Raw genomic sequence first — 57,671 nt, forward strand, 5'->3', positions numbered from 1 at the left:
CCCAAACCTCCCTTCTTTTTTTGGGGGTTGCGTCATTTGGGGGGGGGGGGGGGGGGCCGCCCCCCCGGCCGCCCCGGCTCTCGTACACCCGCCGGGTCCCCGCCGGTGTCGTCGGCGTCATCGCGCCGTTCAACGCCCCGCTGATCCGAAGCGCTGGCCGAGGGGGACCCGTACCGTGAGCGGGTCCATCTCGGCCCGGTCATCGACGCCGCCCAACTGGCCAAGACCGGTGGAGGCGAGCGCGGCGCGCGGGGCCCGGGTCGCCGCGGGCGGCACCCACCGCGGTCTCTTCTACCGCCCCACCGTCCTCGCCGACGTCGACGACCACACCCCCGCCTACACGGACTCTCCCTGGGCATCGTCACCCGGGACACGGCGCTCGGCCTGGAGTTGGCGGACCGTATCCCGACCGGGATCGTCCACATCAACGACCAGACCGTCAACGACGAGGCGGTCGCGCCCTTCGGCGGCATCGCCGCGTCGGGAACGGGCGCGCGCTTCGGCGGCGAGGCCAATCTGGAGGCGTTCACGGAACTGCGCTGGACGACCGTACGGCGCGAACCGGCGCGGCACGCTTTCCAGGCCAGGGCGTCCTCAGGCGTCATCCGCCTCGGGCGATGCCCCGGCCTCCCTGTTTCGTTCCGTCCGTGATCTCCTTCACCCGGTAGTAGGTGGCGACGCAGGAGGCGGGCCACTTCCGTGTGCCGAAAGGTTCCGACATCTTGCTGATGACGAGCCGTTTGTACGGGACCGTGGTGGCCCCCGCCGCGGCCCGGTCCCGGAGCTGGTGGTCCTGGATGTCCCAGGCACGGGCCCGGACCCGCATGTCCGACTCCAGGGCGCGCAGCGACACCGCGCATACGGCTGTGACACACACGCACAGGATCACCGCACCCGCGGCTGCCGGTCCGGCGGCACGGCGGTACCGCCGTGCCGCCAGGTTTCCGAGGAGACCGCCCGCGCCGACGAGCAGGAGGAGCAGCGGGAAAAGGTAGTCGTTCCACAGCCGGTTGGCGGTCGCGACCGAGGAACCGAACGCCGGATAGGCGATCACCGAACATACGTATCCGGAGAACAGCAGAGCCGCCGCCCCGGACGTGAGGACCAGGGGAGCCCTGCGGTCGGTCCGGGGAATGCCTCCGTCCGTGCGGCGAATGAGCACACCGATCAGCACACCCGCGGCGATCGCGCCGAGGTACTGCCAGTTCGTCAGGACGGTATGGACGATGCGGGCGTAGGCCCCCAGTGAAGCCAGGAGCGATTCCGGCGCGAACATGGAGTCCGCGTGGTAGCGCGTGCGCCGGTTGCGTGAGCCGGGTGAGGTGAGGAGCACGGCGGTGCCGATGAGGATGCCCGCTCCGGCGGCGGCGCACCAGGCCCGTACGAAGGGGAGCCGTCCTGCCGGGAAGAGCCGGCGGCCCAGCAGCAGGGCGAGGGCGAGGAGGGGCAGGGCGACCACGGAGGTCTCCTCCGACAGCGTGCCCAGGATGGCCCCGACGACGAGCGCGGACGCGATGGCGACGGCCTTTCCGCGCCACGAGGTCGCCAGCAGGGCCGGAATCGTGGCGGCGGCCGCGAGCACGGGCGGGAAGGTGTGCGAGACCGACGAGGCCGGCCAGAAGAAGGTCTTGTACGTGTTCGTGGAGGCGAAGCAGAAGACGGCCAGGACCATGGCAGCCGAGAACAGCGGTACACCCCGGGGTACCCGCCACCTCGCGCACCGCAGCAGCGCCGCGGCCCACGCCCACAGGAGGGCCAGCATCAGGACCGCGCTGATTCCCGCGTACCACTGCTGGCCCGCGACACCGAACGTGGCGTAGGAGGCGACGAGCACGCCGTTGGCGATCCGACCGTTGTCGGTGGAGTAGAACCGGTCCACCAGCGCCATGAAGCCCTCGTCGCGTACGAGAGGCAGGAAGCACCACTCGTCACCACTCGGACGTACCCAGCGCGCGAACCACGAGGCCCCACCGAAAAGCCCCAGTGGCAGGAGGGGCAACAGGGCCGTACCCGCCGTAAGGAGAGGCGAGGGGGCGATGGCCGGGTTCTTCGCGTTCGTGTGCCCCCTCCTGCCCGTATCGGTCCTCTCGACGGGCCGCGCGGGCGCCGGCCGCTCCCCGCTCTCCATGAGGACGACGTCAACCGAGGGCGCCGTCGTTCTGCTTCGCTTCGTCGGGGACGTTCGACACCATGCCCACGGTGTCCACCGGCCGCCGACCGGAATCGATGGCCCAGCGGGCGAGGAGGAAGGAGAGAGGGGTGACGAGGACCCCGGCGGCAAGCGCGGCGACATTCTTGTCCATTTCGAGTCGACTGATGGCCACATAGAGAAGCGCGCCGGAGGCCACGAGATTGAATCCGCTGGACAGCGGATATCGAAGAAACGCACGCCAGGTCGGACGGGTCCGGCACGTGAGGTAGGAATTGAGCAGGAACGAGCCGACGACACTGACCGCGTATCCGAGAACATGCGCCGCGAGATAGGGAATCCATGGGTTCAGGACTGCGTAGACGGACAGATACACGGCGGTATTGATGATTCCGATCGCAGCGAAGGTCGCGAACTGCCGTGTCGTGGTGGGACGGCCCGTCGGAAGAGCGGCCGATCCGCGCCGCGGAGGGCGGGGTCGCGGGGCGGGGCGCTCGTCCGTTTCGCGGACCACGAAGGGCGGGCGGCGTTTGACCTCGTGGTAGATGCGTCCGACGTATTCACCGATGATCCCCAAGGTGATCAGCTGGATACCTCCCAGCCCCACCACCGCCATCAGGAGTGTGGCGTAGCCGGGGACCGCGGTCCCGTGGAGCGCCACGTCGAAGGCGGCCCACGCCGCATAGCCCACGGCTGCCAGAAGGAACCAGAATCCCGCGTAGATGGCCAGTCGCAGAGGCCGGTTGTTGAAGGAGAGCAGCCCGTCGATTCCGTAGTTCAACAGACGGCGACTTCCCCACTTCGAACTGCCCGCGAGCCGCTGGGCGTTCTGGTAGGTGAAGGTGGCCGTCGTGAATCCGATCCAGGAGAAGATGCCCTTCGAGAACCTGTTGGTCTCCGGCAGTGACAGCACCGTGTCCACCGCCTGGCGTGACAGCAGCCTGAAATCCCCGGCACCGTCGAGCACCTCCACATCCATGAGGTGGCGCACCAGAGCGTAGTAGCCGCGACTCAGCACGGTGCGCGCCGCGCCCTCGCCCTCACGGTTCCGGCGGGGAATGACCTGGTCGTACCCCCGCCTGTGGAGTTCGACCATCCGCGGAATGAGCTCCGGGGGGTGCTGGAGGTCCGCGTCCATGATGACCACGGCCTGCCCTCGGGACATGCGCAGGCCGGCGAGTATCGCGGCCTCCTTGCCGAAGTTCCTGCTGAGTACCGTGTACCTGACGCGCCGGTCGCCTGCGGCGAGGCCGCCGATGATGTCCCGTGTGCGGTCCGTGCTGCCGTCGTCCACATAGCAGATCTCGTAGTCGAGGCCGGACGGCCCGAGTACATCCCCGACAGCGGCGTGGAACCTCTTGAGGACGGCTGCCTCGTTGAGGCACGGCACGATCACGGAAAGCCGAGGTGTCGTCAAACCATCCTCCTGACCGAACGAGCTCAGGTGCAGCCGTCCGCCGCCAGAGGTGGGCGAGGGTCCCTGTCGCTGCCGACAGCCCCATCCCAGGCGGCATTCGCCCCAATATTCGCCGGTCGGGGAGCGACTCGCAGATCTACCCGCCTGCGGATGCCGCCGTATGGCCCCGCCGGTGACCTGGTGGCCTCGATGGCGCGGACCTTCTCGCGCAGGCGGATCCGGCGGTGCCGAACCTGTTCAGGACGTGTGATGACGCGTGCCACCCGCCGGTGACCGCCCCGCTGCTCGGCGGCGGGCCCGGCCTCGATCCGATCCCGGCCGGCCCGCGCACTGCCGCCGGCCACGTGCGGGCGGAAGCCGGACCGGGAGAACGTGCGGGAGGACAGCTCCTCGTACGGGTCACGCCCCGGACCAGGGGTGTCCCTGGTCCGGGGCGTGTCCCTGGTCCGGCTCCCGGGCTCAGCCCTCGGCCGCGTTCTTCGCCTCGGCCTCCGCGACCGACTTGCGCACCTCGTCCATGTCCAGCGCGCGCGCCTGGCCGATCACGTCCTCCAGCGCGGTCTCGGGCAGGGCGCCCGGCTGGGCGAACACCGCGACATTGTCCCGGACGATCATCAGCGTCGGGATGGAACGGATCTCGAAGGCCGCGGCCAGTTCCTGCTGAGCCTCCGTGTCGACCTTGGCGAAGACCAGATCGCCGTGACGCTCCGACGCCTTCTCGTAGACCGGGGCGAACTGGCGGCACGGACCGCACCAGGAAGCCCAGAAATCGATCAGGATGAAGTCGTTCTCCGACACCGTCCGGTCGAAGTTCTCCTTGGTGAGTTCCACTGTGGCCATGGCCTGATACCTCTTCCTGCTCTCCGGTGAAGCCGCCTGCGACAACCGTCCGTGCCGCCGCCGTATTCCTGACACCCCGGGCCCCTGCCCGATGATCGTCTGGCCATGCGGTCCACACCCCTCCAGACTGTCCCCATGACAGAAGCTGTGGAGTACGACGTGGTGGTTCTGGGCGCGGGCCCGGTCGGGGAGAACGTCGCCGACCGGGCCCGGGCGGCCGGGCTGAGTGTGGCCGTGGTGGAGAGCGAGCTGGTCGGCGGTGAGTGCTCGTACTGGGCCTGCATCCCCAGCAAGGCGCTGCTGCGCCCGGCCCTCGCCCGCGCCGAGGCGCGCCGGGTGCCGGGGCTGAGCGAGTCGGCCCGGGGCCCGCTGGACGCCGCCGCCGTGCTCGCGCACCGCGACTACTTCACGTCGCACTGGAAGGACGACGGCCAGGTCGGCTGGCTGGAGGGGACCGGCGCGGTCCTGCACCGCGGCCACGGCCGGCTGGACGGCCCCCGGCGGGTGACGGTGACCGCCCCCGACGGCGCCGAGCGGACACTGACGGCGCGGCACGCCGTCGCCGTGTGCACCGGCAGCCGGGCCGTCCTGCCCGAGCTGCCCGGGCTCGACGGGGCCGGCGCGTGGACCAGCCGGGAGGCCACCAGTTCCCCGACCGTCCCGGCGCGCCTCGTGGTGGTCGGCGGCGGTGTGGTCGGGATGGAGATGGCGACCGCGTGGCGGGCGCTCGGCTCCGAGGTCACCGTGCTGATCCGGGGCGTCGGCCCGCTCCCCAGGATGGAGCCGTTCGTGGGCGAGCTGGTCACCGAGGCGCTCACCGAGGCGGGGGCCACCGTACGTACGGGCGTGTCGGTCGCCGCGGTCGAACGCGACGGCGCGAGCGGACCCGTCACCGCCGTGCTGGCGGACGGCGAGCGGATCGAGGCCGACGAGATCCTCTTCGCCACCGGCCGCGCCCCGCGCACCGACGACCTCGGACTGAAGACGGTCGGACTGGAGCCGGGCTCGTGGCTGACGGTCGACGACACCTGTCTGGTGGAGGGGAGCGACTGGCTGTACGCGGTCGGTGACGTCAACCACCGGGCCCTCCTCACCCACCAGGGCAAGTACCAGGCCCGGACGGCGGGCGCCGCCATCGCCGCGCGGGCCGAGGGCGCCACCGTGTCCGCCGCCGACGCGTGGAGCGCCCACACCGCCACCGCCGACCACGCCGCCGTCCCCCAGGTCGTCTTCACGGACCCGGAGGTGGCCGCGGTCGGTCTCAGCCTCGCGGAGGCCGAGGCGGCGGGCCACCGGGTCCACGCGGTCGACTACGACCTCTCCGGTGTCTCGGGCGCGGCCCTGTACGGCGACGGCTACCGCGGCCGCGCCCGTATGGTCGTCGACCTGGACCGGGAGATCCTGCGCGGTGTGACCTTCGCAGGACCGGGGGTGGGCGAGATGCTGCACTCCGCGACGGTCGCGGTGGTCGGTGAGGTCCCTGTCGACCGGTTGTGGCACGCCGTCCCCTCGTTCCCCACGATCAGCGAGATCTGGCTGCGGCTGCTGGAGACGTATCGCGACCGGTGAGCTGACGCCGGGCGGGTCAAGGGCGGCGGTTCCGGGCCCGGTGGACCGAAAGTAGGCCATCGGGCCTTGTGTGGTGGGTGGTTCCGCCGGAAGCTGGTGGTTCTTGTCGCCTTCCGTTCGGAGCCGCCGCATGAGTGCACACCGACCGAACGACCTCCACCAGAACTCCCCGTATGGCGCCGGACCACGTCGCCGTAGCCTTCTCACCGCCGGAGCCGCCGCGCTTGCGGGCTGGTCCGTGTTCACCGCGCAGAAGCGCGCGTTCGCCGCGGAGACCACCACGGCCGCCGCGAGCGCCGCGCGCGCCGACGGTACGGAGTGGGAAGCGAACCCGCGGGTCTTCCAGGTGAACCGGGAGGACCACCGGGCCCGGCTCGTCCCGTACGCGGGTGTCGCCGACGCGCTGCGCGGAGAGCTGACCCGCTCCCCGTACTACCGTTCCCTGAACGGCACCTGGCGCTTTCGCTGGTCGAAGAACCCGGAGACCCGCCCCACCGGATTCCACGCCCCCGGCTTCGACGACAGCGGCTGGGACCGTATCCCCGTCCCGTCCAACTGGGAGATGAGAGGCTACCCGGAGCCGATCTATCTCAACATCAAGTATCCGTGGGTCGGGTACGAGACGCCCGAACCCCCCGAAATCCCACACGAGTTCAACCCCGTCGGCTCCTACCGCCGGGACTTCACCGTGCCACGCGCCTGGGACGGACGGCGCACGCTCCTCTCCTTCCAGGGCGTGAAGTCGGCCTTCTTCGTCTGGGTGAACGGCGAGCGCGTCGGCTACAGCGAGGACAGCTACACCCCCGCCGAGTTCGACATCACCGAGCGGCTGCGCCCCGGCCGCAACACCCTGGCCGTCGAGGTCTTCCGCTGGTCCGACGGCAGTTGGCTGGAGGACCAGGACATGATCGACCTGTCCGGGATCTTCCGGGACGTCTATCTGTACGCCACTCCGACCGTGCGGGTACAGGACCTCTTCGCACACACCGCGCTGGACGCGGCCTACCGCGACGCCGTGCTCACCCTCGATGTCACCGTACGGAACCTGGGCCCCGGCCGCCCGGGCGGACACCGGCTCACCGCCACGCTGTACGACGCGAAGGGGCGCCGCGTCCGGTGTGGCCCGCTCGAAGGCGACGTCGGGTTCGACGCCGGGGACGCGAAAGGGAGCCCGGGCGCGAAGGGCGGCGGGGACGCGGCCGTCACCCTCGAAGCCGCCGTCCCGGCCCCCGCGCTCTGGTCGGCGGAGGCGCCGCACCTCTACACACTCGTCGTGACCCTCGCGGACGCGGCGGGCCGGGCCGTCGACATCCAGCGCACCCGCATCGGATTCCGTCAAGTGGAGTACGGGCCCGGCCGGTTCACCGTCAACGGCGCGCCCGTCATGCTCCGCGGCACCAACCGCCACGAGAGCGACCCGGACCACGGCCAGGCGGTGCCCGAGGAGCGGATGGTCCAGGACATCGTCCTGATGAAGCGGCACAACATCAACGCGGTACGCACCTCGCACTACCCCAACCATCCGCGCTGGCTGGAGCTGTGCGACGAGTACGGCCTGTACGTGATCGACGAGGCGAACCTGGAGACCCACGGAGTGCGCGACCGGGTGCCCGGCTCGCTGCCCGAGTGGACCGACGCCTGTCTGGACCGGATGCACGCGGTCGTCGAGCGCGACAAGAACCACGCGAGCGTCATCGCCTGGTCGCTCGGCAACGAGGCCGGCCAGGGCTCCAACTTCCGTGCCATGGCGGAGTGGACGCACGGCCGCGACCCGTCGCGGCCGGTGCACTACGAGGGCATGAACGCCGTCGCCGACCTGCACAGCGAGATGTACACGAGCCCGGCGGGCGTCGAGGCGTACGGCAGGTCCGGCAACCCCACCCCGTATCTGCTGTGCGAGTACAACCACTCGATGGGCAACAGCGGCGGCAATGTGCGGGAGTACTGGGACGTCTTCGAACGGTACCCGAATCTGCACGGAGGCTTCGTCTGGGACTGGGTCGACCAGGCGATACGGCTGCCGGTGCCGGGGGATCCGAAACGTTCCTACCTGTCGTTCGGGGGCGACTGGAAGCCCGGATACCCGACGGACGGCAACTTCTGCTGCAACGGTCTGGTCGCCGCGGACCGCTCCGTCCACCCGGGGCTGCTGGAGATCAAACAGATGTACCAGCCGGTCGGGATCAGCGCGGGTGAGCTGTCCGCGGACACATCCGGCGGCACGGTGCGCGTCCACAACAAGCAGCTCTTCACCGGCCTGGAGGCGTACGAACTGCGGTGGACGCTCACCCGGGACGGCGAGCGGATCCAGCAGGGCACCCTGCCCGCGCCCGATGTGGCGCCGGGCGCCACCGGGACCGTACGTATCCCGTTCCGCGCTCCTGAGCCGTCCGCGCCCGGCACGGAACACTGGCTGAACCTGGCGTTCGTGCTGCGCGAGGCGGCCGACTGGGCCCGGGCCGGACACACCGTCGCCGCCGGACAGTTGGCCCTGGAGCGGCGGACGGCAACGGTTCCGGACCCAGGGGCCGCGCCGTCCGGGCGGGCGCTGCCCGCGCTCCAACTCAGCGAGTCGGAGGGCGAGATCAGGGTAACGGGCCGGGACGTGGAGGTCGTCCTCGACAAGGCGGCCGGCACCCTCTCCGCGTACCGCTTCCGGGGAAAGCTTCTGCTCGCGGCCGGACCCGTGCCGAACTTCTGGCGCGCGCCCACCGACAACGACATCGGGCGTGGCGCCCAGAACACCCTGCGGACCTGGCGGGACGCGGGCGCGCGGCGCACCGTGACCTCCGTGACCGCCCGGCACTCCGCGCCGGGCGAGGTCACCATCGAGATCGGCGCCACCCTGCCCACCGCGCCGGCGGTCGCCGACTGGCACACGGTGCTCACCGTGCGCGGCGACGCGGAGGTGCGGATCAGACACACCCTGCGGGCGCCGTCCGGGCTGCCCGATCTGCCCCTGGTGGGAACCCTGTTGACGGTGCCCGCCGGATTCGAGCGGATCGACTGGTACGGGCGCGGTCCGCACGAGAACTACTGGGACCGCAACACCTCCGCCTTCGTGGGCCGTTACCGCTCCACGGTCGACGACCAGCCGGCTCCGTACGTCCGCCCGCAGCAGATGGGCAACATGACGGACGTACGCCATCTCTCGCTGACCGACCGCACCGGTGACGGCCTGCTGGTGGTTGCCGACCCGGCGCCCGGCGAACCGCTGCTGGAGACCAGCGCCCTGCACCACGCGCCGGCCGACCTCGACGGACCCCGGCACCCGCACGAGCTGACCCGGCGCCCCCAGACGGTGCTCGGCGTCAACCACCGGCAGACCGGGGTGGGGGGCATCAACTCCTGGGGCGCCGCCCCGCTGGAGCGGTATCGGCTGTACGCGGGACGCGACTACACGTACGCCTACCGGCTGCGGCCCGCGGCCCTGCCCCACGTCCGGGAGGAGTGAGAGCGCCCACCCGGCCCCCGTGCCGGATCCGTCCGCGGCGCCCTCCCGGGTGCCACGGGCGGTGGTCCGGCACGGGGATCAGCGGGCTCCCGCCGGGGGAGCCCGCAACCGTCACCAGTCGTGGACGCTGCCGTCGCGCAGCCGGTTCACGGGCAGGTACTTGCGGTCGTACGGGAAGCGGGCGGCGGCCTCCTCGTCGAAGTCGACGCCGATCCCGGGCCGGTCACCGGGGTGCATCAGACCGTCCTCGAACCGCCACGACGTTTGGAACACCTCCTCGTACGGGCTGAGATGGCTCATGTACTCCTGCATGCCGAAGTTGGCGACGGAGAGGTCGACGTGGAGCGCGGCGGCGAAGGAGACGGGCGAGAGGTCGCCCGCGCCGTGCGAGCCGGTACGCACCCCGTACAGCTCCGCCAGGGAGAAGATCTTACGGAGGTGGCTGATGCCGCCCGCGTGCGACACCGATGTACGGATGTAGTCGATCAGCCGGTTGGTGATCAGGTGCTGGCAGTCCCAGATGCTGTTGAAGATCTCGCCGACCGCCAGCGGGGTGGTGGTGTGCTGCCGGATCACCCGGAAGGCGTCCTGGTCCTCGGCGGGGGTGGGGTCCTCGATCCAGAACATCCGGTACGGCTCCAGGGATTTGCCCAGACGGGCCGCCTCGATCGGGGAGAGCCGGTGGTGCACGTCGTGCAGAAGCTGGAAGCCGTAGCCGAACCGTTCCCGGACCGCGGCCATGTAGGTGGGCACGAAGTCGAGATAGGCGCCGGTGTCCCAGTTCTCCTCGGTCGGCAGGCTCCCGTCCGCCGGCTCGTAGGTGACCCCGTCGCCCTTGCGCATGCCGTACACGCGCTCCAGCCCGGGCACCGCGGCCTGCGCCCGGACGGCACGGAAGCCGCGGCCGAGGAAGCGGTCCACGTCGTCGAGGAGCTGGGGGATGTCGTTGCCGCTGGCGTGGCCGTAGACGGTGACGCCCTCCCGGGCCGCGCCGCCGAGCAACTGGTAGACGGGGAGTCCGGCGACCTTGCCCTTGATGTCCCACAGCGCCACGTCGACGGCGGCGATCGCGGTCATGGTGACCGGTCCGCGGCGCCAGTAGGCGCCCTTGTAGAGGTACTGCCAGATCTGCTCGATACGGTCCGCGTCCTGCCCGATCAGGAGGGGACAGACATGGTCGCCGAGATAGGAGGCCACCGACAGCTCACGGCCGTTGAGAGTGGCGTCGCCGATGCCCGTCACACCGTCGGACGTGGTCAGTCTCAGAGTGACGTAGTTGCGTCCCGGGCTGGTGACGAACACCTGGGCGTCGACGATGGTGGCCATGCGGGCGGCCCGCCTTTCTGTGGGTGGTGGGGGAGTTGGGTGTGAGTCGGAACGAAGTGGCTGTTACGCGGGGTGAGTCGAGGCGGCGCGCGCCGCGGCGTCCAGGGTGGCGCGGGCGCCGTGCCGGGCCAGGTCCCGCGCGTGGGCGGCGACCCGGTCGCTGAACTCCGGGCGTCCGGCCACGGGTTCGGGCAGCAGGCCGCCCGCCTCCACCACCAGCCGCGCCGCCGCGCCGGGTTCACCGGCACGCTCGGCCAGCGCCCGCAGCCGGGCGGTCGCGTCGTCCCGTACGGCGCCGAGCGCCTGTTCGTCGTACGCGTCCCGGCCCCGGGTGACGACCTGGATGTACGCGGCCACACCGAGGGCCAGCACATCGGGCACCGTGCCGGAGGCGAGGTGGTGGGCGAGCGGTCCCGCCCAGCGCACCGGGATCTTCAGCGAGCCGTCGGTGGCGACCTGTGCGGTGCGGTGGCCGAGCGCCGGGTTGGCGAAGCGTTCGAGCAGTTCCTCGATATAGGCGGCGCCGTCGACACCGTCCGGCACCTCGACGCTGGGCAGGATCTCCCGGGTCATGGCGTGCCGCACCGCCGCGCCGAGGCCCGGGTCGGTGACGGCGCGGTCGATGGAGGGGTGACCGAGCAGCAGCCCCAGATAGGCGAGCAGCGAGTGGGCGCCGTTGAGCAGCCGCAGCTTCATCGTCTCGTAGCCGGCCACCTCGGGAGTGAAGACCGCGCCGGCCTTCTCCCAGGCGGGCCGCCCGGCCCGGAAGTCGTCCTGGAGGACCCACAGCCGGTACGGCTCGGCCGGCACCGGCACCGCGTCGCGCACCCCGAAGTGGCGGGTGACCAGGGCGCGGTGCTCGTCGGTGGTGGCGGGCGCGATGCGGTCGACCATGGTGCTGGGGGTCGACACCGAGGAGGCGAGGTAGGCGGTCAGTTCCTCACGCTCGCCGGACGGCAGGGCCGCCGCGAACTCCTCCAGCAGGCGCCGGACCCTACTGCCGTTGTCCATCAGGTTGTCGCAGGTCAGCACGGTCAGCGGAGCGGCGTGGGTGCGCACCCGGCGCTGTAGACCGCGCAGCAGCAGACCGAGCGGGGAGCGCGGGGCGGCCGCTCCGGCGAGGTCGGCGGCGATGCGCGGGTCGTCCAGGTCCAAGCCGCCGGACGGGGTGAACGTGTACCCCTTCTCCGTCACCGTCAGGGTGACGATCCGGGTGCCGGCCGCGCCGATGGCGTCGACCACCGCCTCGGCCTGGTCCCCGCCGAGCAGCCCGGCGTGGTGCACACCGGGGACGTCCGCCCGTACGGAGCCGTCGCGGCCGAGGGTGAGGACGGTGTACAGCTCGTCCTGTGCGGTCATGCCCTCCACGACGGTCCTGGAGCGCTGCGTCGGTCCGGTGACCACGCCGGTGATGCCCCAGGGGCCTTCCGCGTGCCGGAGCGCCTCGGCGGTGTAGACGGCCTGGTGGGCGCGGTGGAAGTTGCCGAGCCCGAGATGGACGATGCCCCGTTCGGGAGCGGTACGGGGGCGGCGGAGGCCGGGCACGGGAAGCCGGGAGCGGGAGAGCGCCGGTGCGCTCGGGTCGGGGCTCCGGCTCTGGCTCGGGTCGGTGTTCACGCGGGCTCCTCGGTGGGTCTGCGCCGATGGGGGTGGACGCCGGTCCTTCGCGGCGTCCTCGATCTCCGGCGGGACTACCATACAAGCCTAGTATGGTAGGGGCAACGGTGGTGGCGGGAGGACATGGGCCGGGGCGCCGGGGGCCGCGCCGCACGGGCGCGGGCGCCGGCCCGCGCGGCGCGGGGTGCGCGGACGCGTCCGGGGCGCTCCGGACGCGTACGTACGGTGCGGCCTGGCCCTCGGCCCCGGACACGTACGTACGCGGGTGCGACCGGTCTCCGGCCGCTCCGGCCGCTCCGGCCGCTCCGGCCGCTCCGGCCGCTCGGGCCGCTCGGGCCGCTCGGGCTCCGGCCGTGCGGCCGGACCCACCGCCTCAGTCGTTGGCGAAGCGCCGCGCCAGGGCGATCTCCCGCGCCGACTCGACCCCGGCCGCGACCCCGCCGTACAGAATGCCCCGGTCCCCGAGGAGCGACACCTCCAGCGCGGGCGGTTCGAACGGCAGGATCAGGGACAACTGCTCCTGGACGACCGGGACATAGTCGCCGAGCCTGCGCCCCACGCCGCCGCCGAGGATGACCAGGGCCGGGTCCACGACCGTGATGACCGCGGCCACGGTCAGGGCCAGCAGCCTGGCCTCCTCCGTCAGGACCTCGCGGGCCCGCGGGTCGCCCGCCGCCGCGGCCGTCATCACGTCCTCGGCGGTCGCGGCGTCGGTCAGCCCGTTCCTGCGCGCCGCGCCGACGATCGCGTCGGCCGCCGTCGCCGCCTCCAGCATGCCGCGCTCACGCACCTCCGCGGGCAGCCCGCGGAGCGGCACCGGCAGCACTGGCATGAAGGCGATCTCGCCGGCCATGCCGCGGGTGCCGCGCAGCGGTCTGCCGTTCACCACGATTCCGGCGCCGACCCCCGAACCGACGTGCAGATAGACGAAGTTGTCGACATCCTGGCCCAGCCCCCGGGTCCGCTCACCGAGCGCGCCCAGGTCCACGTCGTTCTCGAAGCGGACGGCGCCCGCCTCGGCGAAGAACTCCCTGAGTCTTCTGACATGCAGGGAGTACCCCCACCCCGGCAGGTTCGACGCCAGCCGGAAGGACTGCTCCCCGGGGTCGTAGACCCCGGGGCTGCCCACGACGATCTGGAGGAGGTCCGCCATCGTCAGCGACCGCTCGGCGAGAACGGACGACACCAACTCCTCGATGACGCGGACCAGTTCCTCCGCGTCCTGGGCGGACGGCACCCGTACGTGCCGCACGATGTCTCCGGTGAGATCGGTCAGCGCCAGCCTCACCCAGCGCCGTCCGATGTCCAGTACGGCCACCCAGCCCGCCGTGGGTTCGGGGCCGAAGAGCTGTGGCGACCGGCCCGCCTGCCCCGTCCGTACCCCCAGCTTCCGCAGCAGCCCGTTGTCGATCAGCGCGGCGACCGCCGCGCTCACCGTGGGCTTCGACAGCCCCGACGCCGTGACGAGCTGGGGGATGGAGACGGACCCGGCCGCGTAGACGTGGTGGAAGACGGATCGCTCGTTGAGATGGCGCATGTACGTCGTGCTGGTCGCGATCGGGGACGACTTCGGCAACGGACCCTCATTTCCGGTCGGACTTCTGGTCGGTCTTTCTGGTCGGTCTTCTGGTCAGTCTGCTCGTCGGGACATCTCGCCGGACGCGGCCGGCGCTCTGCCCCGACTTCTCCCCGACTTCTACTCGGACTCCCTCTCGGACTTCCTCCCGGCGGTCCGCGAAGGGAACATCCGTTGAACCCCTTGTTTATTTAGGAGGCTCCCTTACAATCATCCCTCATGAAAGCGCTTGCCATCTCGGGGCCCCTCGTGGCCGTCGACATCGGCGGAACCAAGACCGCGCTCCTCGTCACCGACGCGGAGGACGGCTCCGCGCGCCGTACCGCACGCATACCCACGCTCCCCGAGGAGGGCCCGCACCCCCTCTTCGCGCGGATCGCGGACGCGGTGGACGCCCTGCTCGGCCCCGGGGCGGACCGCGCGGACGTGACCGCGCTCGGGCTGGTCTGCCCGGGGATCGTCACCGAGACCGGTGTGCTCTTCGCACCCCACACCCCGGGCTGGGAGGACCTGCGGGTGCGCCGGGTGACCGCCGCGCTCTTCCCCGGCGCCAGGATCGCCGTCATGAACGACGTCAAGGCGGCGGCGCTCGCCGAAGCCAGGGAAGGCCGGCTGGCCGGGGTCGCACACGGCATCTACCTCAATGTCGGTACCGGCCTCTCCTGCGCGCTGGTCGTCGGCGGAACGGTGCTGACCGGCGAGAACGGTGCCGCCGGCGAGATCGGCTACCAGGTGTTCGATCCGGCGGCTCCCGGCGTACGGGAGGGCAGGGCGCCCCTGGAGGAAGCCTTCTCCGGCGCCGCGCTGACCGCGCTCGCCAGGGCCGAAGCGGGGCCCGGCGCCACCGCGGGCACCGCGTTCCAACTGGCGGGCTCCGAGGCCGCCTTCGGCGCGGAGATCGGTGGGCGGATCGAGCGGTTCGCCGCCGCCGTCGCCAATCTCGCGATCGCCTTCGACCCGGCGCGGATCGTCGTCGGCGGCGGAATGGCCCGGTACGACGAGGTGTTCACGGCGCTCGCCGCCGCGCTGGAACGGCTCGTCCCCTTCCCGCCCGCACTGCTGCGCTCCTACGGGTACGACGACGCGGCCCTCACCGGCGCCCTCATCGCGGCGCGGGAAACGCTGAGCCCGGAGCCGTGAGGAGAGGGCGGAGCGCACCGCCGCCCGGAGCCGTACCCCCGCGACACCTCGATACCCCACCCCCGCGACACCCCACCCCCCTCGTCCCTCACACCCCTGTCCGTACCGACGCCCGAGCCGAGGCAGAACCCGCGCTCCGTCGAGCGCGAAGAAAGTTGGACGCATGAGAAAGAAGCTCATCCCGATGGCGACCGTTCTCTCGCTCGCCCTCACCGGCTGCGCGTTCGGCGGCGAGAGCGGCGCGGGCGGGGACTCCGACACCCTGAGGTTCTGGCTCTCCGGCGACGGGAACCAGGGCGGTGGCTTCGCCACGATGGCGAAGGAGTACACCAAGGAGACCGGCGTCAAGATCGACGTCGTCGACATCCCCTACGACGACCTGCGCACCAAGCTGCGCAACGCCGCCCAGGCGGGCGACCTTCCCGCGCTCGCCCGGGTGCCCTCGGTGGACCCCCTGTGGGCGGGTTCCCTGCTGGACCTCACCGCCACCGCCGAGAAGAACAAGGTCAAGGCGAACCTCCTGGCGAAGTCGTCGAAGGGTGAGATCAACGCGGTCCCCACCGATCTGACGGCCGTCGGCCTGTTCATCAACAAGAGCCTCTTCGACAAGGCGAAGGTCCCGTACCCGAAGTCGGCCGCCGACCAGTGGACCTGGGACGAGTTCACCGCCTCGCTGAAGAAGGTCCAGCAGTCGGCGGGCGCCAAGTACGGCATGGTGATGGACGGTTCGAGCCACCGGCTGCGCTCCTTCCTCTACCAGCACGGCAGCAACGGCTTCGGCCCGGATGCGAGCGGGAAGTACGCCGCGAATCCGCAGACCACCACCGCCCTGGAACGCTTCAAGGCGATGAACGACGACAAACTGATGCCCCGCTCCGTCTGGCTCTCCGGGGACGACGCCAACGCCCTGTTCAAGAGCGGCCAGGTCGCCGCGTACTACTCGGGCGTCTGGCAGATCACCGACTTCTCCCAGAACATCAAGGACTTCGAGTGGAAGTCCGTCCTGATGCCGAAGCAGCCCGTGCGCGCCACGAACCTCGGCACCAACTACCTTGTCGGATTCGACGGCCCCGCCGCGGAGAAGACATCGAAGTTCCTCGACTGGCTGTACACCCCGGAGAACTACCGCAAGCTCTGCGAGATCTCCGGCTTCCTCCCGGTCGAGGACGGCGTCGAGGTCACATACGCCGCCGACAAGGAGGCCTTCGGCCTCTACAACGACGAGATCGCCGCGTCCGCCCCGATCGACGCCCTCCAGATGCGCAGCGAACTGACCGCGGCCTACGAGGGCAAGGGCTCCACCGACGACCCGATCAGGGACGAGACCGTCAAGTACCTGAACGGCGACCAGGACGTGAGGACGACCGTCTCCGCCATCGAGAAGAAGTTCACCGAGCAGGCCGGCGGCTGAGGATGAAGCCGACGTCGGCGGCGGCCGTCGCGGAACGCCGCCACAGCAGCCCACCACCGCTTCCCGCGGTGCCCCGCCGGCGACGGCGGGGCCGCTACACCACGGCGCCGATCGCGCTCGCCGCGGTCAACATCGTGATGTTCCTCCTGTTCTTCGTCTGGCCGGGCGCGCTCGGGCTGCTCTACTCGTTCACCGACTACCGCGGTTTCGGACAGCCCGACTTCGTCGGGTTCGACAACTACCGCACCCTGTTCGGGGACACGGACTTCTACGCCGCCCTGGGACGTACGGCGGTGTACGTCGTCCTGTCCGTCCCGCTCACCTACGTCCTCTCGCTGCTCGTCGCCGTCCTGCTCGTCAGCCGGTTCGCCCGCGGTACGACCGTCGCCAAGGTCATCTTCTTCTTCCCGTGGCTGATCTCCCCGATCGTCACGGGTGTGATCTGGCGCTGGCTCTTCGGCGAGAACTTCGGCTTCGTCAACTTCGTCCTCGGCACGATCGGCGTCTCGGACGTCCAGTGGTCCTCGGACGGGGACCTCGCCCTCGCCGTGGTGGTCCTCGCCACGGCCTGGGGAGGGACGGCGTTCAACATGCTGCTGTTCATCGCCGCCCTGAAGAACGTACCGACGTCGTACTACGAGGCCGCCGAGCTGGACGGCGCGAACGGCTGGGAGCGGTTCCGCCACATCACCCTGCCGGCGATCGCCCCGACCTCCTTCATGGTGATCCTGCTGTCGACGATCAACGCCACCAAGGAATTCGCGATGGTCCAGGCCCTCAACGGCGGCGGTCCCGGCACCGACAACCGCCTGATCGTGCAGTACATCTACGAGACCGGGTTCAAGAAGGCCGAGGTCGGCTACGCCAGCGCCGTCTCCATGGTGCTGATGGCGATCCTGCTGGTGGTCGCGCTCGTCCAGATGCGTATCGGCCGAGGGCGGGGAGCCTCATGAAGGACAACGGAACGACGCTCACCAAGGGGCCGGTCAACGGCTCCGGCGCACCGGGCGACTCCGGCGCACCGGGCGGCCCCGACGCGCCGCGCGCGCCCGCGACCCGCCCCGACCGGGGCAACGGGAGAGGCACCCGTACGGTCGCCGTCACCCTCGTCCTGTGGGCGCTGGCCGCCTGCTTCGCCTTCCCGGTGGTGTGGTTCGTCCTCAGCGCCTTCAAACCGGGCAGCGAACTCTTCAGCTATCCGCTCTCCGTCCTGCCCCGCGACTGGACGGTCCAGGGCTTCGCCGACGCCTGGCAGCGGATCCACTTCGCGCGCTACTTCGGCAACACCCTGCTCGTCGCGTCCGTCACGACCGTGCTCACCGTCCTCGCCAGCGCCGGCACCGGGTACGCCCTCGCGAAGTACTCCGCCCGCTGGATCAGGATCTTCTTCGTCTGCGTTCTGGCGACGACGATGCTGCCCACCGAGGTCATCCTCACCCCGTCCTTCGCCGTCGTACGCGAACTCGGGCTGTACGACTCCCTCGCCGGGATCATCGTCCCCTCGATCATCACCGCGACCGGCATCTTCATGTTCCGCCAGTTCTTCATGACCGTCCCCGACGAGATCCTGGAGGCCGCCCGTATCGACGGCGCGAGCGAGATCGGCATCTTCGTGAGGATCATGCTGCCGATCGCCCGGCCGATCGTGGTGACACTGGCGATCTTCTCCTTCCAGTGGCGCTGGAACGACTACATCTGGCCGCTGATCGTGCTCGGCGACCAGAAGCGGTTCACCCTCCAGGTCGCGCTGCGCAACCTCATCGGCGCGCAGAACATCGACTGGCCGGTGCTGATCGCCGCGTCCGTCATCTCCCTGCTGCCCCTGCTGGTGATGTTCCTGGTGTTCCAGCGCTACGTCATGAACGCCGACATCAACGCGGGCCTGAAAGACTGAGGGAACGAGCCGAGGACTGTGAACGACCCGATGAACCGACAGCACCCCCGAACGCCGCCGCCCGAAACCGATCTGCCCTTCGTGGACCTCCTGGTGGCCGCGCTCGACCGGTACGTGCCCGAACTGCGGGCCGCGCTCGCGGACGGCGCGTACGACACCGCCCAGCACCGGGCCCTCGCCGCCGGTGTCAAGACGCTCGTCACCGCGTATCTGACCCCGCGCTCCCGCTGGCACACCGACCCCGGACTCCTGCCCCCCGCCCGGCGCTTGCTCGACCAGCTCGGCACGCTCCAGGGCGCTGACGGACTCTTCGGCGGCGACAACCTCGCCTCGCCGCCCGACTCGTCGTTCACCGTCAACGACATCTGCCTCACCACCCGGCTGATCGACACGCACCCCGGCCCCGCCGATTCCCCCGGCGGTACGGAACTGACCCGGCTGCGCTCCGGACTCACCGCGATCCGCCGCGCCGTGACGCCTGCGCTGCTCACCGGCGGGGTGCACACCCCGAACCACCGGTGGGAGCTGTGCGCGGCCCTCGCCCGGCTGCACCGCATCGAACCCGACCCACGGCTGCCCGCCCGGGTCGGCCAGTGGCTCGCGGAGGAGATCGACCTCCAGGCGGACGGCATGTACTCCGAGCGCAGCCCGCTGTACGCCGCACACGTGACCAACCCGTCCCTCCTCGCTGTCGCGGACGCCCTCGACCGCCCCGAGCTGCTCGATCCCGTACGGCGCAACCTCGACGCCTTCGCGGGCCTCTTCGACGAGGACGGCACGGTGGAGTCCGTGCACTCCCGCCGTCAGGACCAGCGCACCCCCTTCGACGGGGCCGGATTCCTCCTCCCGTACCGCCGGTTCGCCGTACGGGAGCGACGGGCCGACTACGCGGCGATCGTCACCGGCATCCTCGCGCGCCCCATCGGCGCCGAACTCGCCGCCGACGCCCTCGCGGAGATCCTGCTCGACCCCACCCTCGCCCGGCCCCTGCCCATCGCCCCGGCGGCCGGGCCCGCCACCGCGCGGACGGTCCTCGCCGACTCCGGTCTGGCCCGGTGGCGTACGGGACGCCGCACCGTCACCGTCTTCGGCGGCGGGGACAACGCCCGCTTCCCCGACATCGCCTCGGGCCTCGCCACCAACCCCACCTTCCTGAGGTTCCGGCAGGGCGCCGCCCTCCTCGACGCCGTCCGGCTGTCGGTGAACTTCTTCGGCCTCGGCCCCTTCCGCAGCGAGTCCCTGCGGGTGGCCGACGACGGGCGCTGCTCGCTCACCCGGACCAGCACCGCCCACTTCTACCAGCCGCTGCCCGCCGGCCGGCGCCGCCCCGGCGGCGGATACGAACTCGGCGGCGAGGGACGCTTCTTCGCCGCCATGGACTTCGCGCACCGCCCCGCCGACGCGCACCGGCTGCGCGTCGACGCCGAGGTCGTGCCGACCGGGTCCGGTGTGGACGTACGGTTCGACCTGACCGGTGTCCCGACCTCCTTCGTCCTCGAACTCACCTTCCGGGCCGGGGGAGTTCTGACCGGGGCCCGCCGCCTGCCGGGGAGCGACGCCTTCGAGCTGGTCGACGGCGAGGGCGGCTACACCGTGGGCGGGGACACCATCCGTTTCGGACCCGGCAACGGTACGGGGCCCGCGCAGCCGGCGCTCTTCGACCACGGCGAGCGCTTCACCTACCTGGGCGCGGAGGACTCCGCGCCGGGCACCCGGGTCCGTATCACCGGGCGCGTCCCCGGTGTCTACACACTGACCCTCACGGGAGAGGACGCCTCCGAGGAGATCTCCTGACCCGCCCGGCCGCCGCTCGCGCCTCACACCGGCTCCTAGAAGCCCGTTCCGAACCCTTCCACGACATACGCGCACTCCGTGTAGATGTAGCCGGGCTGGAGCTTCGCCGTGTCCGCGCCGGAGGAAGTGGCCGTGCTGCTCTTGGACTTGTGCAGGAAGTACGTGGTCCCGACCGGCAGGCTGATCGTCTTCTGCGGGTAGTTCCTGCCGCCTTTGCAGGCGGTGAGCGAGGCGGTGGCGGCGGTCGAGTACCGCGAGCAGCTTCCGCAGCCCTTGAGGGTGACGCTGCCGGTGACCGGGCCCGTGTAGAGGACCTCGACCTCGTCGGGGCTGTCGTTCTTGATCGTGACCGAGATGGAGCCGCCCGATGCCGTCGTGGGCAGCCGCTTGCCCGCGGCGGGCTCGTCCTGGGCGATCTCCGCGGCGATCGCGATCTTCTGTGCGCGCGCCCGGTTCTTGTCCTTCTTGTTCGCGGTCAGGAAGTCGTTCATGGTGGTCAGCGCTGTGTCGAAGTCGCCGTCGCGGTAGTGCTGGACACCGCACGCGTACGTACCGGACCGGATGTGCGCGTCCGCCCTGCCGGTGTCCTCGGTGAGCGCGCCGGCCACGCCCGCCCGCTGCCCGGGCAGCGCCGCCGCCTGCGCCCTGAGCGTCCGCAGCTTGTCGGTGACCGCGCAGGGGCCGGTGCCCTTGAGGCCCTTGGCGGTCGTCTCGATCGTGGTGCGGATCGCGGGCTCGACCCTGGCGGCCTGCCCGGACTCCGGGAAGACGGTGAGCAGTTCGGCGAGGTTGCCGCCGTCCTGCGCGACCGCGGCGTCCTTGCCGAGGCCGCCCACACCGCATTCGTACAGCGAGGTGGCGAGCCGCTCGTCGGGCCAGGTGACCAGCGGGCCGAGCCGCTTCCTGTCCACCGTGTCGGGGACCGTGCGCAGATACTTCAGCGGCTCTATCGCCCCGCAGTAGTCCTTCTCACCGTACGGGGCGCCGACCGTCTCGTAGTACGCCGCGAGCCGGCTCGGAACGCGCTTCGCCGCCCGGGAGTCCGGGTGGTCCGTCTGGAGGTCGCGGTAGGTGGCGAGCGCTTCGGTGAGGGCGGGCTCGGCCGTGGCGAACGGCTCGATCCGCGCGCTCTCGACCAGTTGGTCGGCCTTGGCGAGCCGGTCCAGCAGCAGCTTCTGCGCGGCCTCCTCGCGCGCCCGGTCGTAGAGCGCCACACCGCCGAGGGGCGCGGCGAGCAGCGCCAGCGCGAGCACCAGGGCGACGGGCGCCCGCGACGGCCAGGCGAGCGGGGTACGCAGCCCGCGGGCCGCGCCGTGCACCGCCGCGAGCGCCAGGAAGAGCAGATACGCGGTGAGCACACCGCCGGAGACACCGTCCGGGTCCGCGGGCAGGGCGACGAACAGCAGGGCTCCGGTCGCCGCCCAGCAGACGGCCGTCGCGAACCAGCGGCGCACCAGCGCGTAACCGAGCCCGAGACCGCTCAGGTTGAGCAGGGCCACCGCCACGGCGCGCAGCGGATCGGCCGGACCCTGCGGTACTGCGGGCGGCATGGACGGCGGCGGAGGCACCGGGAAGCCATCGGCCTCGCCGTATCCACCGGCCCCGCCGAACCCTCCGGTCCCGCCGTATCCTCCGGCTCCGTCGAACCCTCCGGTCCCGCCGTGTCCACCCACACCGCCGGGCTCCTCGGGCTTGCCGAACTCGACGGGCCCCGTGGCCCCGCCGCGTCCGCCGCTGCCGCCGGCTCTGCCGGATTCTCCGCTTCCGCGCTGCTCGTCCCAAGACATCGCGACTCCCCCCGGTCGTCGAACTCACCCCGTGCAGACCCGCATTGTAGTGCCCTTCCCGGCCATGTCTGCCCCGTCGCGAGCCCCCGCACGCGCGGCCATGACCTGGGGCGAAACCTCGTACGGCGCCCGGAACAACGGCAGTTGCCCGCTTGCCCCTCCGTCCCGGAACCCTTGACAGGCCACAGACGCCTCCCTACTTTCACGGGGCAGGTGAAACGATTCATTGCCGAGTCGTATCGGAGCCGCATGGTGATCAGCAGAAGACGACTGCTCGGAACCACCGCAACCGTTCTGGGCACCACCCTGGCCGCGGGGCCCCTCCCCGCCGCCCGCGCCGCCACCCCCGCCCCGGCCGGGGCGAGCGCGGCGAAGGCGGCGCTGCGCGTCACCGCGCCGACCGTCGAGTACGTACGTCAGCCGCTGGGCCTCGACACCCCACACCCCAGGCTGAGCTGGCCCTTTGTCTCCGCCCGCCCCGGCGGGCGGCAGACCGCCTACCAGATACGGGTCGCCACCTCCCCGCACCGCCTGACCCGGCCCGATGTCTGGGACAGCGGCAAGGTGGTCTCGGAGCGGTCCGCCCTGGTGCCGTACGCGGGCCCGGCGCTCGCCTCACGTACCCGCTACCACTGGACCGTGCGCGTCTGGGACGCCGACGGCACCCCCTCCGCGTGGACCACCCCCTCCTGGTGGGAAACCGGACTGACCGCCCCCTCCGACTGGTCGGCCCGCTGGATCGGCGCCCCCGCCGCGCTGGTCTCCGCGCCCCCGCTGAACGGCGCCTCCTGGATCTGGTTCCCCGAAGGCGCCCCTGGCGCCAACGTCCCGGCGGCCACCCGCTGGTTCCGTACCCGGATCGACATCCCGCAGGGCGTCACCCGCGCCCGCCTCGTCCTGACCGCCGACGACGGCTTCACCGCGCTGGTGGACGGCGTCCAGGTCGCGCACACCGACGCCGACGGGCCCGCGGAGAACTGGCGCCGCCCCCTCGTCGCCGAAGTGACGGACGCGCTGCGCCCCGGCGCCCATGTGATCGCCGTGTCCGCCGTCAACGCGACGGAGAGCCCCGCCGGACTGCTCGGCCTGCTGGAGCTGACCACCGCCGACGGGGTCCGCGTCCTGCCCACCGACGCCACCTGGCGCACCACCGACCGGCAGCCCGCCGACGACTGGACCTCCACCGGCTACGACGACGCCTCCTGGCCCGCCGCCCAGGTCCTCGCCCCGTGGGGAGCGGACCCCTGGGGACGGATCAGCGTCTCGTACGCCCCGGCCGCCCAACTGCGCCACGAGTTCCGCCTCCCGCGCAAGACGGTCGCGCGCGCCCGGCTCTACGCCACGGCCCTCGGCCTGTACGAGGCCCACCTCAACGGCGAACGCGTCGGCGAGGACCGGCTCGCGCCCGGCTGGACCGACTACGGCAAGCGGGTCCAGTACCAGACGTACGACGTCACCGCCCTGCTCAGATCCGGCGGCAACGCGCTCGGCGTCACCGTCGCGGCCGGCTGGTACGCCGGGAACATCGCCTGGTTCGGCCCGCACAACTACGGCGAACGCCCCGCTCTGCTCACCCAGTTGGAGGTCACCTACACCGACGGCAGCACCGAGCGGGTGGTCTCGGGCACCGACTGGCGCGCGGCGACCGGTCCGGTCACCTCCGCCGATCTGGTGATGGGCGAGGAGTACGACGCCCGGCTGGAGACCGACGGCTGGACGCGCCCCGGATTCGACGCGACGGGGTGGCTGCCCGTCGACACCGCCGAGGGGGCACCGGCCGCGGTGGTCGCCCAGATCGACGCCCCCTCACGGGTGGAGACCCAACTCCGCGCCCAGCAGGTCACCGAGACCCGGCCCGGGGTCTTCGTCTTCGACCTCGGCCAGAACATGGTCGGCACGGTCAGGCTGACCGTCTCCGGCGCCGCGGGCACCACCGTACGGCTGCGCCACGCCGAGGTCCTGAACCCCGACGGCACCCTCTACACCGCCAATCTGCGCACCGCCCGCGCCACCGACACGTACACCCTCAAGGGCGGCGGCCCGGAGACGTACGAGCCTCGCTTCACCTTCCACGGCTTCCGCTACGTCGAGGTGACGGGCGTACGCGGCAAGTTGTCGCGCGACGCGGTCGTGGGACAGGTCATCCACACCTCCGCGCCGTTCACCATGGACTTCAGGACGAACGTCCCGCTGCTCAACCAACTGCACAGCAACATCACCTGGGGACAGCGCGGCAACTTCCTCTCCGTACCCACCGACACCCCCGCACGCGACGAACGGCTCGGCTGGACCGGCGACATCAACGTCTTCGCCCCCACCGCCGCCTACACCATGGAGTCGGCGCGCTTCCTCACCAAGTGGCTGACCGACCTGCGCGACAGCCAGCGGAGCGACGGCGCCCTCACCAACGTCGCGCCGGACATCGGCGGGGAGAACGTCGGCGCGGGGGCGGCCGGCTGGGGAGACGCCGGAGTCACCGTGCCCTGGGCGCTCTACCAGGCGTACGGCGACACCCGCGTCCTGGAGGAGTCCTGGGACTCGATGGTCGCCTGGCTCGACTACCTGAAGCGGCACAGCAGCGGACTCCTCCGCCCCGCCGAGGGGTTCGGGGACTGGCTCAACATCGAGGACGAGACGCCCAAGGACGTCATCGGCACCGCCTACTTCGCCCACAGCGCCGACCTCGTCGCACGGACCGCCGAGGTCCTGGGCGAGGACCCGGCTCCGTACACCACCCTGTTCGGGGCGGTCCGCGACGCCTTCCGCGCCGCGTACGTCTCCCCGAACGGGCGGATCAAGGGCGACACCCAGACCGCGTACGTCCTCGCCCTCTCCATGGACCTGCTGGCCGACGCCGACCGGGCCCCCGCCGCCGACCGGCTGGTCCAGCTCATCGAGGCCAAGGGAGGGCACCTGTCGACGGGGTTCCTCGGCACCCCGCGGCTGCTGCCCGTCCTCACCGACACCGGACACATCGACGTCGCGTACCGGCTGCTGCTCCAGCGGACCTTCCCCAGTTGGGGGTACCAGATCGACCAGGGCGCCACGACCATGTGGGAGCGCTGGGACTCCATCCGGCCTGACGGCACCTTCCAGGACGCCGGCATGAACTCCTTCAACCACTACGCGTACGGCTCGGTGGGGGAGTGGATGTACGCGCACATCGCGGGCATCGCCCCGGGCGCCCCCGGCTTCCGGAAAATCATCGTCCGGCCGCGTCCCGGCGGCGGGGTGACGGAGGCGAGCGGGCGCTTCGACTCCCTCCACGGACCGGTCACCACCCGCTGGAAGGCGGCCGACGGCGGCTTCCGGCTCACGGTCACCGTGCCCGCCAACACCACGGCGGAGGTCTGGATCCCCACCACGGACACGGCGCGCGTCCGCCACGGGGAGACGCGCTTCCTGCGGACCGCGGACGGCTGTGCCGTGTACGCCGCGGGACCGGGCAGCCACCACTTCGCGAGCTGAGACATGCTCGGGCCGGCCCTTCCCCGGACGGAAGGGCCGGCCTTCACCCGAGGCGGTCGCGCCGCGCGTGGGCGCCGCCCCGCGGGTAGGTGCACAGCAGGAAGATCGTGGCGAGAACGGCCACGGCCTGCGCCACGGCCGTCAGCCGCTTCTGGCCGAACCAGACGGGTTCGTACATGTTGGGGACCGGCCCCAGCGTCCCCACGTCGACATAGCGGTAGACCAGCAGGAGCGCCAGGCCGCCCGCCGCGACCAGCCAGGCGAAGACATCGCCCGGCACCCGCCGCCAGACCAGCACCAGCAGCGCCGCGAGCGCCGCCAGTCCGGCCTCGGCACGGAACAGGTCGCCCTGGCCGACCACGGCGGAGACGCCGTCGTACCGGTCGGCGAGATGGGCGTGCACATACGCGTCCACCGCCAGCCCGGCCGCGGCCAGCACTCTGGCCACGGCGCGCGGCGGACCCAGGGTCCGCCGCCGTCGCGGGGGCGCGGTGAACTGGTTCGAGAACATCGTTCCTCCCGGGCTCGGCGGCCCCACCCCCACTACAGGGCACGCCGGACGGCCGGGCCACCGGGGCGGAGCCGTCCGGCGTACCGGCCTCCGTACGTCCCCGCCCTGCCGAGGTACGTCCGCGATGGCCGTGCCCAGGGGGCCCGCTCCGCTGTTGACCTGATGGCGGGTCCGCGTGGTGACGCGCCGACGCGGTGACACCGCGGTGACGCAGTGAGGAGTCTGACGCAGTGAATCCGAGCGACAAGAGCCTGTGGAACCTGCCGGCCCCGCGCCCACGCCGCCGGATCGGCCGCTGGTTCGCGCTGGCGGCGGCGCTCGTCGTGCTGGGCACGGCCACCGCCGGAGGCTGGATCTACACCCGGCTCAGCGGCAACATCCACGGCGCGGGGGTGACCCGAGCGCTCGGCGACAACCGGCCGCGCGCCGCCCAGGGCGGCGAGAACATCCTGGTCATCGGATCGGACAGCCGGGCGGGTGCCGGTGACGCCTACGGCAGCGGACTGACCTCGATGCAGTCGGACACCCTGATGCTGCTGCATGTCGGCGGCAGCGGCCGGTGGGCCACGGTGGTCTCCTTCCCTCGTGACTCCTGGGTCCGGATCCCCGCCTGCGACCGGGGCGGCGGTGCCACCTCGGCCCCACACGACTTCAAGATCAACGAGGCGTTCGCGATCGGCGGCTCCGGCGGGGACACGGCCAGGGCCGCCGCCTGCACCATCAGAACGGTCGAACAGAACACCCGGGTACGGGTCGACCACTTCGTGATCGTGGACTTCCGGGGGTTCACCGGCATGGTCGACGCCCTCGGCGGCGTCGAGGTCTGCCCCACGGCGCCGATCCACGACACGAAGGCGGGACTGGATCTCGAAGCGGGCTGCCAGACGGTCAGGAACGAGCAGGCACTGGGATACGTACGGGCCCGCTACAGCCTCGGTGACGGTACGGACCTCGGCCGGATCGGCCGCCAGCAGGAGTTCATGCGGGCGCTCGCCGCCAAGGCGAAGGCCGCGCTGCACCGGCCGGCGGCGCTCTACCGGTTCCTCGACTCCGCCACGGGGGCGCTCACCACCGACCCCCGACTGGCGGGCCTCGCCCCGCTCCACGCACTGGCCTCCGGCCTCCGTGGACTGCCCACCGACCGGATCTCGTTCCTGACCGTGCCCAACTATCCCCGCCAGCGCGATGTGCCGGGCGACACGGCCAATGTCCTGTGGCACCCGGCCGCCGCCCGGACGCTCTTCACGGCGCTCACCCATGACCGGGAGCTGACCCGTGCCCGGCTCGAAGCGGCGACGCCTCCGCTGCCCCCGGCGGCGGGCACCGTGGCGGTGACCGTCCTCAACGGCACCGGTGTCCCCGGCAGGGCCCGTGCGACCGCCGAGCGGCTGCGGGCGCTCGGCTTCCGTATCGCCGCCACGGGCAACGCCCCCGTACCTGCCGGACGTTCCTCCCTCACCTACCCGGAGGGGCTCGCGGAGCAGGCGCGCACGCTGGCCGCGCGGCTCCCCGGGATGGAACCGGTCCCCGCCGGGGCGGCGGGCCTGGGGACGGTGACGCTCACGGTGGGCCCCGACCTGCCCGAGCCTCTGGGATGAACGGGGCGCCGGTGGTCAGCCCGGCCGGTGGAGGGCGACCAGGGTGGTGTACGCGCGCTGGAGGAACGCCTGGTCGACGGCCGGGGTGGAGTTCGCCAGCGCGACCACGGCGGTGCGCCGCTCCGGGACGAAGCCGGCGAAGGCGGTGAAGCCCCGGGTGGCGCCGGAGTGGTGGTACGCCGCCCCTTCCGGCCGGACGCGGATGTTCCAGACGAGAGCCAGCCGCCGGGTACCGCCGCGCAGGGCGAGCCGGGGCCGTACCGCCTCCGCGAGCGCGGCGCCCAGCGGCCCGTCCGCCGGGCCGCCGCGCGCCGGGCCCGCCGCCAGCGCGTCGAGGAAGGTCAGCAGTTCGGGCGCGCTGGAGCGGAGCGCGCCCGCGCCCGGAAGCCCGGGGATCAGCCAGGACGGGCGCGGGCGGCCGTGCCAGTACCCGGTGGCCTGCGGAACGCCGGGATCGCACCCGGTACGGCGCAGGCCGAGCGGGGCCAGCACGCGCTCGGCGAGGAGTTCCCCGTATCCCGGGCCGCCCGGAGCCGCCCGGGTGAGGAGATGACCGAGCAGCCCCACACCGAAGTTGGAGTACCGCACCCGCTCGCCGGGGCGGGCGCCCGGCCGGGTCCTGGCGAGGGAGCGCAGCAGATCGTCGGTGGTGAAAGCGGCGTACGGATTGGAGAACCACCGCGGCGCCGCCCCGGCGAGCAGACCGGGCGGCAGCCGGGGCAGCCCCGCGGTGTGCGTGGCGAGATGGAGCAGGGTGATGGGGCCGCCGCCGCGCTGCCGGGGCAGCGCCTCCGGCGGCAGGAAGCGGGCCAGCGGATCGCCGTACGCGACCTCGCCCCTGGCGGCCTGTTCGGCGAGGAGCAGCGCCGTGAAGCACTTGGTGAGGGACCCGATCTCGAACCGGGTGTCCGCCGTGACCGGTTCGCCGCCGCCGGACACCGTGGTGCCGTACGGCACCACGGCCCGCTCGTCGCCCCGGCGCAGCGCGATCACCACCGCGCAGGCGCCGGAGGCCGCCGAGGCCAGCGCGTCCGCGGGGGCGCGCGCCCACACCGGCGGTTCGCGTTCGCCACCGCCGTCCGCCGGCCGGACGGCCGGCGCGGGTGCGCTCACCGCTCGCCGCCGAGGGCGCGCGCGACCGTGAGCGTGCCGGCGACGGCCGCCACCACGGTGGTGTGGTGGTGGGCCCCGAAGCGTTCGGCCGGGTCCCCCTCGACGGGCGCGCCGTCCCGGGGGAGCAGCCCGTCCTCCTGCTGGACGGCGGCCAGCCGCGCCCAGTCGGCCGGGTCGATGTGCGGCTCGGGCAGACAACCGCCCACGATCATCAGCTCGGCCACCAGGTCCCATTCGCCGATCTCGGTCCAGATGTCGATCCAGGCCGGCAGCCAGCGGCCGAGGTAGCCGGCCAGATCGGCGGGGAGGTCCCCGGGCAGACGTCCCCAGTCGGTGATGTGGAAGACGGTGTGCGTCATGTTGTACGCGGTCATCCAGTCGATGAGCCACGGCTCGGGGAGCGCGCCCAGCCAGGTCTCCCGGGTCAGCCGCTCCCAGTCGGCGGCGCGCCCGCCTCCGTCGAAGCCGCTGATGCGGGCCGCGTTGGCGACGGCGAGACGCCGGTTGGGCACCATCTCCATGGCGCGCGCCGAGCGCAGCGAGGTGGTGTGGTCGAGCAGCCGGTCCAGTTCGTCGTGGCGGTAGCCGCTGCGCGCGAAGTGCGCGTACGTCTCCAGCGGATCGCTCATCAGCGGGTAGCGCAGCAGCCGCTCGTGGAGCATGTCCCCGCCGCCGAGCTGCTTCCAGGTGAAGTCCAGCAGCTCGCGGGCGAGCCGTAGCTCCGTACTGCCGGCCACCGCCTCCCGCAGGACCAGCGAGGCGGCGAGCGCGGTCTCGCCCAGCGGCTTGTAGACGGTGTCGGGTTCGGCGAGTTCGGCGGTGGTGTCGGGCGGGAGCGCGCCGTGCTCGCGGTGGGTGTGGAGCCAGCCCAGGGCCCGCAGGCTGACATGGTGGGCGGTCTGTGTGACGGACATGGCCATCGGGTCTCGGTCCGATCGGGGCGGTTCGGCGGGGTGCGGGGCGGGCGGCGGCCGGGGCCGCCGGGGTCATACGGTGAGCAGCCTGCGGGCGATCGCGGTGTCCAGCGCGAGCCGGTCGCCGCCCGCCAGCAGGGAGATGTGCTCCACGAGTGGCGCCGGGTCGAGCGGTGTCCGTACCCCGTCGCTGTGCAGCCAGGCGAGCCAGCGCACGATCCGGGCGGCGGTCGGGTAGTCCCGGCGCAGTACGGCGCGGGTCGCCCCGCGTGCCAGACCGAGCGGGGAGCTGCGCGCCGCGTCGTGGACCGGGCCGTCTAGTCCTGGCAGGGCCAGGGTGGAGAGCTGGCCCATCGTCACGGACCAGGCGGCCCAGGCGTCGCCGTCCCCGGCGGCCGGTCCGGCGGGCGGGGGAGGCGCGGGTTGAACGGCCGTGAGCCGCCCGTCGGTTCCTCGGACCCTGCCCCCGCCGGTCTCCCCGGACAGCACGGCCAGCAGGGTGATGGTGCCCCAGTCGCGCCAGGCCATCAGCCAGGGGTTCGCGGGTCCGGCGGGCGGCGGCGGGGTGACATCCCGCGCGGGCGGCAGGGCGGTGAAGGCCAGCGTGACCGCCTCCGCGTCCCGCGGGTGGACGGGGGCTCCGGCGAGCAGGGCGGGGGCGAGGGCGTCCGCGCCGAGGATCCTGATGGCGGCCAGCGCGGCGCCGGGATCCGGTGCGCTCTCGACGTGTTCGGCGACCATGGCGGTGCCCTCGGCGCCCCGAAGGGCACCGAGGGCACGTCGTGCCAGGCCGGCCGCGGATTCTTGATAGGAGGTCTGCGACCGGTCGGGGCTCATCGGCCCTTCGGCTCCTTGGGCTCCTTCGGGGACAGAAGGGCCAGCAGCAGCAGAACGCCGCCCGCTTCCGGCGCGTACACCGGGGCGTCGCTCAAGGGTGCCTCGGGTTCGGCCATCGCCGTACCCAACGCGTCGGTGTCCAGAGTGATTTCGGTCGGCCTCATGGTCTGAGAAAGCATGGTGGGCTCCTCATGTAGATGCCATCGCCCTTTCTGGGCTATGCCGAGGCCAACTTTAGGCATAGATCGATAAATCAACCAGTTGGGACAATAGTTTGATAGTTCATTCCGTATGTCCGTTCTAGGTCGACCGTCCGTCAGGGACGTGGAAGGGGACCGTGGTCACCACGATTTTCGGCAGCGGCCGGAGCGCGCGCCGCAGCCGCCCCGCCAGCCGGCTGTGCAGGACGCGATGCCACCAATGGCGTACGACGATCTCCGGGATGATGACGGTGATGGTCAGATCCGGTCGCTGATGGTGCAGCGATTCCACATAGCTGATCAGGGGGGTGACGATCGCTCGGTACGGGGAGACGATGATCCGCAGCGGCAGATGGTCGCCCCACAGCAGCCAGTCGGCGCGGAACTCTTCGGCGTCCTCGTCGCTCGGACTGACGTGCAGCGCGAGGACGGGCTGCTGGAGCGAGGCGGCGTAGGCGAGGGCGCGCATGCTCGCCCGGTGCAGCGAGTCCAGCGCCACGACGGAGAGATGACGGATCTCCTCGGGCGACTCCTCCGGCTCCGCGTCCCGCGTGCTCTCCGTGCTCCCCGTGCTCTCCGTGCTCTCCGTGCTCCCCGTGCTCCCCGTGCTCTCCGTGCTCTCGGGGGCTCCGGCGCTCCCGGCCCCGGTACTCCCCACGACCTCCGTACTCCCCGTGACCTCCGCACCCCCCGCGTCCCCGGCTTCCCGGGCCGGCCGTGACTCCCCGCCCGCCAGCGGCGCGATCGTACGGCTCGGGATCTCGATCTGCTGCGGTCGCAGCCGCAGCGCCTCGGCCACCCGCGCGTAGTGGCGGTGGATCCGCGTCGTCGCCAGCAGGAACAGCCCGACGACGAGGATCGCGAGCCAGGCGCCCTCGGTGAACTTGGTGATGCCCGCCGTGATGAAGACGAGCGCCGACAGCACGGCGCCGGTGGCGTTGAAGCCGAGGCTCTTGCGCCAGTGCCGCTCCCTTCCGCGCCACCAGTGCACCACCATGCCGCTCTGCGACAGGGTGAACGCGAGGAACACCCCCACCGCGTACAGCGGGATCAGCGTCGCCGTGTCGCCGTCGAACGCCACATAGACGAGCGCCGCCGCCACGGAGAGCACGATGATGCCGTTGCTGAACGCCAGCCGGTCGCCCAGCCGCAGAAAGATACGCGGCGCGTGACTGTCGCGCGCCAGCAGGAAGAGCACCCGGGGGAAGTCGTTGTACGCGGTGTTCGCCGCGAGCAGCAGCACCAGCGCCGTCGCCGCCTGGGTGAAGACATACATCCCGCCGGAGCCGAAACTGCGGTGGGCGAGCTGGGAGAGCACCGTCTCGTCCGACCGGGGGACGACCCCCTCCAGATGGACCATCGCGACCGTGCCCGCGAACAGCGCGATCAGCAGACCGATCATCCAGGACAGCGTCGTCCGCGCGTTGCGCCAGGCGACGGGCTTGAACGCGGGGACGGCGTTGGAGATCGCCTCGATCCCGGTCATCGCCGTCGACCCCGACGCGAACGCCCGCATCACCAGCAGCAGCCCCACCCCCTCCACCGCGTGCAGCGGCGGATGCGCAACCGGCTCGAAGCCGCGCCCGGCCGCGTCGTACAGACCGAACGCCACCAGCGAGACGACGGCGGTGATGAAGGCGTACGTGGGCGCCGCGAAGAGCGCGCCCGCCTGCCGGACCCCCCGCAGGTTCCCCGCCAGCAGTACCGCGATGACCAGCACCCCGATCGGCACGACGTCCCCGGAGAGGCCGGGGAGCGCCGAGGTGACCGCGGCCATCCCCGACGACACCGAGACCGCCACGGTGAGGATGTAGTCCGTCATCAGCCCGGCCGCCGCCACCAGCCCGGGGATCCGGCCCAGATTGTCCGTCGCGACGATGTACGAGCCGCCGCCGCGCGGATACGCGCGGATGGTCTGACGGTACGACAGCCCCACGGCCAGCATCAGGAGGACGATCGCCAGCGCCACGGGCACCGAATAGGCCAGCCCCGCCGTACCGCCCAGGACCAGCACCGCGAGCAGCGCCTCGGGACCGTACGCCACCGACGACAGCGCGTCGGCCGAGAGCACCGGCAGCGCCACCACCTTGCGCATCCGCTCCCGGACGATCGCCGTGGACCGCAGCGGCGCGCCCAGCACCGCCCGGCGCAGCCGGGCACCGGCCCCGACGACGGGGGCGGGTGCCTCACGGCCCACGTCCGCCACCGCTCCCGGCGGTCCGCCGACCGTGGTGACATGGACGAACCGGCCGAAGCGCGGCGCCACGATCTGTCCGGGCTCGGGGTAGCTGCCCAGGTCCGGGTCGACGGGCAGCGCGCCCCGCCAGGCGGCCGGGGCTGCGGACGCCCGCCCCCACTCCTGCCCGATCAGGCGCAGTGTGTCGTCGTCTCCCCGGGTTGCTTGAGTATCCGTCACGCCGTCGAGTCTCTTCGCCGGGCCGCGCCCACCGCCCCGACTGGCGCCCACGACACACACGCGCGCACGGCGACAACCCGTACGGCCGAACCGAATGGATCCGGTCACGCCGGGTGACCGGATGGGTGCGGGGTGACCGGAAACCTCGGTTTAACGGAGGCGCAACCGCCCGGACCCGGACCGCCGCGACAGTGACTGGCAACTGTTTACAGACCTTCCTGAACAGGGAGAACGCCAGTAGGGAGCAGTCCGGTGAGAGTTGGAACCACGCGAACAGCCGCGGTGTGCACGGCTGTTGTCCTGATGGCCGTCCTGTCCGCTTGTGGCGGATCGGGGTCGGCGGCGCCCGCCGGACCGGCCGAGGTCTCACCCCCGAAGAACCTCACCTCGTCCGGCACCCTCACCTATGGCACGGCCGCCACCTTTCCGCCCTTCGAGTCCAAGGCTGCCGACGGCAAGCTCCAGGGCTTCGACATCGACATGATCGCCGCCCTGTCGCAGTCGATGGGGCTGAAGCCCAAGGCCCTGGACATCGACTTCGACGGCCTCATCCCGGCACTGGCCGGCAAACGGACCGACATCATCAACTCGGCCATGTACATCACGCCCGAGCGGGAGAAGCAGGTCGACTTCGTCCCCTACCTCGTCATCGGGGAGACCCTGCTCACCCCGTCGGGCAACCCGAAGAAGATCTCCCGGGTGCCCGAGGACCTCTCCGGGCGGACCGTCGCCGTCACCCGGGGCGCGATCGGCGAGACGTACATGAACGAGTTCAACGAGGAGCTGAAGAAGCGGGGCCGCGCGCAGATGAAGATCATGTCTCTGCCGAACAACCAGGACGCGATGCTCGCCGTGCGGAGCGGCCGGGCCGACGCCTTCGACACCTCCACCCCGGGAGCCGCCGCCGCCCTCGCCGGGACCAAGGGCACGTTCACCCTCGCGGCGACCTTCAAGAACGAGACGAAGATCGGCATAGCCGTCCGCAAAGGGGACACCGCGACCGCCACCGCCGTCAGAAAGGCGCTGGACCGCTTCGTCCGCGGCGGTGGCTACGCCGACCTCATGACCCGGTACGAACTGCCCAAGACCTCCGACTACTTCACCGCCTCCGCCGCGGCGTCCCCCGCCACCTCCACCCCGGCTGGTGGATCGTGACGGGATTCCTGGACAAGGCGGTCTCCGCCGACTTCCTCACCGCCTCCCTGCTGACCTTCGTCCTGACGGTCCTGTCGATGGCCCTGGGCATCGCGGGCGGTGTGCTGCTCGCGCTGGTCAAGGGGGCCAGGTTCGCCCCGCTGCGGTGGCTCGCGGACGCCTACATCTGGTTCTTCCGGGGCACACCCGTCCTGCTCCAGCTCATCTTCGTCTTCAACGTGCTCCCGCTGTGGGGGCTGAGCCTGTCTCCGTTCACCTGCGCCGTGATCGCGCTCAGCCTCAACGAGGTCGCCTACATGGCGGAGATCGTACGAGGCGGACTGCTCGGCGTGGACAAGGGCCAGCGCACCGCCGCCCATATGCTCGGGCTCTCCGAGACGGGCATCCTGCGCTGGGTGGTCCTCCCGCAGGCGACCCGGCTGATCCTGCCGCCCACCGGCAACCAGTTCATCGGGATGCTCAAGACCTCGGCGCTGGCCTCCGTCGTCAGCGTCCAGGACCTGATGCTCACCGCCCAGCGGCAGGCCGCCGCCGACTTCGACTACGTCGGGTCCCTCGGCGCCGCCGCCGTCCACTACCTCGTCCTGACCACGGTGTTCACCCTCGCCCTACGGCAGGTGGAGCGACGCCTCGACATCGGTCGGCGCGCCTCGGCCCGCCGCGCCGGGAACCTCGTCCCCGGTCCCGCCGCGGCCCTCGACCCGGCGGCCCGATGACCACCGCACGGCCGGCGAGCACCGCCGTCACGACCGGCCTCGCGGCCACAACCCCCACCGGAGAGGGCACCGCCATGAGCACCACCGCACCGGGCGCCGCCGTGACCACCAGGGGACGGACCGTCCTCGTGGCGGAGAACCTGGGCCGTAGCTACCACGGCAACGCCGTGGTCAGCGGGGTGGACCTGACCATCCCGGCCGGCCAGACCGTCGCCGTCCTCGGCCCCTCGGGAGCCGGCAAGTCCACCATGCTGCGCTGTCTGGCCGGGCTCGAACCCCTGGAGACCGGCAGCGTGGGCTTCCAAGGCGAGCTGCTCTCGAAGGCCGGCGCCGCACCGCGCTCGGTCGGCGGCCGGATCGGCATGGTCTTCCAGCAGTTCAACCTCTTCCCGCATCTCACCGCCACCGAGAACGTCGCCCTCGCCCCCGTCCGGGTCCGGGGCGTCCCCCGGCAGCGGGCCAGGGAGGAGGCCCACACCCTGCTGGAGCGGGTCGGGCTCGCCGAGCGCCGCGACCACTACCCGTACGAACTCTCCGGCGGCCAGCAGCAGCGCGTCGCCATCGCCCGCGCCCTGGCCATGCGCCCGGAGCTGATGCTCTTCGACGAGCCCACCTCGGCGCTTGACCCCGAGTTCACCCGCGAAGTGCTCGCCGTCATGCGGGATCTGGCCGACAGCGGTATGACCATCGTCGTCGTCACCCACGAGATGGGCTTCGCCCGGCAGAGCGCCGACCGCGTCGTCTTCATGGCCGACGGCCGGATCGTCGAGGACGGACCCGCCGAAACGATGTTCAAGGCGCCCCGGCGGGAACGGACCCGCGCCTTTTTCGAGCAGATCCTCGGAGAGTAGGACCATGACCACGCCACCCCCTCCGGGACGCCTCCACACCACGCGCCCGCACGCCCCCTGGAGCCTGCGCAAACAGGACTGGGCCTACCAGCAACTGCGCGAACGCATCCTCACCGGCGACCTCGCGCCCGGCCAGCAGCTCAGCCAGGAAGCCCTCGCCGGTGAACTCGGCATCAGCCGCGGCCCCTTGCGCGACGCGCTGTCCCGGCTGGCCGCCGAACACCTGGTCGTGGACCGCCCGCACCAGAAGTCCGTCGTCGCGGAGGTCTCCGTCGCGGACGCCCGGGACATCTACAACGGCCGTGCCGCCCTGGAGAGCGTCCTCGCGGCGGCGGCGGCCCAGACGGACCGGGCTGCCCTGGCCGCCGACTTCGGCCTGCTGCTGGAACGCCAGCGCATCGCCGTCTCCCTCGGCGACACCGCACAGGTACGCCTGCTCGACCGGCAGTTCCACGACGCCCTCTACACCCTGGCCGCCATGCCCGCCACGCTGGCCGCGCTCGACCAGCTCCGCGCGAAGAGCGACCGTTACGTCGCGCTCTACCTGGCGGACGCCCACCGCGCGCAGAACTCCGTGGACGAACACACCGCCATCCTCGACGCCTTCCTCGTCGGCGACGCCGAACGGACCGCCGCGCTCACCCGCACCCATGTCCTGGGCGGTCTCGGCGTCCTGACCGGATCCATCGATCAGCAGCCCGTCACCCTCTCGGACCGGGGCCGGCCCGGGCCCCTGCCCCCACCGACTCCCCTCTCGACGCCCGCTCCGACCCACGCGCAACAGTGAGGAACCAGATCGTGAACCACCAGCCCGAGGCCATCGCACGACTCTCCCTGCCCGAACACACCGCACGACTCGGGATGTCCGTACGCGATGCCGAACGCCAGTTGGAGGACGCGCCGGGGCCGGACGTCCTCCTCGACGCCACCTACGCCGACACTCACCGCTTCCCCGCACCCGAGTGGGCGCTGCCCACCTTCACCGCCGCGGCGGGGGGCGACGGCATGACCTACACCCCCTACCGCGGAGACCGCGCCGTACGCGAGGCCGTCGCCCACAACGTCTCCACCGGACTCGGCATCCCCGCCGCGGGACCCGCCGACGTGATCCTCACCCCCGGCACCCAGGGCGCGCTGTTCACCGCGCTCGCCGCGATCCTCTCGCCCGGCGACCTGGTTCTGCTCCCCGACCCCGACTACCTCTCCACCGAACGGATGCTGCGCTACTTCGGCGCCCGCGTCCGCCGTATCCCGATGATCTGGCCGGACGAGTCCACCGGCGGCGCCAGGACCCGCCCCACCCTGGACCTTCAGGCCCTGGAGGACGCCGCCGCCGAGGGACCGCGCCTGATGGTCTTCTCGCACCCCAACAACCCGACCGGCGCCATCTACGGCGAGGAGACGATCGAGGCGATCGCGGACGCCGCCCGCCGCCACGACTTCACCGTCATCGCCGACGAGCTGTACTGCCGGCTCGTGTACGAGGGCGAGCGCTTCCACCACCTCGCCGCCTTCGACGGCATGGCCGAACGTACGGTCACTCTGCTCGGCCCCTCCAAGACCGAATCCCTGTCGGGTTACCGGCTCGGCGTCGCGGTCGCGCCCACCGCGCTGGTCGACGCGATGGAGGACGTTCAGTCCTGCACCGCGCTGCGCGCCCCCGCCTACGCACAGCACCTGCTGGCGCGCTGGATCGCGGAGGACGGCGACTTCCTCGACCGGCGGCTCGTGGAGTACCAGGCGCTGCGCGACACCACCGTCAAGAAGATCAATGCCTCCTCGGTGCTGCGGGTCAACGCGAGCTACGGCACGGCGTACCTCTTCCCGGAGGTCCTGACCGGGGCGAGCGACCAGGCCGTGGCGCTCGCGCTGAAGGAGCACGCCGGGGTCGTCGTCAACCCCGGCTACCAGTTCGGTCTCGCGGGCACCGGCCGGATGCGGCTCTGCTTCGCCCAGGAGGAGACCGTGTGGGACGCGGCGCTCGACCGCCTCATCGAGGTCGTGGGCTCCCTGGACCTCGCGTGACCACCGCTTCCGCGGCGGTGACCGGCGCCGCGTACGGTGTCGTCGGGCTGCCCCTGCGGCTGAAGCTCCGCCACCACGCCGTCGACACGGCGGAGCTGACGGAGGTCTTCCTCCGGATCCGGCTCGCGGACGGGGCGACCGGTTGGGCCGAGACCCGGGGCAACGGCGCGTACGCCACCCACCACACGGCCGGTTCCATCACCGCCGCGCTGGGCGGGCTGCCCCCGGCCGGCGACCAGGCCTGGGCCGATCCCGCCGCGCTCGCCACGCGCCTGGCCGCCCACTGCCCGCCGGCCGCCGCGCTGCTGGACATCGCCCGGCGCGACGCGGTGGCCCGCTCCCGGGGTCTGCCCCTGTGGGCGACGCTGACGGCACCGCGCGGCCGGGACGGTACGGGGGCGGGAGCCGGCCGTACGGAACCGGCCCCCGCCTCCGTACCCGCGGGCCCCGCGCACCCGCCCCTGCCGACCCACGCTCCGATCGGCTTCGGCACACCGGAGGAGGCCGCCGCGCTGGCGACCGCCGCCGCGGAGGCAGGCTTCGGCCGGGTCAAGATCCGCGTCGGCGGCGACCAGGACCGCGACCGGGCCCGGGTGGGCGCCGTTCGCCGAGCCGTCGACCGCGTCACCGGCGCCGGTACGGTCACACTCGCCGCCGACGCCAACGGAGGCTGGGACGTGGCCACCGCCCGCGCCGCCGCCCGATGGCTCGCCGACCACGGCGTCGCCTGGCTGGAACAGCCCACCCCGCCCGGCGACCTGGCGGCGATGGCCGCCGTACGTACGCACTCGCCCGTGCCCCTCTGGGCCGACGAGTCGGTGCGCGACGCGGCCTCGGTGCACGCCCTCGCCGATGCCGGCGCCGCCGACGGCGTCCATCTCAAGCTGGAGAAGGCGGGCACCGTCGACGCGCTGGCGGCGGCCGTCGGCGCGGCCCGCTCCCGCGGACTCGCCGTCGGCCTCGGCCAGATGGACTGCGGACGCCTTGGCTGCGCGACCACCGCCCACCTTGCCGCCGGCCTCGCCGTCGAGGTGGCCGAACTCTGGGGCTGCGCCCACCTCGCCCACGATGTCACCGACGGCCTCACCCTGCACCGGGGCGCCGTCCGGCTGCCGGACGGCGCGGGTCTCGGCGTACGGGTCGGTGTGGACCCGGCGGAGCTGACCCCCGTGGGCACCGTCCCCGCACACCCCTGAGCCCACCGGACCGAGCAAGGACATTCTCGACATGAGCACCACTGGAACCACCACCACTGCCGTCGGCGGCGGCACGTCCGGCACCACCGTGGACGTGACCGCCCTTCTCACCGCCATGGTCGCCTGCGACTCCACCACCCCCACAGGCGAGGAGGAGTCCACCGCCGCGCTCCTCGCCACCGCGCTTTCCGGCGCCGGTTTCGCGGTGGAGACCGAAGAGCTGGCCCCCGGGCGCGTCAACCTCACCGCACGCCGCCGCTTCGGCGCGGGCGGGCCCGTCCTCATGCTCAACTCGCATCTCGACGTCGTCCCCGCGGGTGCCGGCTGGACCAGCCCGCCGTTCACCCCCACCCTGCGCGACGGCAAGCTGTACGGCCGGGGCACCGCGGACGCCAAAGGGCCCCTGGCCGCCATGGCGTGCGCCGCGATCGAGGTGGCGCGGGCGGCCGACGCCGGCACCGGCCCCACCCGTGGGGAGATCGTCTTCTCCGCCGTGTCGCAGGAGGAAGGCGACTCCCTGGGCGCCCGCCATCTCGTACCCCTGCTGGTCCGCGAGGGCAGGCTGCCCGACGCCGTCATCATCGGGGAGCCCACCGGGATGCGGCTGCTGACCGCGCACAAGGGCTCGGTCCGCCCGGTCGTCGAGGTCGTCGGCCGGGCCGCGCACGCCGCCACCCCGGCCCAGGGCGTCAACGCCGTGACCGCCGCCGCCACCGTGATCGCCGTGCTGGAGCGGTACGCCGCCTCCCTCGCCGCCCACATCCACCCGCTGCTCTCCGCACCCACCTGCACCCCCGTACTCATCGAGGGCGGCGAGGCCCCCAACGCCGTCCCCGAACGCTGCCGGATCACCCTGGACCGGCGGCTGCTGCCCGGCGAGACCCAGGAGTCCGTACTCGCCGAGGTCGGCGCCGTCCTCGCGGAGTTCAACGCGGGCGCGGCGGACGGCGGGCACGGCGCGAGCGCCTCCGTCGTCGCGTGCGCCCCGAGCACCGGCGGCCCGTCCGAGACCCCCGACGACCATCCCTTCGTGACGCTGTGCCGCCGGGCGCTGGCGGCGGCCGGGGCCGACGACACCCTGGGCGGACTCACCGTCAACTGCGACATGACGCACTTCAGGGCGGCGGGCGTACCGGCCCTGGTCTGCGGACCCGGCCGGCTCGACGTGATGCACGCTGTCGACGAACACATCGTCCTCGGCGAACTGGTCGACTCCGTCGGCCTCTACCGGGCCGTCCTCATCGAAGCGCTCTCCGCCGCGGGCGGGAGCGGGGAGGGGCCGGTATGGAGCTGAGGATCGCCCTCGGCCAGGCGCCGAGCGTCCCCGGAGACCTCGCCGCCAACCTCGCTCTGGCCGCCCGGCTGACGGCCGAGGCGGGGAGGCGCGGAGCCCGCGTCCTGGCCCTGCCCGAGCTGTTCGCCTGCGGATACGACCCGGAGGCGATCGCCGCCGACCCCGCGGGCCACTGCCTCACCCCGCCGCCCGACGGGACGGCGCCCGCCCCCGGCTCGCCGCTCGCCCCCCTCGCGGAGGCGGCGGCCGCAGCCGGGGTCTGGGTCCTCCTCGGTTCCGCCGTCGCCATGTCGGGCCGGCCGCACAACGCCCTGCTCGTCCTCGACCCGGCCGGCGCGGTGCGCGGCCACTACGGCAAGACCCACCTCTGGCAGGGCGAACGCGACGCGTTCGACCCCGGCACCGGACTCGTTCTGATCGAGGACGGCGGGGTCTCGGTCGGCCTCGGCATCTGTTACGACGCCGGCTTCCCCGAGCTGACCCGTGCCTACGCCCGGGCCGGCGCCCACGCCGTGCTGTTCGGCTCGGCGTTCGCCACCGGACCGACCGCGTACCGCTACGGCGTCTACCACCCGGCACGGGCGGTCGAGAACACGGTCTGCGTGCTGGTCGTCAACGCGGTCGGCGACCTCGCGGGGGAGCACTACTTCGGCCGCAGCGGGGCGTGGGGCCCCGACGGCCGGCCGCTGGCCCGCTGCGCGGACGACCTGAGCGAGCTGCGCGTCGTCACCGTATCGGTCCGGGAGACGGCGGCCGTACGGCGTGGGTTGCCGTACCTCGGCGATCTGCGCACCGATCTGCTGGGCGATCCGCCACCGCCCCCGCTGACCCGTATCTCCGTCCCCCTGCCCCCGCGCCGGCCTTCCTGCTGACCCCGGCCACACCACCCCAGGAGCACTCCATGACCCCCGTCTTCCCCGCGACCGAGTACGACCGGCGGCTGACCACGCTGCGCGCCGCCCTCAAGGAGAAGGAGCTGGACGCGGTCGTCGTGCACACGCCGGAGAACGTCTGCTACCTCTCCGGCCACGCCACGCCCGGCTACTACACGTACCAGTGTCTGATCGTCACCGCCGACGGCGAAGCGGCCCTGCTCATGCGGGAGACCGAGACCGTCAACGCGGCCGAGACCACCTACTTCGAACGGATCACCGGCTACCCGGACAGCTCCGACCCAGTACGGGCCACGGCCGCCCTGCTCGCCGAACTCGCCCCCGGCGCACGGGCGGTCGGGGTCGAGGCACGCTCCTGGTTCCTGCCGCCCGAGCCCTTCCTGCGGCTCGGCGGTCTGCTGGAGGCCGCGGGCGCGCGGGTGACCCATATCGACGACGTGCTGGCGGCGGCCCGGCTCATCAAGTCGCCGCTGGAGATCGAGCGGATCAGGGCCGCCGCGCGGAGCACCAACGCGGGCATGGCCGCGGCGGCGGCAGCCGCGGTCCCCGGCGCGTCCGAGCGCGACGTGGCCGCCGCCGCGTTCGGCGGGCTCATCTCGTCCGGCTCCGAGTACTTCGGCATGGAGCCGTTCGTCGCCTCGGGGCCGCGCGCCGGCACCATCCACGCGAGCTGGACCGACCGGGTCATCGGCGGAGGCGAGGCCGTCCTGCTGGAGATGTCGGCGACCACCGGACGCTACAACGCGCCCCTCATGCACACCGTATGGACCGGCGCGCTGACGGGTGAGGCCGCGGCCATGGCCCCGGCCTGCGCGGCGGCCAGGGACGCGGCCCTGGCCGAGGTCGTTCCCGGCGGCTCACCGGCGGCGGCGCACGCGGCGTGCAAGACGGCCATCGCGGACGCGGGTCTCGCCCACACCTACCGCAAGCGGAGCGGCTACTCCGTCGGGATCGCCTTCGCGCCGGACTGGGGCGAGGGCCACCTGCTCTCCCTCGGCGAGAACGAACAGTGCCTCTTCGCCCCCGGCATGGTGGTCCACGTCGTCCCCACGCTGCGGCTGCGGGACACCGCCGGTATCGGCTTCTCCGCGACCGTCCTGATCACCGAGAGCGGACACGAGGTCCTCACCTCCTGCGACACGGAGCCGGGCCGGTGAGCCGTACGGTTCCGGACGCGCCCGTCCCCGCGGGCGACTACGCCGCCGCGCGCGTGGCCGGCGGACTGGTCTTCACCGCCGGGATGACCCCGCGCGCTGGCGGCGCCGTCCTCACGGCCGGGATCCTCGGCGCGGACCTCTCCGCCGAGGACGCCGTCCCGCTGGCCGCGCTCGCCGCGGAGCGCGCCGTCGAGGCGGGCCGGGCGGCGGCGGCCCGAGCGGGAGTGCGGCTCGGCCCCGCGCTCTCCATGACCGTCCATCTCGCCGCGACCTCCGCCTTCACCGCGCACAGCCGGGTCGCGGACGGCGCCAGCTCCCGTGTCCGCGAACTGCTGGCTGGTCCGCCCCCGGCCCGTACGGCCGTCGGAGTGGCGAGCCTGCCGTCCGGCGCCCCGGTGGAAGTGACACTCGTCCTCGCCACGGAGGTTTGCTAGCGGTCGTTCACTCGTTCAGGGGGCACACCGCATAACCACCGGTGAAACCCTGGTCGCTCGGGACGACGACGGGGCAGGGGCGCGGACGCGACCTGTGTGGACCATTCCGCGCGGCGCAGCCAAGACGGGAACGGGGCGGCGCCGCGCGGTGGCCCCCGGCGGTCCCGCGCGGCTACGAGGCGGTCTTCGGCAGCCCCGGCGGGTTCAGCTCCGAGGACGGTACGGCCTCGTCCCCGAGCCCCCAGCGCTTCAGGACCTCGTGGTACGTCCCGTTCCCGATCACGGCGTTCAGCGCCTCGTGGACGGGCTTGATCAGGCCGTTGTCCTTCTTGGTGGTGGCCGCGATCTTCCCCTGGAGCGCGTCCCCGGCCCCCGAGAACGTACCGACGATCTCGGTCTGTCCGGTGGAGGCCGCATGGTAGGCGGCGACCGGGTTGGGGCCGAAATAGGCGTCGAGCCGGCCGGAACCGAGCGCCAGGTAGTAGTCGCTGGTGTTCTGGTAGATCTTGATGTCGGTGGGCTTCAGCCCCTTCGCCACATTGGACCTGCTCCAGTCGACCAGCACCTTCTCCTGGTTGGTGCCGGAGGCCACGCCGATGGCCTTGCCCGCGACATCGCGCGGCCCCCTCACTTGCCAGCCGGCCCCCTTCTTCGCCTCGAACGCGATGTTGTCGAGCCGGTAGGTGGCGAAGTCGTACTTCTCCTTGCGCTCCTCGGTCACCGTGATGTTGCTGAGTCCGAGATCGTACTTGCCGCTGTCCAGCCCGACGAAGATGTTCGCCCAGTCGACCGGGTGGTAGCGCAGCTTCAGCCCGAGAACGTCCGCGACGAGCGAGGCGATGTCAGGCTCCACCCCGATCACGGTCCGGTCGTCGGTGGCGTAGAACGTCAACGGGGGTACGGAACCAGCCGCGTTGACAACATCCAGGGTGCCCTTCGTGCGGATCTCCGCGGGGACGAGCGCGGCGATGGAAGCCACCTTGGAGGTGGACACCCGCTTCTGGTCGGGGCCCAGATCGATCTGGACGCCCGCGCCGGAACCGGCCGGGGCGGGGCCGCCGCCCGGTCCGGAACCCGTGCCGTCGGCCGGGTTGCCGCAGGCGGTGAGCGAGAGTGCGGAGACGAGGCCGAGCAGGGCGGCGGTGATACGGACATGACGTCGGGGCGGCACGGAACGACTCCTTGACGGGGGTGGACGGAGAGATACAGAGGCAAGGACAGGGAGAGAACGCCGGCGGGTCTCAGAGGACCTTCGACAGAAAGGCCTTGGTCCGTGCGTGGCGCGGCCGGTCCAGTACGTCCGTGGGCGGACCCTGCTCGACGATCACACCGTCGTCCATGAAGACGACGGTGTCGGCGACCTCACGGGCGAAGCCGATCTCATGGGTGACGACGATCATGGTGGTGCCGCAGCGGGCCAGGTCCTTGATCACATCGAGGACCTCGCCCACCAGCTCGGGATCGAGCGCGGAGGTCGGCTCGTCGAAGAGCAGCACCTTGGGCTCCGGCGCGAGGGCGCGGGCGATGGCCACGCGTTGCTGCTGGCCGCCGGAGAGCTGGCGCGGATAGGCGTCCGCCTTGTCGCCGAGCCCCACCCGTTCGAGCAGCGCCGCGGCCTGCGCGAGCGCTGTCGCGCGAGGCCGGCGCAGCGCCGAGACCGGTGCCTCGATGATGTTCTCGACCACCGTGAGATGCGGGAAGAGATGGAAGTTCTGGAAGACGAATCCGATGTGCAGACGCTGCTTCAGGACCTCCCGCTCCTTGAGTTCGTACAGCTTGTCGCCGGAGCGGCGGTAGCCGATCAGCTCGCCGTCGATGGTGATGCGGCCGCGGTCGAGCTTTTCGAGATGGTTGATGCCGCGCAGCAGGGTCGACTTGCCGGAGCCGGACGGGCCGAGGACGACGGCGACCTCTCCGGCGCCCACCTGGAGATCGACCCCGCGCAGCACTTCGAGGGGCCCGAAGCTCTTGTGGACGCCGCGTATGTCGACCATCGGACGGGCACCGGCCGGGGCCGGGTGCGTCGGCGCGGAGACGGGGACCGTGCTCATTTCTGGAAACCTCCGGTGGCGGCGGCGGTCCGCATCCTGTGGGTGAAGGCCCTGGCCCGCTGGAGCGGGGTGGGCGGGGGAATGCGCTCGGCGCCGCGCGCGAAGTGCCGCTCCACGTAGTACTGGACGACGGAGAGCAGGGTGGTCAGCAGGATGTACCAGACGGTGGCGACCATCAGCAGCGGTACGACTCGTCCGTTCCTGCCGTAGATGACCTGAACCTGGTAGAACAGCTCACCGATGGCCATCACCGAGACGATCGAGGTGCCCTTGAACAGCGAGATCACCTCGTTCGCCGCGTTGGGCAGGATCCCGCGCATCGCCTGCGGCAGCAGAATGCGCCGGAGCTGGCGCGTCCGGGGGATGCCCAGCGCCGCCGCGGCCTCCAACTGCCCGCCGTCGACCGAGATGATCCCGCCGCGGACGATCTCCGCGGCATAGGCGGCCTGGTGCAGCGCCAGACCGATGACGGCGGCCGAGAGCGCGCCGACCAGATGCATCGTGTCGAAGCTCCACAACACCGGGCCGAAGGGGATACCGACCCCCAACTCCTTGTAGAGATAGGCCAGGTTGAACCAGAACAGGAGCTGGACGATCAGCGGGATGGAACGGAACGCCCAGATGTACGTCCAGGCGACGGTCTGGAGGATCACACTCCTGCTGAGCCGCATGAAGGCGAGGACCACGCCGAGCGCGAAGCCCAGCGCCGTTCCGTAGAGGGTGAGTTGGAGCGTGACCCAGACGGCCTTGAGGACCGTGTCGGCGGTCAGGTAGAGGAAGAACGTGTCCCACTCCCAGCCCGGGTTGGTGACCAGGCCATGGGTGAACTGGGATACGAGGACGAGCGCGGCCACACCGGCCGCCCAGCGCCAGTAGTGGCGCGCCGGAACGACGGTGAGCGTCGTCGACTCGTCCTCGTAGGGGACCTTGTACGAAACCGGAGAGGGGGCCGGCGGCGAGACGTTCATCAGAGGCTCCTTCCGGTCACTTCTGCTCGGGGGGACTGATCCGGGACTCCTCGATGGCGGACTCCCGTGTCCCCCACTTGTCGAGAATCTTGCGGTACGTACCGTCCTGGATCAGCTCGTTGACGGCCGCCTGGAACGCCTTCAGCAGCGGGGACCCCTTCTTGAACGCGAACCCCACGTCGAGCCGGTGGTACTCGTTCAGGAACCGTGTCCCGGCGGCGGGCTGGGCCGCCTGGTACCGCAGCCCGTTGATCGTCGACATCACCACGTCGACCCGGTTCTGCTGGAGGCTGGTGAGCAGCGACCCGTTGTCCGAGTAGACGTGCACCTGGTACGGCTTCCCGCCCTTGGCGGCGCAGACCTTCTTCTCGGCTTCGAGTGTGGCCTCGAACGTGGTCCCCGCGCCCACCCCGATCGACTTGCCGCACAGCTGGTCGAGTCGGGTCACCTTGCCCAGGCCCGTGTCGTCCTCGCGGACGGCGAACCCCTGCCCGTCGTTGATGTACGTGACGAAGTCGATCGTTCTCCGGCGCTCGTCGGTGACACCGAAGTTGCCGGTGCCCACGTCGTACTTCCCGCTGTCGAGCGCGGGCAGGATCGCGTCGAAACTCGCCTGCTGCCGCGTCAGCCGCACCCCCAGCAGTGTGCCGACGGCGTCGGCGATGTCGACGTCCTGGCCGGCCGGGACCTTGCTCGACGCGCTCGGGAAGTAGGAGCTGGGTGGCGCGCCCACGGAGGCGCCGAGTGTGAGCGTTCCGCGCTCGCGCACCTCCTCGGGCAGCAGCTTCGCCAGCTGGGGGTTCTTCTTCAGCGCGGCGGTGACGTCCGAGGAGGGCGCGGCGGCGCCGGCCTCCTCCCCGCTCGCCCTGTCCGAACCGCAGCCTGTCAGGAGCGGCAGGATCAGGGCGGCCGTCAGTACGCCCGCGGCGGCGCGGCGCGCGGGCCAAGGCCGGCCCGGGATCAGGGTGGGCACGCGGTCATCCCTCTCTTTCGTCGGAGCCTGGGGCGGGCGTCTCGGCGGGTCTCCCGGCGGATCTTCCGGGGCGGCCCGTGCCGGGGCCACGAGCCGCTTCCCGAACGCCAGCGGGCCGATGGTCTCCGGGTCCGCCGCCGTGTCGAACAGCGGTGTGTACCCCGCCGCCAGATAGAGCGCCCGTGCCTCCGGCTGGCGCGGTCCGGTGGTGAGATGGATCCGGCGGTAGCCGCGTACGGCCGCGAGGCGTTCCAGCTCCGCGACGACCCGCCGCGCGAGACCGCGCCGCCGGTGCGCGGAGTGGGTCCAGATCCGCTTCAGCTCCGCGGTGTGCTCGTCGTAGCGGCGGAACGCGCCCCCGGCGACCGGCACACCGTGCTCCAGCATGAGCAGCAGCTCGCCGTGCGGCGGGGCGAACTCCTCGGCGGGATAGCGGGCCAGCTCGCCGTGCGCGTCCTTGCCGTACCGCGTCGAGTACTCGTTCCCCAGCTCCTCCAGCATCGGCCGTACCAGCGGATCCGAGACCACGGTCCGCCGCCAGGCCGGCCCGCGGGGCCGGGCGACGGAGGTCATCGGGCCGCCTCGGCCAGGGTCTGCGTACCGCGCGGCGCGCCCGCCGCCTCCCGCCTGGCGACCTCGACGCGCACCAGCGGGATGACCTGGCGTCCGAAGTCGATGGCGTCGCCCAGCAGGTCGTACCCACGGGCCGAGATGATGTCCACACCGAGGTCGTAGTAGTCCAGCAGCGCCCGGGCGACCGTCTCCGGCGTGCCGACCAGCGCGTTGGAGTTGCCCGCGCCACCGGTCGCGGCGGCCGTCGGCGTCCACAGGGCCCGGTCGAACCGCTCGCCCGATTCGGCGATCGCGATCAGCCGCTGCGCCCCGGTGTTCTCCGGGGCGAGCCGGGAGTGGTGCCGTACGAGCGCCCCGGAGCCCTGCGCGGTACGGTCCTTGATCGCCGCGACCGTACGGTGTGCCTTCTCCCAGGCCAGCTCCTCGGTGGGGGCGATGATCGGCCGGAAGGCCACCTGGAAGCGCGGCGGCGTACGTCCGGCTGCCCGCGCGGCGGCCTTCACCGCCTCGATCTGCTCCGCCGTTCTCGCCAGCGGCTCGCCCCAGAGGGCGTAGATGTCGGCCTCGGCGCCGCCCGCCGCGTACGCCGCGGGTGAGGAGCCGCCGAACGAGACGTCGGGGCGCGGCTTTTGGACCGGGAAGACATCGCTGACGAAGTCGTGGAACCGGTAGTGCTCGCCCTCGTGGTCGAAGGGCTCGTGCGAGGTCCAGATCCGCTTGACGATCTCGATGTACTCCCGGGTGCGGGTGTAGCGCTGGTCCTTGGTGAGCGTGTCGCCCTCGCGGCCCTGCTCGTGGTCGTTGCCACCGGTGATGAAGTGGACGGTGAGACGCCCGTCGCTGATCCGGTCCAGAGTGGCGAAGGTCTTCGCGGCGAACGTCGGGTACGAGACGTTCGGCCGGTGCGCGAGAAGGATCTGCAGCCGGTCCAGACGGGAGGCGATGTACGCGGCGGCCGGCGCCGGGTCGGGCGAGCCGGAACCGTACGCGAAGAGCACCCGGTCCCAGTCGTGGTCCTCGTGGGCGCGGGCGAGCTTGAGTGTGTACTCCTTGTCGAACGAGGCGCCGGAACGGGGTGTTGTCTCCGACCCGTTGTGGGTGGCGGCGATACCGAGGAACTCCACAGGCATGACGGACCTTTCGTACGGAGCCGGGGCGCGGCGGGGCAGGGGGAAGGCATGCCGAACCGGCCCCGTGGCAGGGAGACATGTGCGGGTGCGTGACGACGGAGGTGGGCCAGGAAGAGCCGGGGAGGAGCGGCAGCGCGCGCCCGGTGAAAGGGGAAGAGCTCGGCCCGCGACGGGGTCACCGAGGGAGGGAGGGGCCGGTCAGGCGGCCCGCTGCCGGGTCAGGCGCAACAAGAGGCGGACCACACGCGACCGAAGTCGATGTGGCCGCGGGTGACCAACGGCTGCTGCTTCTGCATGATGCCAATTGAGCACGGGAGGTCACGCGAAGTCAACACGTGCCCGCGCTGTGGGCGGCCCGGCCCGCCCCGCCACCCGCCCCGACTCCGGTACTCGCCCGGTGCGGTCGGCTCGGCGGCGTACGGGGGCGTACTTGACAGCGGTCCGTCGTACACCCGTACGATCCAGGGGTGTGCGGCACCGGCCGTACGGACGCCCCTGTGTCCGTCCGTACGAACTCCGGTACGCACCGGCCGCGTTGAGGGACGCGGTATGTGTGACGACACCTGCCGCCCGGTCCATGCCACCGACCGCACCCCGCCGCCTCCCCGCCGGAGCCCTCACATGTCCCTGTCGCCCTCGCTCGACGGACCCCGCACCACCCGCGCCTCCACCCCACCCGGAACCTCCCCGCTCCACCGGGAACCGACGGAACCCGACGAGATCACCCGTATCGTCCCCCGGCGCCACCCCGGCCGCTGGCTGTCGGCCGGTGTCGCCCTGCTCGCCCTCGCGATGGCCGTCAATTCCGTCATCCGCAACGAACGGTTCCAATGGGGCGTGGTCGGCCGGTACTTCACCACCCCCGCCGTCCTCGACGGCCTGCTGCTCACCCTGTGGCTGACCGCCGCCGTGATGGTGCTCGGCTTTCTCATCGGCACCGCCCTCGCCGTCATGCGCCTCTCCGCCAACCCCGTGCTGAACACGCTCAGTTGGGGCTACATCTGGATCTTCCGCGCCACTCCGCTGCTGGTGCAGCTCCTGTTCTGGTTCAACATCGGCGCGCTCTACCCGACCCTGGGCCTCGGCATCCCCTTCGGCCCGGAATTCCTCACCTTCAAGACGGTGAACCTCTTCGGCCCGACCCTCACCGCGGTGATCGGACTCACCCTGCACGAGGCCGCCTACGCGGCCGAGGTGGTGCGCGGCGGCATCCTCTCCGTGGACGCGGGCCAGACGGAGGCCGCGGCCTCGCTCGGGCTGAGCCGGTGGCGGGTGCTGCGCCGGGTGATCGTGCCGCAGGCGATGCGCTCGATCGTCCCCACGGCGGGCAACATGCTCATCGGCACCCTCAAGGGCACCAGCATCATCAGCGTGCTCGCGGTCCAGGACCTGCTCTACTCCGTACAGCTCGTCTACAACCGCACCTACCAGATCATCCCGCTGCTGATGGTCGCGACCCTCTGGTACGTCCTCGTCACGACCGTCCTCTCGGTGGCGCAGTTCTTCGTCGAGCGCCATTACGCACGCGGCGCGGCCCGCGAACTGCCGCCCACCCCGCTGGACCGGCTGCGCGCCCAGGTCACCGCGGTGAGCGTCCGGGTCGCGGCCTCGCGCCGCCGGGGAGAGCCTGGAGGGGAGAGCCCCCGAGGCGATGGCGGAGAGGAACGATCCACGTGAACAGTGCGGACGAGGCGGCAGCGGCGCCCCACCCCGGCGCAGAGGTCGTCGTGGCCCTCACCGGCGGGGCGAAGGAGGACGCGCACGCGGTGTTCGGCGCGCTCCGTACGGCCTACATCTGCGACCGGGCCCCCGACGATCTCCCGCAGAACGTGCCCGGCGTGCGCTCGACGGTGTGGATCGCGACCTTCGACGCCACGGAGGTGCGACACGATCCCGCGGCCACCCGGCTGACGGCGCCGGTCGTGGCCACCCTCCAGGGCGGCTACACGGCGGTGGAGCATGTGCGCAAGGCCCTGGCCTCGGCCTTCACCGTACGCGTCCTCGGCAAGGCCTCCGGCGACCAGGAGGAGGAGATCCAGGTACGCCTGGAGAACCGCTGAACCGTGGCGCCGGTCCCGCCGACCGTCGTCCCGTTCGGCCGAACGGGACGACGCGGTGACGACGGTCACTCCAGGTCGGCGTCAGGAGCCTCGGCGACGAGATGTACGGCGGCCTCCTCCGCCGACGCGGCGGCGCCGTCGATCCCCACATCGCTGGCGATCATGTCCTTCTCCGCGTCCTCGTGGGCGCCCTCGTCGGGGGCCACCAGCCGCCCGGACCGGTCGTCGCCCACCTCGTCGTCCAGTTGCTCGCCCTCGCCGTACGGCAGGTCCCCGATGCCGTCCCCGTCCAGCGGGCTGAGCTCGGGGACCTCCTCGGCGAGCCGCTGGTCCAGTGACTCGCCCGCGGCGCGCTCGGCGGCCGTCGTCCCCCTGCTCTCGACGCCCAGCGGGCGTTCGGGCGGCGACCAGCCCTCGTCGAAGGGGTCGGAGCCGCGGTCCAGCAGCGTGTCCTCGGCGTCGAGGATGCCCTCGTCCTCGCCGATGTCGGAGCCGTCGGGCTGGTAGACCTCGTCGCCCATCTCCGGTCCGCTGTCGCCGCTCACGTCGCTCTCCGTTCTCCTCGCTCCCGTAGCCAGGACGGCCGTGGCCGGTCCCTGTCCTCCCACCCTCCCACCTCTCATCCCGGTGTCAAACGGCCGGTGACCGGCCGTACGGCGCCCGCCCGGCCCCGTAACGCCGTACCTCCCCGCACCTCCCCTGTTGCGCGACGCGGCGAGTCGGGGAAAGGTCCTGAAGAGCCGGGAGTACGCGGGCCGGCGGCCGAGTTCGAGGAGGAATCGCCATGCCCATCGCGACGGTGAACCCCGCCAGCGGAGAGACGCTGCTGACCTTCGACCCGCTGGGGGCCGAGGAGATCGAGGCCCGCCTGGCGGCGGCCCACGCCGCGTTCCGGCAGTACCGCACCACCGGCTTCGCCGAGCGGGCGAGACTGCTGAACCGCGCCGCCGACCTGCTGGAGCACGACGAGGCCGACATCGCCCGCATCATGACCACCGAGATGGGCAAGCCGGTCGCCGCCGCCCGTGCCGAGGCCGCCAAGTGCGTGAAGGCGATGCGCTGGTACGCCGACCGCGCCGCGGGACTGCTCGCCGATGAGCACCCCTCGGACGCCGACGTGAAGGACTCCGGCGCCGCCCGGGCCGTCGTCCGCCACCGCCCGCTCGGGGTGGTTCTCGCCGTGATGCCGTGGAACTTCCCCCTCTGGCAGGTCGTACGGTTCGCGGCCCCCGCCCTCATGGCCGGCAACGTGGGCCTGCTCAAACACGCCTCGAACGTCCCGCAGACCGCGCTCTACCTGGAGGACCTCTTCCGCCGGGCCGGCTTCCCCGACGGCTGTTTCCAGACGCTGCTCGTGGGGTCGGACGCGGTCGAGGCCGTCCTGCGTGACCCCCGCGTGGCCGCGGCCACCCTCACCGGCAGCGAACCGGCCGGCCGCGCGGTCGCCGCGGTCGCGGGCGACGAGATCAAGAAGACGGTCCTGGAGCTGGGCGGCAGCGACCCGTACGTGGTGATGCCCTCCGCGGACATCGAACGGGCGGCGCGGACCGCGGTGACCGCCAGGACGCAGAACAACGGCCAGTCGTGCATCGCCGCCAAGCGCTTCATCGTCCACGAGGACGTGTTCGACACGTTCGCCGCCCTCTTCACCGCCGGCATGCGCGATCTGACGGTCGGCGACCCGCTGGACGAGTCCACGGACATCGGCCCGCTCGCCAGCGAACGGGGCAGGGCCGATCTGGAGGAACTGGTCGAGGACGCGCTGCGGCAGGGGGCGACCTCGCTGTGCGGCGGACAGCGCCCCAAGGAGTACGGCAAGGGCTGGTTCTACGAGCCGACCGTCCTCGCCGGGATCACGGACGCGATGCGGATCCACCACGAGGAGACGTTCGGTCCCGTCGCCACGCTCTACCGGATCAAGGATCTCGACGAGGCCGTGACCCTCGCCAACGACACCCCGTTCGGGCTGAGCTCCAACGTATGGACGCGCGACGAGGCCGAAATGGGCCGCTTCGTGCGCGACCTGGAGGCGGGCGGTGTGTTCTTCAACGGGATGACGGCCTCGCACCCCGCCCTGCCTTTCGGCGGCGTGAAGCGCTCGGGCTACGGGCGGGAGCTGTCCGGGCCGGGCATCCGCGCCTTCTGCAACACGACCACGGTGTGGTACGCCCCGGACACCGTCGATCCCTGACAGGACCGGTGCCTACTGAGGCTAGATTGGTCGCCATGAGCAATCTTGATCGTCAGGCCACCGCCACCGTCTGCGGCGGTCGCGGCTTCGTCGTCGCCGAGCCGGTACGAGAACTGCTGAGCCCCCGCGCCGTCCGGCTGGGTGAGTCCACCGAAGTCCGCAGACTGCTGCCCAACCTCGGCCGCCGCATGGTGGGCGCGTTCGCCTTCGTCGACCACTACGGGCCCGACGACATCGCCGACGAGCCCGGTATGCAGGTACCGCCGCACCCGCACATGGGGCTCCAGACGGTGAGCTGGCTGCACGACGGCGAGGTGCTGCACCGCGACAGCCTCGGCAGCCTCCAGACCGTACGCCCGCGCGAACTCGGCCTGATGACCGCGGGCCGGGCGATCTCCCACTCGGAGGAGAGCCCCCGCTCCCACGCCCGCTTCCTGCACGGGGCGCAGCTGTGGGTCGCGCTCCCGGACGCCCACCGCGAGGTCACCCCGCACTTCCAGCACCACGCCGAACTGCCCGAGGTCACCGCCCCCGGTCTGGCCGCCACCGTCATCCTGGGCACACTCGACGGCACGGTCTCCCCGGGTACCACGTACACCCCGCTGGTCGCCGCGGACCTCGCCCTGGCCGGTGGCAGCGAGACCCGGCTGCCGCTCGAACCCGACTTCGAGTACGCGGTGCTGTGCATGTCCGGCGAGACCGAGGTCGACGGTGTGCCCGTACTCCCCGGCTCCATGCTCTACCTGGGCTGCGGCCGTACCGAACTCCCCCTGCGCGCCGCGTCCGACGCCGGACTGATGCTTCTCGGCGGCGAGCCCTTCGAGGAGGAGCTGGTCATGTGGTGGAACTTCGTGGGCCGTTCGCACGAGGAGATCGAGCGGGCCCGGAAGGACTGGATGGAGACCTCCCGCTTCGGAGAGGTGACCGGCTACGCGGGCGACCGGCTGCCCGCCCCGGAACTGCCCCCGGTGGCGCTGAAACCGCGGGGCCGGGTGCGCTGACCTTCGGCGCCGAGACCGGGAGTCTCCCTCGCAGTTCTCTCAGCGTCCCCCCGCCGGTTCGGCGGGGGGACGCGGTGGTGTCAGCCGGCGGCCGATGTCCCGGTCGGCCGGGGCACAGGTGAAGAGGCCCGTCGGGACGGCAGCGGCGAGGGCCCGGTAGCCGGCGGGGTTGAGGTGGAGGTGGTCACCGGCGTCGTACGCGGGGGAGAGCCGGCGGGGGGCCCGGGGGTCCCGGACCGCCCGGTCGAAGTCGACGACGGCGTCGAACCGGTCACTGGTGCGGATCCACTCGTTGACCGCCCGGCGGGCGGACTCGTGCGCACCGGCCGGGTCGTCGTAGTCGTTCCCCTCGAACGGGGTGAGGGTGGCGCCGTGGACCCGGATGCCCTGGGCGTGGGCGCGTGTGACGATCTGCCGGTAGGCGCCGATGAGTTCGGCTGTGATCCGCTCCGCAGCGGCGTCCGAGGTCCCCGCCGTACCGATGTCGTTGACACCCTCGAAGACGAAGAGCCGGCTGACCCCGCTCTGGGCCAGGACGTCACGGTCCAGCCGGGCCAGGGCGTTGGGGCCCAGGCCGTCACGGAGCACCCGGTTGCCGCCGGCCGCCTGGTTGAGGATCGCGACACCGGAGGTGGCGGGGTGGGACTGGAGCCGTTCCAGGAGCTGGTCCGGCCACCGGTCGTTCCCGTTGGTGGTGGACCCGCGGCCGTCCGTGAGCGAATCACCCAGCATCACGGCCGCGGTGGTGGTGCTCCTGGACCAGACCTCGACCCCGCTGAGGAAGTACCAGTGGTCGACCGCGGTGGCACCGGGCAGGTCGCTGTCGTCGAGGTGGGCGCCGGTCAGCATGTACGAGGTCGTCCTCGACCCGGGGTGGGAGGTGAGGGACGAGGACGCCTGGCCGTCGGCCAGACGGAGCGTCACGGTCAGGTTCGTCCCGGGCTCGACGGCGAAGTCCAGCGGGTCACTGACCGCCTGTGCGCCCTTGGGGATGTCGATGCCCCGCTGTTCGCCGAACGTCACCGCTCGCGCGCTACCGGGCACGATGGCGCTGACGCCCGCCTCACCGTCCGCCGGCCGTGCCACGGAGACGGCCGTGACGGGCAGGTTCGTACCCCCGAACGCGTTGGAGAGACGTATCCGCGTGTACCGGCCGCCGACCGACACACGTACCGTCTGACGCAGTGTGCTGTTCCCGAACACCAGGTCGCCCTGGGTGTACGGCGCGGGCGGCAGGTCGGCCGGCTCGGTGAGCTGGGGCATGGCCGTCCAGGTGTTCACCCAGTGCGCGCCCGCCGTCCCGGCGCCGGCGTGGCCGGACGAGCCGGCTGTGTCGACTACGCCGACCAGCGGTGACGTTCGCTTCATGGGTGACCTGCCTCCATCTGTTCGCAGAGCGGGTGATGCCGGGCAGGGCGGGGTGGACCCGGCCGTCGACATCATCGCCGCTGCTTCACAAGATCGTCATCGATCGCCTCAACTACAGCTACCTCGGCCCGCCGGAGAGCCTGCGGCCCGGTCGGCAATGGCCGGACGGAGGGTGCCGCAGCCGTTGCCCCTCCAGCCACCCGGAACCCTCGCATGTTCACAAGCTTTTCCCCGCGCGCCGCTCGGCGTGGACCGGCCCGTCCTGCTCGACACGTACGCGGAGAGCGAGCAGGAGTGGCGCGCCGTGCTCCAGCGCGCGTCACGGACGGGCGCCGAACGGGCCGGTGTCCCCATCGACCCACGTCACCCGCCCATGACCGCGATCCGGAGCGCGATCGGCCGACGCGAGCAGGTGCTGCTCCTGGTCTCGCTCGCCGGGATGCAGGGGTTCGACGTGCCGCACTGGGTGCTCTGCCACGGCGGCGTACCGGGCGCCGTCGTGATCGAGGACCCCTGGGCCAACGCGGCCGCGGGGGACACCTGGGTCGATGCCCACCTGCTGCCCGTATCCGACGCGTCGCTCGACACGATGTCGGTGATCTCGTCGGATCCCTTCCGCGGTGCCGTGATCATCGGCCGCCCGGAGCGGCGCGCCGTGTCCTCCTCGCCCGAACTCAGGGCCGGTACCGTACGAAACTGAGGTGGGCGAACCCCTCGCCCGCGCGTGGCGCCCGGGTCCAGGACCGGGTGGTGAAGGTGTGGAGTCTGCCCCGGGTCAGCGCGAAGCGGGGGAGCGAGAGCCCAAGTTCGGTGTGCAGGGCCGCCAGCACACGCGGCTCCCCGTCCAGTTCACCGTCGCCCGGGCGGAACAGCCGTCCGGGGTCCAGGGCCTCGGGTATCGCGCCGGAGCGGTGGATCTCCGTACCCCGCACGGTGAAGGAGTACAGCTCCTCGCCCCGTTCGGCCACCGACAGGTGGAACGCGGCCTGGGGGTCGTCCGGGTGCGTGCGTCCCGGGTCGCGCCACACCACCACCGCGCGGCCGGACGAGGAGGCGGCCGGAGCGGGGGACAGGAACCGTTTGCCCAGGCGGTGGTGGGAGTGCCCGTCGAACGCGAAGGCCCACGCTTCGGCGGTGCGGCCGACGGCGACCACGGCCCGGTCCTCCCAGAGTTCCACGCCCGCACGCCCCTGGGACGTGGCTGCGCGCCGGAACGTCGTGTACGGATCCGCCGGAGCGCTCAGTTCGGCGCCGTCCTCACCGATCAGAGCGGGCAGGCGGGCCGGGTCGACGCCCTCGACCCAGACACAGCGGTATCCGTCGAGCGGCTGCCCGTGAGCATCGGGCTCCGTCAGCCAGGCCAGGCCCGGCGGATCGAGAACGGGCACCGGCTCAGGTGCCGGTCCCGTCTCCCCGCACCGTGGTGTCGCGAGAAGGTCCCGCCCACGCTCCGGGGTGATCAGCGGCCCCAGAACCGGATCGGCGAGCAGGCCGACCGGGGCGATCAGCAAGGGCCCCGGCGCCTCCCACAGCGCAAGCGCCTCCCGCAGCACCTGCCACGCGGCGTCGGCCGCTCCCCACCGGGCCGACTCCCGGGCCTCGGTGACGGCCCGGCCCCACGCACCGGGAGGCGCGTAGCGGTGGGTGCCGTCCCGCATGGCGCTCAGTACGGCCTCGGCGGTCCGCCACGCGGCCCCACGGGCGGCCATCATCCCGAGCCAGTGGTCGTCCCCGCCGAGCCGCCACTCTCCGCGGGCCGGCGCCATGGCCTCCACCGGCAGAATCTCGGGCAGGTAGCGCGGGTCGGCCACCAGGTTGCCGTAACCCCGGGAGCCGCGTGGGGCCAGCAGATGGTGGAGCTGGTTCAGCAGGACGCCGCTCCGTGGCCGCCCGAAGGACAGCGCCTCCTCGAACAGGGGCAGGGCCTCCTCGTACCGTCCGCGCAGGGCCAGCAGGCGGGCCTCCTCCACGCGCGCGTCCTGGGCGCGCGTGGTCGCGTTCACGAAGTCGGACCGCTCCACCCGGTCGGAGTGGAAGCCGCGGTACATGACCTCCATGTACGCGCGGAACGACGGGTAACGGCACGGCGGTTCGCCGCTCCAGCCCTTGTGGACGTAGAGCGCCCACTCGCCGTCCTGATCGCGGTCGCCCGGGTCGAGAAGGGCGTGCGACATGTCGGAGTCCGTCTCCAGCCGCAGCGCCCGTCGCCACATCCCGGCCAGCAGGACCTCCTCCGCCCTCGGGTTGTCGTCCAGATTCTGCTCGTACAGCGGGCTCATGTCGTACGGATCCTGGAACCAGCCGATGTCCGCGGCGCCGCCGAGCTGATAGACCCCGGCCGTCTGGTCCACGTACCACCCGTCGCTCACGGCCAGGAACTCCCGGTACGACGCCGGCAGCCGCTGCCCCAGCCGCTCCTCGGCCGCGGCGATCGCCGCCTCGTCCGCCCCCGGCCTGCCCGGGAGGACGGCGGTCTGCCCGCCGTCCTCGTCCTTGTCCTCCACCGCGTCGGCGCGCGGAACCCACTCCTCCTGCCAACCTCCGAGGAAATCGTGCCAGTTGAACGCCTCGCCACTCATGACCTGATGGTGTCACCCGGCACTG

General features: G+C 72.1%; 44 protein-coding genes and 3 pseudogenes. 25 read left to right on the top strand and 22 right to left on the bottom strand.

The features are described 5' to 3' along the window. Positions 1-144: 144 nt before the first annotated feature. Positions 145-651 (top strand): annotated as a pseudogene (locus ACIQ7D_RS03975) (aldehyde dehydrogenase family protein); the annotation flags it as partial. Here the strand turns inward: ACIQ7D_RS03975 and ACIQ7D_RS03980 are convergent. From ACIQ7D_RS03980 to trxA, 3 genes are all read right to left on the bottom strand, one after another. Continuing rightward, positions 602-1,999, bottom strand: coding sequence for a DUF6056 family protein (locus tag ACIQ7D_RS03980; protein WP_403933302.1), 1,398 nt, complete (start codon positions 1,997-1,999; stop codon positions 602-604). The pseudogene ACIQ7D_RS03975 and the gene ACIQ7D_RS03980 overlap by 50 nt on opposite strands. Positions 2,000-2,138: 139 nt before the next feature. Further along, positions 2,139-3,566 (bottom strand): glycosyltransferase, encoded by a 1,428-nt coding sequence (locus ACIQ7D_RS03985; RefSeq protein WP_403933304.1) that lies wholly within the window; start codon positions 3,564-3,566, stop codon positions 2,139-2,141. 459 nt (positions 3,567-4,025) lie between these two features. Further along, positions 4,026-4,406, bottom strand: coding sequence for a thioredoxin (gene trxA / locus ACIQ7D_RS03990; RefSeq protein WP_403933306.1), 381 nt, complete (start codon positions 4,404-4,406; stop codon positions 4,026-4,028). Positions 4,407-4,541: 135 nt separating this feature from the next. Between trxA and ACIQ7D_RS03995 the strand changes: the two genes are divergently transcribed. Both ACIQ7D_RS03995 and ACIQ7D_RS04000 read left to right on the top strand, forming a co-directional pair. Beyond that, on the top strand, positions 4,542-5,975 hold the full coding sequence (locus tag ACIQ7D_RS03995; protein WP_403933308.1) for a dihydrolipoyl dehydrogenase family protein: 1,434 nt from the start codon (positions 4,542-4,544) through the stop codon (positions 5,973-5,975). A 130-nt stretch (positions 5,976-6,105) separates the two neighbouring features. Beyond that, the gene (locus ACIQ7D_RS04000) at positions 6,106-9,429 is read left to right on the top strand and encodes a glycoside hydrolase family 2 TIM barrel-domain containing protein (RefSeq protein WP_403933310.1); all 3,324 of its coding nucleotides are present in this window, start codon (positions 6,106-6,108) and stop codon (positions 9,427-9,429) included. Positions 9,430-9,540: 111 nt separating this feature from the next. Here the strand turns inward: ACIQ7D_RS04000 and manD are convergent, their stop codons facing one another. From manD to ACIQ7D_RS04015, 3 genes are all read right to left on the bottom strand, one after another. Next, positions 9,541-10,755 carry a D-mannonate dehydratase ManD gene (manD, locus tag ACIQ7D_RS04005; protein WP_403933312.1) on the bottom strand — a complete coding sequence of 405 codons (1,215 nt, stop codon included), beginning with the start codon at positions 10,753-10,755 and terminating at the stop codon, positions 9,541-9,543. A 63-nt stretch (positions 10,756-10,818) separates the two neighbouring features. Beyond that, positions 10,819-12,372, bottom strand: coding sequence for a mannitol dehydrogenase family protein (locus ACIQ7D_RS04010; protein WP_403933313.1), 1,554 nt, complete (start codon positions 12,370-12,372; stop codon positions 10,819-10,821). A gap of 373 nt (positions 12,373-12,745) precedes the next feature. Next, complete coding sequence (locus ACIQ7D_RS04015; protein ID WP_403933315.1) at positions 12,746-13,948, bottom strand: ROK family transcriptional regulator; 1,203 nt, start codon at positions 13,946-13,948, stop codon at positions 12,746-12,748. Positions 13,949-14,167: 219 nt separating this feature from the next. Here ACIQ7D_RS04015 and ACIQ7D_RS04020 point away from each other — a divergent pair, with 219 nt between their 5' ends. From ACIQ7D_RS04020 to ACIQ7D_RS04040, 5 genes are all read left to right on the top strand, one after another. After that, positions 14,168-15,088: an ROK family protein gene (locus ACIQ7D_RS04020; RefSeq protein WP_403933317.1), complete on the top strand. Its 921-nt coding sequence runs from the start codon at positions 14,168-14,170 to the stop codon at positions 15,086-15,088. A gap of 163 nt (positions 15,089-15,251) precedes the next feature. Further along, the gene (locus ACIQ7D_RS04025) at positions 15,252-16,499 is read left to right on the top strand and encodes an ABC transporter substrate-binding protein (protein ID WP_403933319.1); all 1,248 of its coding nucleotides are present in this window, start codon (positions 15,252-15,254) and stop codon (positions 16,497-16,499) included. Positions 16,500-16,636: 137 nt separating this feature from the next. Further along, a complete protein-coding gene (locus ACIQ7D_RS04030; RefSeq protein ID WP_403933813.1) occupies positions 16,637-17,452 on the top strand; it encodes a carbohydrate ABC transporter permease in 816 nt (271 codons plus the stop codon). Beyond that, the gene (locus tag ACIQ7D_RS04035; protein ID WP_403933320.1) at positions 17,449-18,393 is read left to right on the top strand and encodes a carbohydrate ABC transporter permease; all 945 of its coding nucleotides are present in this window, start codon (positions 17,449-17,451) and stop codon (positions 18,391-18,393) included. Before ACIQ7D_RS04030 ends, ACIQ7D_RS04035 begins: the two co-directional genes overlap by 4 nt. A 30-nt stretch (positions 18,394-18,423) precedes the next feature. Beyond that, complete coding sequence (locus tag ACIQ7D_RS04040; RefSeq protein ID WP_403933322.1) at positions 18,424-20,187, top strand: hypothetical protein; 1,764 nt, start codon at positions 18,424-18,426, stop codon at positions 20,185-20,187. 35 nt (positions 20,188-20,222) lie between these two features. Here the strand turns inward: ACIQ7D_RS04040 and ACIQ7D_RS04045 are convergent, their stop codons facing one another. Next, on the bottom strand, positions 20,223-21,974 hold the full coding sequence (locus ACIQ7D_RS04045) for a hypothetical protein (protein WP_403933323.1): 1,752 nt from the start codon (positions 21,972-21,974) through the stop codon (positions 20,223-20,225). Positions 21,975-22,226: 252 nt separating this feature from the next. Between ACIQ7D_RS04045 and ACIQ7D_RS04050 the strand changes: the two genes are divergently transcribed. Then, positions 22,227-25,442, top strand: coding sequence for an alpha-L-rhamnosidase (locus ACIQ7D_RS04050; protein ID WP_403933815.1), 3,216 nt, complete (start codon positions 22,227-22,229; stop codon positions 25,440-25,442). A gap of 43 nt (positions 25,443-25,485) precedes the next feature. Here ACIQ7D_RS04050 and ACIQ7D_RS04055 read toward each other — a convergent pair whose 3' ends face one another. Next, positions 25,486-25,953 carry a hypothetical protein gene (locus tag ACIQ7D_RS04055; protein ID WP_403933325.1) on the bottom strand — a complete coding sequence of 156 codons (468 nt, stop codon included), beginning with the start codon at positions 25,951-25,953 and terminating at the stop codon, positions 25,486-25,488. 230 nt (positions 25,954-26,183) lie between these two features. Here ACIQ7D_RS04055 and ACIQ7D_RS04060 point away from each other — a divergent pair, with 230 nt between their 5' ends. Continuing rightward, positions 26,184-27,551, top strand: coding sequence for an LCP family protein (locus ACIQ7D_RS04060; protein ID WP_403933326.1), 1,368 nt, complete (start codon positions 26,184-26,186; stop codon positions 27,549-27,551). Positions 27,552-27,566: 15 nt separating this feature from the next. Here ACIQ7D_RS04060 and ACIQ7D_RS04065 read toward each other — a convergent pair whose 3' ends face one another. From ACIQ7D_RS04065 to ACIQ7D_RS04085, 5 genes are all read right to left on the bottom strand, one after another. Further along, positions 27,567-28,664, bottom strand: a complete 1,098-nt coding sequence (locus tag ACIQ7D_RS04065) for a serine hydrolase domain-containing protein (protein ID WP_403933328.1) — start codon at positions 28,662-28,664, stop codon at positions 27,567-27,569. Further along, positions 28,661-29,584, bottom strand: coding sequence for a DUF6895 family protein (locus tag ACIQ7D_RS04070; RefSeq protein WP_403933330.1), 924 nt, complete (start codon positions 29,582-29,584; stop codon positions 28,661-28,663). The genes ACIQ7D_RS04065 and ACIQ7D_RS04070 overlap by 4 nt, the downstream gene beginning before the upstream one ends. 66 nt (positions 29,585-29,650) lie before the next feature. Continuing rightward, positions 29,651-30,415 carry a hypothetical protein gene (locus ACIQ7D_RS04075; protein WP_403933332.1) on the bottom strand — a complete coding sequence of 255 codons (765 nt, stop codon included), beginning with the start codon at positions 30,413-30,415 and terminating at the stop codon, positions 29,651-29,653. Next, positions 30,412-30,579, bottom strand: a complete 168-nt coding sequence (locus tag ACIQ7D_RS04080) for a hypothetical protein (protein WP_403933334.1) — start codon at positions 30,577-30,579, stop codon at positions 30,412-30,414. Before ACIQ7D_RS04080 ends, ACIQ7D_RS04075 begins: the two co-directional genes overlap by 4 nt. 136 nt (positions 30,580-30,715) lie before the next feature. Next, positions 30,716-32,710: an amino acid permease gene (locus tag ACIQ7D_RS04085; RefSeq protein WP_403933816.1), complete on the bottom strand. Its 1,995-nt coding sequence runs from the start codon at positions 32,708-32,710 to the stop codon at positions 30,716-30,718. A 624-nt stretch (positions 32,711-33,334) separates the two neighbouring features. On the opposite strand from ACIQ7D_RS04085, the gene ACIQ7D_RS04090 reads away from it, so the two are divergent. From ACIQ7D_RS04090 to ACIQ7D_RS04135, 10 genes are all read left to right on the top strand, one after another. Next, positions 33,335-34,186 carry an ABC transporter substrate-binding protein gene (locus tag ACIQ7D_RS04090; RefSeq protein WP_403933336.1) on the top strand — a complete coding sequence of 284 codons (852 nt, stop codon included), beginning with the start codon at positions 33,335-33,337 and terminating at the stop codon, positions 34,184-34,186. After that, positions 34,183-34,902, top strand: coding sequence for an amino acid ABC transporter permease (locus ACIQ7D_RS04095; protein WP_403933338.1), 720 nt, complete (start codon positions 34,183-34,185; stop codon positions 34,900-34,902). The genes ACIQ7D_RS04090 and ACIQ7D_RS04095 overlap by 4 nt, the downstream gene beginning before the upstream one ends. Before the next feature lie 74 nt (positions 34,903-34,976). Continuing rightward, positions 34,977-35,753 carry an amino acid ABC transporter ATP-binding protein gene (locus tag ACIQ7D_RS04100; RefSeq protein ID WP_403933340.1) on the top strand — a complete coding sequence of 259 codons (777 nt, stop codon included), beginning with the start codon at positions 34,977-34,979 and terminating at the stop codon, positions 35,751-35,753. 4 nt (positions 35,754-35,757) lie between these two features. Further along, the gene (locus ACIQ7D_RS04105; RefSeq protein ID WP_403933342.1) at positions 35,758-36,540 is read left to right on the top strand and encodes a GntR family transcriptional regulator; all 783 of its coding nucleotides are present in this window, start codon (positions 35,758-35,760) and stop codon (positions 36,538-36,540) included. 11 nt (positions 36,541-36,551) lie between these two features. Continuing rightward, positions 36,552-37,778 carry a pyridoxal phosphate-dependent aminotransferase gene (locus tag ACIQ7D_RS04110; protein ID WP_403933344.1) on the top strand — a complete coding sequence of 409 codons (1,227 nt, stop codon included), beginning with the start codon at positions 36,552-36,554 and terminating at the stop codon, positions 37,776-37,778. Beyond that, the gene (locus tag ACIQ7D_RS04115) at positions 37,775-38,974 is read left to right on the top strand and encodes a mandelate racemase/muconate lactonizing enzyme family protein (protein ID WP_403933346.1); all 1,200 of its coding nucleotides are present in this window, start codon (positions 37,775-37,777) and stop codon (positions 38,972-38,974) included. Before ACIQ7D_RS04110 ends, ACIQ7D_RS04115 begins: the two co-directional genes overlap by 4 nt. A 31-nt stretch (positions 38,975-39,005) precedes the next feature. Continuing rightward, positions 39,006-40,268: a M20 family metallopeptidase gene (locus ACIQ7D_RS04120; RefSeq protein ID WP_403933347.1), complete on the top strand. Its 1,263-nt coding sequence runs from the start codon at positions 39,006-39,008 to the stop codon at positions 40,266-40,268. Continuing rightward, positions 40,259-41,140, top strand: coding sequence for a carbon-nitrogen hydrolase family protein (locus ACIQ7D_RS04125; protein WP_403933349.1), 882 nt, complete (start codon positions 40,259-40,261; stop codon positions 41,138-41,140). Before ACIQ7D_RS04120 ends, ACIQ7D_RS04125 begins: the two co-directional genes overlap by 10 nt. Positions 41,141-41,169: 29 nt before the next feature. Then, positions 41,170-42,318, top strand: coding sequence for a M24 family metallopeptidase (locus ACIQ7D_RS04130; protein WP_403933350.1), 1,149 nt, complete (start codon positions 41,170-41,172; stop codon positions 42,316-42,318). Further along, a complete protein-coding gene (locus tag ACIQ7D_RS04135; RefSeq protein WP_403933352.1) occupies positions 42,315-42,752 on the top strand; it encodes a RidA family protein in 438 nt (145 codons plus the stop codon). The genes ACIQ7D_RS04130 and ACIQ7D_RS04135 overlap by 4 nt, the downstream gene beginning before the upstream one ends. A gap of 172 nt (positions 42,753-42,924) precedes the next feature. On the opposite strand, the gene ACIQ7D_RS04140 is transcribed toward ACIQ7D_RS04135, so the two are convergent. The 6 genes and pseudogenes from ACIQ7D_RS04140 to ACIQ7D_RS04165 form a co-directional block, all read right to left on the bottom strand. After that, positions 42,925-43,923, bottom strand: coding sequence for an ABC transporter substrate-binding protein (locus tag ACIQ7D_RS04140; RefSeq protein ID WP_403933353.1), 999 nt, complete (start codon positions 43,921-43,923; stop codon positions 42,925-42,927). Between the two features lie 70 nt (positions 43,924-43,993). Next, on the bottom strand, positions 43,994-44,803 hold the full coding sequence (locus ACIQ7D_RS04145) for an amino acid ABC transporter ATP-binding protein (RefSeq protein ID WP_403933355.1): 810 nt from the start codon (positions 44,801-44,803) through the stop codon (positions 43,994-43,996). Beyond that, positions 44,800-45,771, bottom strand: coding sequence for an amino acid ABC transporter permease (locus ACIQ7D_RS04150; RefSeq protein ID WP_403933357.1), 972 nt, complete (start codon positions 45,769-45,771; stop codon positions 44,800-44,802). The genes ACIQ7D_RS04145 and ACIQ7D_RS04150 overlap by 4 nt, the downstream gene beginning before the upstream one ends. A 16-nt stretch (positions 45,772-45,787) precedes the next feature. Beyond that, on the bottom strand, positions 45,788-46,732 hold the full coding sequence (locus ACIQ7D_RS04155) for an ABC transporter substrate-binding protein (protein WP_403933818.1): 945 nt from the start codon (positions 46,730-46,732) through the stop codon (positions 45,788-45,790). Positions 46,733-46,828: 96 nt separating this feature from the next. Then, positions 46,829-47,317, bottom strand: a pseudogene (locus tag ACIQ7D_RS04160) (GNAT family N-acetyltransferase); the annotation flags it as partial. Continuing rightward, the gene (locus tag ACIQ7D_RS04165; RefSeq protein WP_403933358.1) at positions 47,314-48,447 is read right to left on the bottom strand and encodes an LLM class flavin-dependent oxidoreductase; all 1,134 of its coding nucleotides are present in this window, start codon (positions 48,445-48,447) and stop codon (positions 47,314-47,316) included. The pseudogene ACIQ7D_RS04160 and the gene ACIQ7D_RS04165, both read right to left, overlap by 4 nt. A gap of 621 nt (positions 48,448-49,068) precedes the next feature. Between ACIQ7D_RS04165 and ACIQ7D_RS04170 the strand changes: the two genes are divergently transcribed. Both ACIQ7D_RS04170 and ACIQ7D_RS04175 read left to right on the top strand, forming a co-directional pair. Further along, entirely contained in the window at positions 49,069-50,124 is a 1,056-nt protein-coding gene (locus ACIQ7D_RS04170; RefSeq protein WP_403933360.1) for an amino acid ABC transporter permease, read from the top strand. Further along, entirely contained in the window at positions 50,121-50,507 is a 387-nt protein-coding gene (locus ACIQ7D_RS04175) for a hypothetical protein (protein ID WP_403933362.1), read from the top strand. Before ACIQ7D_RS04170 ends, ACIQ7D_RS04175 begins: the two co-directional genes overlap by 4 nt. Positions 50,508-50,572: 65 nt before the next feature. Here the strand turns inward: ACIQ7D_RS04175 and ACIQ7D_RS04180 are convergent, their stop codons facing one another. Beyond that, positions 50,573-51,028, bottom strand: a complete 456-nt coding sequence (locus tag ACIQ7D_RS04180) for a DUF5709 domain-containing protein (protein ID WP_403933820.1) — start codon at positions 51,026-51,028, stop codon at positions 50,573-50,575. A gap of 263 nt (positions 51,029-51,291) precedes the next feature. Between ACIQ7D_RS04180 and ACIQ7D_RS04185 the strand changes: the two genes are divergently transcribed. Both ACIQ7D_RS04185 and ACIQ7D_RS04190 read left to right on the top strand, forming a co-directional pair. Next, complete coding sequence (locus ACIQ7D_RS04185) at positions 51,292-52,698, top strand: NADP-dependent succinic semialdehyde dehydrogenase (RefSeq protein ID WP_403933363.1); 1,407 nt, start codon at positions 51,292-51,294, stop codon at positions 52,696-52,698. Positions 52,699-52,733: 35 nt separating this feature from the next. Continuing rightward, complete coding sequence (locus ACIQ7D_RS04190; RefSeq protein ID WP_403933365.1) at positions 52,734-53,699, top strand: pirin family protein; 966 nt, start codon at positions 52,734-52,736, stop codon at positions 53,697-53,699. A 39-nt stretch (positions 53,700-53,738) separates the two neighbouring features. Here the strand turns inward: ACIQ7D_RS04190 and ACIQ7D_RS04195 are convergent, their stop codons facing one another. After that, entirely contained in the window at positions 53,739-55,067 is a 1,329-nt protein-coding gene (locus ACIQ7D_RS04195; protein ID WP_403933367.1) for an SGNH/GDSL hydrolase family protein, read from the bottom strand. A gap of 241 nt (positions 55,068-55,308) precedes the next feature. Here ACIQ7D_RS04195 and ACIQ7D_RS04200 point away from each other — a divergent pair. Next, positions 55,309-55,767: pseudogene (locus ACIQ7D_RS04200) on the top strand (peptidase C39 family protein); the annotation flags it as partial. Here ACIQ7D_RS04200 and ACIQ7D_RS04205 read toward each other — a convergent pair. Beyond that, positions 55,742-57,646 (bottom strand): SMI1/KNR4 family protein, encoded by a 1,905-nt coding sequence (locus tag ACIQ7D_RS04205; RefSeq protein WP_403933368.1) that lies wholly within the window; start codon positions 57,644-57,646, stop codon positions 55,742-55,744. The pseudogene ACIQ7D_RS04200 and the gene ACIQ7D_RS04205 overlap by 26 nt on opposite strands. Positions 57,647-57,671 lie beyond the last annotated feature (25 nt).

It is taken from the genome of Streptomyces sp. NPDC096310 (genome assembly GCF_044763125.1).
Taxonomy (GTDB): domain Bacteria; phylum Actinomycetota; class Actinomycetes; order Streptomycetales; family Streptomycetaceae; genus Streptomyces.

Excerpts from the sequence above, each read along its gene's own strand:
- ACIQ7D_RS04070 (WP_403933330.1), bottom strand. The coding sequence starts at position 29,584 with ATGGCCATGTCCGTCACACAGACCGCCCACCATGTCAGCCTGCGGGCC.
- ACIQ7D_RS04085 (WP_403933816.1), bottom strand. The coding sequence starts at position 32,710 with ATGCGCAAGGTGGTGGCGCTGCCGGTGCTCTCGGCCGACGCGCTGTCG.
- ACIQ7D_RS04030 (WP_403933813.1), top strand. The coding sequence starts at position 16,637 with ATGTTCCTCCTGTTCTTCGTCTGGCCGGGCGCGCTCGGGCTGCTCTAC.
- ACIQ7D_RS04145 (WP_403933355.1), bottom strand. The coding sequence starts at position 44,803 with ATGAGCACGGTCCCCGTCTCCGCGCCGACGCACCCGGCCCCGGCCGGT.
- ACIQ7D_RS04040 (WP_403933322.1), top strand. The coding sequence starts at position 18,424 with ATGAACCGACAGCACCCCCGAACGCCGCCGCCCGAAACCGATCTGCCC.
- ACIQ7D_RS04150 (WP_403933357.1), bottom strand. The coding sequence starts at position 45,771 with ATGAACGTCTCGCCGCCGGCCCCCTCTCCGGTTTCGTACAAGGTCCCC.
- ACIQ7D_RS04180 (WP_403933820.1), bottom strand. The coding sequence starts at position 51,028 with ATGGGCGACGAGGTCTACCAGCCCGACGGCTCCGACATCGGCGAGGAC.
- ACIQ7D_RS04125 (WP_403933349.1), top strand. The coding sequence starts at position 40,259 with ATGGAGCTGAGGATCGCCCTCGGCCAGGCGCCGAGCGTCCCCGGAGAC.
- ACIQ7D_RS04195 (WP_403933367.1), bottom strand. The coding sequence starts at position 55,067 with ATGAAGCGAACGTCACCGCTGGTCGGCGTAGTCGACACAGCCGGCTCG.
- ACIQ7D_RS04025 (WP_403933319.1), top strand. The coding sequence starts at position 15,252 with ATGAGAAAGAAGCTCATCCCGATGGCGACCGTTCTCTCGCTCGCCCTC.
- ACIQ7D_RS04120 (WP_403933347.1), top strand. The coding sequence starts at position 39,006 with ATGAGCACCACTGGAACCACCACCACTGCCGTCGGCGGCGGCACGTCC.
- ACIQ7D_RS03995 (WP_403933308.1), top strand. The coding sequence starts at position 4,542 with ATGACAGAAGCTGTGGAGTACGACGTGGTGGTTCTGGGCGCGGGCCCG.
- ACIQ7D_RS04045 (WP_403933323.1), bottom strand. The coding sequence starts at position 21,974 with ATGTCTTGGGACGAGCAGCGCGGAAGCGGAGAATCCGGCAGAGCCGGC.
- ACIQ7D_RS04075 (WP_403933332.1), bottom strand. The coding sequence starts at position 30,415 with ATGAGCCCCGACCGGTCGCAGACCTCCTATCAAGAATCCGCGGCCGGC.
- ACIQ7D_RS04130 (WP_403933350.1), top strand. The coding sequence starts at position 41,170 with ATGACCCCCGTCTTCCCCGCGACCGAGTACGACCGGCGGCTGACCACG.
- ACIQ7D_RS04055 (WP_403933325.1), bottom strand. The coding sequence starts at position 25,953 with ATGTTCTCGAACCAGTTCACCGCGCCCCCGCGACGGCGGCGGACCCTG.
- ACIQ7D_RS04185 (WP_403933363.1), top strand. The coding sequence starts at position 51,292 with ATGCCCATCGCGACGGTGAACCCCGCCAGCGGAGAGACGCTGCTGACC.
- ACIQ7D_RS04100 (WP_403933340.1), top strand. The coding sequence starts at position 34,977 with ATGAGCACCACCGCACCGGGCGCCGCCGTGACCACCAGGGGACGGACC.
- ACIQ7D_RS04205 (WP_403933368.1), bottom strand. The coding sequence starts at position 57,646 with ATGAGTGGCGAGGCGTTCAACTGGCACGATTTCCTCGGAGGTTGGCAG.
- ACIQ7D_RS04020 (WP_403933317.1), top strand. The coding sequence starts at position 14,168 with ATGAAAGCGCTTGCCATCTCGGGGCCCCTCGTGGCCGTCGACATCGGC.
- ACIQ7D_RS04105 (WP_403933342.1), top strand. The coding sequence starts at position 35,758 with ATGACCACGCCACCCCCTCCGGGACGCCTCCACACCACGCGCCCGCAC.
- trxA (WP_403933306.1), bottom strand. The coding sequence starts at position 4,406 with ATGGCCACAGTGGAACTCACCAAGGAGAACTTCGACCGGACGGTGTCG.
- ACIQ7D_RS04090 (WP_403933336.1), top strand. The coding sequence starts at position 33,335 with ATGGCCGTCCTGTCCGCTTGTGGCGGATCGGGGTCGGCGGCGCCCGCC.
- manD (WP_403933312.1), bottom strand. The coding sequence starts at position 10,755 with ATGGCCACCATCGTCGACGCCCAGGTGTTCGTCACCAGCCCGGGACGC.
- ACIQ7D_RS04190 (WP_403933365.1), top strand. The coding sequence starts at position 52,734 with ATGAGCAATCTTGATCGTCAGGCCACCGCCACCGTCTGCGGCGGTCGC.
- ACIQ7D_RS04035 (WP_403933320.1), top strand. The coding sequence starts at position 17,449 with ATGAAGGACAACGGAACGACGCTCACCAAGGGGCCGGTCAACGGCTCC.
- ACIQ7D_RS04000 (WP_403933310.1), top strand. The coding sequence starts at position 6,106 with ATGAGTGCACACCGACCGAACGACCTCCACCAGAACTCCCCGTATGGC.
- ACIQ7D_RS04165 (WP_403933358.1), bottom strand. The coding sequence starts at position 48,447 with ATGCCTGTGGAGTTCCTCGGTATCGCCGCCACCCACAACGGGTCGGAG.
- ACIQ7D_RS04170 (WP_403933360.1), top strand. The coding sequence starts at position 49,069 with ATGTCCCTGTCGCCCTCGCTCGACGGACCCCGCACCACCCGCGCCTCC.
- ACIQ7D_RS04080 (WP_403933334.1), bottom strand. The coding sequence starts at position 30,579 with ATGAGGCCGACCGAAATCACTCTGGACACCGACGCGTTGGGTACGGCG.